Here is a 55,311-nt window from a genome sequence, read left to right on the forward strand (position 1 = left end):
GCTGCGCGAACGGCTGGCCGCCGCGCACGCCGGGCTGGGCGAGCCGTGGCCGGCCGTGGACGACGGGTCGCTGCTCGCCGCGCTGGCCGACGGGGCGGCGCTGTCCGGCGCCCGCAGCCGCCGGGACCTGGCCCGGGTCGACCTGGTCGCGGCGTTGCGCGGACTGCTGCCCTGGCAGCTGGCCGGGCGGCTCGACGAGCTGGTGCCCGAACGGGTCGAGGTGCCCACCGGCTCCAACGTGCGGGTCGACTACGCCGACCCCACGGTGCCGACCCTGTCGGTGCGGGTGCAGGAGGTGTTCGGCTGGGCGGCGGCACCGGTCGTGGCGGGCCGGCCGCTGCGCCTGCAGCTGCTCTCCCCTGCGTCCCGGGTGGTCGCGACGACCGCGGACCTGGCCGGCTTCTGGGTCACCGGGTACCCGGCGGTCCGCAGCGAGCTGCGCGGCCGCTACCCCCGGCACCCGTGGCCGGAGGACCCGGCCACGGCCGTCCCGACCCGACGGGCCAAGCCCCGCGGGACATGACTGTGTACGGACGTACACAGTGATGTGTACGCTCGTACACATGACGGACGACCCGCGCTCGATGCGCGACCGGATGCTGGCCGGCGACCCGTACATCGCCGACGACCCGCAGCTGGCGGCCGAGAGCACCCGGGCGCAGTCGCTCACCCATCGCTACAACACGATGGACCCCACCGACGGGGCCGCCCGGCGTGCCGTGCTCGAGGAGCTGCTCGGCGCCTTCGGCCCGGGCAGCGAGATCCGCGCACCGTTCCACTGCGACTACGGCCAGCACACCACGGTCGGTGCGCGCACCTTCGCCAACTTCGGGCTCGTCTGCCTCGACGTCGCCCGGATCACCATCGGCGCCGACGTGCAGATGGGCCCGAACGTCCAGCTGCTCACCGCGACCCACCCGCTGGAGCCCGGCCCGCGCCGGGACAAGTGGGAGTCCGCCGAGCCGATCGTCGTCGAGGACAACGTGTGGCTCGGCGGCGGTGTGATCGTCTGCCCCGGCGTCACGATCGGCGCCAACACCGTGGTCGGCGCCGGCTCGGTGGTCACCCGGGACCTGCCCGCCGACGTCGTCGCGGTCGGCAGCCCGGCGCGGGTCGTCCGGCCCATCGGGTGACGGGCGCCGAGCGCCCCGCACGGGGAGACGAGGCGCGCCCGGCGCGGCGGCACGACCCGGACCGGGCCTCGCGGATCGTGGACGCCACCATCGACGTCATCGCCGAGCACGGGGTGGCCGGGACGACGCACCGGCTGATCGCGGCCGCTGCGGACGTGCCGCTGGGCTCGCTCACCTACCACTTCACCGGCCTGGACGACCTCCTCGCCCAGGCCTTCACCCGGCACGCGGAGCAGATGGCGGCCGACTACGAGGCGCGCTTCGCCACCGTCGGCAACACCGCGGAGTTCGTCGAGGCCGTCACCGGCCTGGTGCACGCCGACGCGGACGCCGACGAGCGCGACTGGGCGGTGAGCTACGAGCTCTTCCTCGCGGCGCTGCGCAACCCGGCGCTGCGCACGGTCACCGAGTGGTGGATGCAGCGCAGCCGCGGCGTGCTCGAGCGCTTCGTGGACCCGACCACCTCCCGCGGTGTCGACGCCCTCATCGAGGGCCTGGTCATGCACAAAGTGCTCTCCACCGCACCGGTCTCCCGGGACCAGACCGCCGAGATCATCGCCCGGGCCGTCCGCCCCACGAACGAGCAGGAGCCACCCCGGTGACCAGCACCGCCGTCCGCCCGGCCCCCACCCCGGGGCAGGTGACCGCCGCGATGCGCGCCACGTATGCGGCGTTCATCGGCGCGGGCTTCGCCTTCGCCAGTTGGGCCTCCCGCATCCCCCAGGTGCGCGACCGGCTCGACCTGGACCCCGGCGCGCTCGGCCTGGTGCTGCTCGCGCTGGCCGCCGGGTCGGTGGTGGCGCTCCCGCTGTCCGGGGTGCTGATCGGCCGGATCGGCTCGCGCCGCACGGTCGCGGTGATGGCGCTGCTGCTCAGCGCCGCCCTGGGTGTCATCGCCGTCGGCACGGTCACCGGCGTCGCCGTGCTGGTGGCGGGCCTGTTCGTGATGGGCCTGTCCAACGGCGCCTGGGACGTGGCGATGAACGTGCAGGGCGCCGTCGTCGAGCGGCACCTGGGACGGGTGATCATGTCCCGTCTGCACGCCGGGTTCAGCTTGGGCACGGTGGTCGGCGCGCTGATCGGGGCGGCCATGGTCGCCCTCGAGGTCCCGGTGCCGGCCCACCTGGCCGCCGTCGCCGTCCTCGTGGCGGTCGTCGTCCCCCTGGCCGCGCGCGCCTTCCTGCCCGACGTCGACACCGACGCCGACGGCGTCCCGACCGAGCGCGCCAGCGCCCTGGCGGCCTGGCGGGAGCCGCGCACCCTGCTCATCGGCGTCGTGGTGCTCGCCTTCTCCTTCGCCGAGGGCACCGCCAACGACTGGCTCGCGGTCGCGCTGATCGACGGCCACGGCACCTCGCCGACCGTGGGCACGCTCGGCTTCGCGCTGTTCCTCACCGCGATGACCCTGGCCCGGTGGTTCGGCGGGGCGCTGCTCGACCGGCACGGCCGGGTCCCGGTGGTCCGGCTGCTGGCCGGGCTCGCCGTCGTCGGGCTGCTGCTGTTCGTGTTCGGGTCCCCGCCGGTCGCCTTCCTCGGCGCCCTGCTCTGGGGTGCCGGCGCCTCGCTCGGCTTCCCGACGGGGATGAGCGCCGCGGCCGACGACCCGGCGCGAGCGGCCGCCCGGGTCAGCGTCGTCGCCTCGATCGGCTACTGCGCCTTCCTGGCCGGGCCGCCGCTGATCGGGCTGCTCGGGCAGCAGGTGACCGTGCTGCGCGCGCTCGTCGTCGTCGCCGTCCTGCTGGGTGTGGCCGTGCTGGTCGCCGACTCGCTGCGCCCGCCGGTCCGGACGCCGGCGGACCGGGTGTGACCACCTCCGCAGCCACCCCACTCGGCAGAGCCGGCCCCGACCGGTGAGGATCGTGGGGTGACGAGCACCGCCCCGAATCCCGTGACCGGCGCCCCGACGACGGACGCATGGGGCATCGACGCCAGCTGGCTCGACGCCCTCGACGAGGAACACACGATCGCGCAGCCGACCATCGACCGGCTGCGGGAGGTGATCGGCACCCCGCCCGAGGACCTCCTCGACCGCGCGCCGATCGTCGCCCGGCCCGGGGACGCACTGGAGGTCGACCGCGCCGACGTCGAGTGCGAGGACGGGCAGACCCGCCAGGTCGACGGCGAGCTCCCCGAGGACTTCCCGCTCGGCTACCACCGGCTGCGCACCCCCGACGGCCGGGAGCGGCGGCTGATCGTCTCCCCCGGGCGCTGCTGGCTGCCCGAGGGATGGCGCGCCTGGGGTTGGGCGGTGCAGCTGTACGCCACCCGGGGCCGGGAGAGCTGGGGCATCGGCGACCTCGGTGACCTGCGCACCGTGCGCGAGTTCGCCCAGGCGCAGGGCGCCGGCTTCGTGCTGGTCAACCCGCTGCACGCGGTCGCCCCGACCCCGGGCCAGGAGGACAGCCCCTACCTGCCGGCCACCCGCCGGTTCCGCAACCCGGTCTACCTGCGGATCGCCGAGGTGCCCGGCGCCGACGCCGTCGACGTCGAGGCCGACGCCGGCCGGGCGCTCAACGACGGCGAGCTCATCGACCGTGACGCCATCTGGGCACTCAAGCGCCGGGTGCTCCAGCGGGTCTTCGATGCCGGGGTCGACGAGGGGCCCTTCCGCGACTGGTGGTGGCACCAGGGTCAGCCGCTGATGGACTGGGCCACCTGGTGCGCGCTCGCCGACGAGCACGGCCCGGACTGGCACACCTGGCCCGAGCCGCTCCGCGACCCCCGCGGCGCCGCCGTGGCCGACTTCGTGACCGCTCACGAGCGGGAGATCGCCTTCCACGCCTGGCTGCAGTGGCTGCTCGACGTCCAGCTCCGTGCGGCCACCGAGGGCACCACCGTGATCCAGGACCTGCCGATCGGGGTGGCCGGCGGCGGCGCGGACGCCTGGGCCTGGCAGGACGTGCTGGCCCAGGGCGTGAGCGTCGGCGCACCGCCGGACGCCTTCAACAGCCAGGGCCAGGACTGGGGGTCCCCGCCGCTGGTGCCCTGGCGGCTGCAGGCCGCCGACTACGAGCCGTTCATCCAGTCGATCCGGGCGACCATGGCCGGTGCCGGCGGCCTGCGGGTCGACCACGTGATGGGTCTGTTCCGGCTGTGGTGGGTGCCCTCGGACGGCAGCGCGGCCGAGGGCGCGTACGTCCGCTACCCGCACGAGGACCTGCTGGACATCGTCGCCCTGGAGAGCCACCGGGCGCAGGCCATCGTCGTCGGCGAGGACCTGGGCACCGTCGAGGACGGCGTCCGCGAGGCGATGGCCGAGCACGGGATCCTGTCCTACCGGCTGCTGTGGTTCGAGGACGACGAGCCCGCGCAGTGGCCCGCCGAGGCGATGGCCGCGATCACCACCCACGACCTGCCGACGGTCGCCGGGCTGTGGACCGGCTCCGACCTGGCCGAGCAGCGGGAACGCGGGCTGGGCACCGAGGAGGAACTGCTGCGCGGCCGCACCTCGCTGCTCGGGCACCTGGGCTTCATCGCCGAGGACGCCACCCCGGCCGAGGCGGTCGAGGCGGCCCACCGGCAGCTGGCCACGGCGCCGTCGACCCTGCTGTCGGCGACGCTGGACGACGCACTCGCCGAGGAGCGCCGGCCCAACATGCCCGGCGCGAACGACCGGCCCAACTGGTGCCTGCCGCTGCCGGTGCCCACCGAGGAGCTGGCCGCGCACCCTGGCGTCCAGGCCGTCGCGGGGGTGCTGGGCGCGGGGCTGCACCCGGTCACCACCAAGGGCAAGGTCAAGAGCGGCAAGCGGAGCAAGAGCACCGGCCGGAGCACCCGGACCAAGCACAGGTGAGCACCCGCCCCGCATCGTGGGGCGAGACCGGGCTGGTGGCTGCCTGCGCCATCGCGAGGCAGCCACCAGCCCGTGGTGAGCACCGCCGGGGTGCCGACACGCACCCCGGCCGCCGTCAGCTCCGGATGAACTCCAGCAGGTCGGCGTTGATCGTGGCCGCCTCGGTGGTCGGCATGCCGTGCGGGAAGCCGGCGTAGGTCTTCAGCGTCCCGTTCGGCAGCAGCTCGACGGACAGCGGCGCGGAGTCCTATTAGGGCACGACCTGGTCGTCGTCACCGTGCATGACCAGCACCGGGACCGTGATCTTCTTCAGGTCGTCGGTGAAGTCGGTCTGGGAGAACGCGACGACGCCGTCGTGGTGGGCCTTGGCGCCACCCATCATCCCCTGCCGCCACCAGTTGGCGATGACGGCTTCCTGCGGCTCCACCCCGGGCCGGTTGAAGCCGTAGAACGGCCCGGCGGGCAGGTCGCGGTAGAAGTTCGAGCGGTTGCTGGCGACCTGCTCCTGGATGCCGTCGAAGACGCTCTTCGACAGCCCGCCCGGGTTGGCGTCGGTCTGCACCATGATCGGCGGCACCGCGCTGATCAGCACCGCCTTGGCGACCCGGTCCTGGCCGTGCCGGGCGATGTAGTGCACCACCTCGCCGCCGCCGGTCGAGTGCCCCACGTGCACCGCGTCGCGCAGGTCCAGGTGGGCGGTGAGCGCCGCCAGGTCGTCGGCGTAGTGGTCCATGTCGTGCCCGTCGCTCGTCTGGGTCGAGCGACCGTGGCCCCGGCGGTCGTGGGCGATCACCCGGTACCCGTGCTGCACGAAGAACATCAGCTGGGCGTCCCAGTCGTCCGACGACAGCGGCCAGCCGTGGCTGAACACGATCGGCTGACCGGTCCCCCAGTCCTTGTAGTAGGTCTCGATGCCGTCGTGCTCCAGGACGGGCATTGGCGTCTCCTTCGTGGGTGCTGCGGGTGTTGGCGCTGAGCACGCTAGGGACGACGCCGCCGCGGGACTGTGCCCTCGGCGCCCGGTGCTGGCCCCTGCGTGCCGACCACCCGGGACGGACGCCCTTCCCCGCAGTCGGTCGGGGCGGCAGGATGTCGGTGCTCGCGGCAGCGTCGCCGACCACCCGCACGGGGAGGCGCGATGGTCACGCTCCTGGACAGCCGACAGCTCACCGGCGCCGACCGCCGTCCGGCCGCCGTCGTCGCGCGGCTGCAGGCCGGGATGAACTCCCGGGTGTGGCTGCGCGAGCCGACGGCACCGGTGCAGGTGCGCCTGGACGCCTGGCAGCTCGGCGGCCTGCCGGTGCTGCGCGCCGACGTGGTGGGCCCCCTGGCCGTCAGCCGCCGCCGGCAGCCGCCGGACACCCAGCCGGTGGTGTCGTTCTACGTCCAGGAGTGCGGCACCGGCCGGCACGAGCAGGGCGGCCGGCGACGTGTCCTGGCCCCCGGCACCCTCGCGGTCACCGACGTGACCTCCCCCTGCTCCTTCTCCTGGGGCGACACCGAGGGCGCGGGCCGGGCCCTGCAGATCCCGGTCGCCCGGCTCGGGCTGTCGGTGGACGTCGTGCGCAGGGCGGCACCGCACGTGGCGGACAGCCCGCTGTACGAGCTGGTCCGGGCGCACGTCGCCCAGGTGACCCGGGACGCCGAGAGGCTGACCGCAGACCCGGGGTGGCCGGCGCTGTCGGTGGCCACCGTGGAGCTGGCTCGGGCCCTGGTCATCTCCGCGGCGGATGCGGACGGCAGGACCTGCACCGTGCCGGGCGAGACCCTGCTGACCCGGATCCGCACCTGGGTCGACCAGCACCTGACCGACCCAGACCTCGACGCCGCCCGCATCGCGGCCGAGCACGCGATCAGCGTCCGCCAGCTCTACCGGCTGTGCTCGGCAGCCGGGTTCAGCCTGGAGCAGTGGGTCATCGACCAGCGCCTGGAAGGCGCCCGGGCCGAGCTGGCGCGGCCCGGCGGCCGGCCGATCGCCGCGGTCGCCCGGTCATGGGGGTTCGGCGACCCGTCGCACTTCAGCCGCCGGTTCCGCGCCGCCTTCGGCACGACGCCCCGGGAGTGGCGCGACCAGCGACCACCCCCGGCGACGTCCCCGCCCGCCGACGCCGGCGCCGCCGGCGTCGAGTGACAGCTGAGCGGGGATCCCGGGGCCGGGAGGCCCGCTCAGCTGTCACTCGACGCAGCTCCCGCGCGCGTCGAACGTGTGTTCGACCGGCGTGCGAGGATGTCCGGGTGGCCGGGGGGATGCAGCGGGGGCGGCACGCCGGCTCCCTGGCCGACCGCGCGGCCCGGTCCGGGTTCCCCGGGCCACCGCCGTCCGCGCCACCGCCCTCCGGGCCACCGCCGTCCGGGCCACCGCCGGCCGGGCCCGCGCCCCCGGCCGACACCGTCCGCCGGCCGGCCGGCGGCCACGGCCGGCACTGCTGGGTGCACGACCCGCCCGACGCACCGGGCACCTGGCCGGGCCTGCTGGTCGAGTGGCGGCAGCGGGAGGACGGCTGGCACGGCCGGGTCGCCTACACCGTCGTCGGCACGCACGGCCCGGTGCTGGTGGAGGCCTGGCTCCCCGCTGAGCAGCTGGCGCAGGGCTGACGAGGCCTTCCCGGTTTGCGGGTGGCCCATCCCGGGATACCGAGGAGGGGACGCCGCCCGGAACCGCCGGGCCACGAGAGCGGAGGACGCGATGACCAGCCCGCACGACGAGCCGACGCTCGACGACGTGATGACCACCGAGGAGCCGGCCCCCCGGGACCGCAGCGAGCACGCCAAGGACCCGCACCTGTCCGACGAGGTGCTCGAGCACCGCACCGAGCTGGAGCGCCAGGCGGTGCAGTCCGACGATGCCAACCCGGCCGGCGCCTACGAGCACGACGCCACCGAGGGCTGAGCCGACCGGCTCCGACGAGGGCGGCGCCCCCGGGACGACCCGGGGCACCGCCCTCGTCGCGTCCGGTCAGGGCTGCAGGGAGCGGGTGCGGCCGAGCGCGCCGGTGAGCATCAGGGCCGCGAGCGCGCACCCACCGGCGAGCAGGGCGACGCCAGGCCAGCCGGCGTCCTGCCAGGCCCGGCCGGCCAGGGTGCCGCCCACAGACGAGCCGACGTAGTACCAGAACGAGTAGAGCGAGGCCGCCTGCCCGACCGGCCGGCCACCCAGCTGGGCCCGCGCCGCCACCCAGCCACTGGCCACGCCGTGGGCGGCGAAGAACCCGACGGTCAGCACGCACAGCCCCAGGACGACGCACCACAGCGGCGTCGGCAGGGTCAGTGCGATGCCGGCCGCCATCAGCGCCACCGCTCCCGGCACCACCACCCGCCGGCCCATCCGGTCGGCCAGCCAGCCGGCGGTCGGCGAGCTCGCCGAGCCCAGCAGGTACGCCAGGAACACCAGCCCGGCCACCGCCGGCGTCAGCGAGTACGGCTCGGACTCCAGCCGGAAGGTGCCGGCGTTGTAGACGGCGACGAACCCGCCCATCAGCAGCGCGGCCAGCCCGTACAGCGCCAGCAGCGCCGGGTCGGTGAACGCCGAGCCCAGCTGGCGCAGCAGCCTCCCCTGCCGTGACAGCGGGGTGAACCGTCGGGCCGGGGGCAGCAGCAGCCGGACGGCGACCGCACAGGCGACGGCGACCACCGCCGCCCCGCCCAGCGCCGTCCGCCAGCCGCCCAGTTCGGTCAGCACGCCGGTGAGCAGCCGGCCGGACAGGCCACCGATCGCGGTGCCGCTGACGTAGAGCCCGATCGCGCGGGAGCTCATCGCCGGGTGCAGCTCCTCGCGCAGGTAGGCCACCGCCACGGCGGGCAGCCCGGCCAGGGCGAAGCCCTGAAGCCCGCGGAGCACCAGCAGCGCCTCCCACCCCGGCGCCAGCGCGATCAGCACCGCGAGCAGCGCGGCGGCGGCCAGGCTGGCGTGCAGGATGCCGGTCCGGCCGCGGCGGTCCGACAGCGGACCGAGCACCAGCAGCCCCACGGCGAGCGCGGCGGTGCTCACCGAGATGACCAGCGTCGAGGCCGCCGGGGTCACCTCGAAGGAGCGGCTGAACTCCGGCAGCAGGGCCTGCGGGGCGTACAGGCTGACGAACACGGCGATCCCGGCGAGGAAGACGGCGGTCGCGGCCCGCCGGAAGCCGGGCTCCCCGGCCCGGTGGCCCGGCCACTCCCCCGTCGTCACGCCCGGGAGCCTGCCCGTGTGCCGCGCGGCACCCGCGGCGGGGTCAGCTGGCCTGCTCGGCCACCAGTTCGTCGGCCCGGGAGTCCAGGGCCTCCTGCGCCACCTCGGCGTCGTCGAAGGGCACCGGGGCGCCGTCGTCGGTCAGCGTGGTCTCGTGACCGCGACCGACGACGAGCACCACGTCCCGGCTCCCGGCGGCCTCCACCGCCGCGGTGATCGCCTCCCGGCGGTCGAGCACGGTGTGCACGACCGCGCTGCCGCCGATCAGCCCGACCCGCAGCTCCTCGACGATCGCCTCGGGCCGCTCGCCGTGGCTGCCCTCGTTGGTCAGCCACACGGTGTCGGCGGCGCGGGCGGAGACGCCGAGCCCCTGGCGCTTGTACCGGTCGCGGCGGCCGCGGGCGCCCAGCACCAGGTGCACCTCCCCGCCGGGACCGGTGAGGTCGCGGGCGGTCTGCACGGCGGCGGCCAGGGCCCGAGGGGTGTGGGCGTAGTCGACGACGACGAGCGGTCCACCCGGCCCGCGGAGCAGGGTGTTGCGCCCTGCCGGTGCCGCGGTCGCGGCCAGGCCCGCGGCGATGGTCTCCGGCGCCAGCCCGAGCGAGCGGCCGGTCGCCCAGGCGGCGGCGATGTTGCCCACGTGCACCCGGCCGACCAGCGGCGAGCAGATCCAGTGCCGCCCGCCGTCGTCCTCGACGACCACGCTCGTGCCGTCCAGGCCGGTGCGCCAGCCCACCACCCGGACGTCGGCCGGCACCTCCGGCCGGGTGCTCACCCGGGTCACCGGCACCCGCGCCTGGTCGGCCAGCCGGCGCCCCCACGGGTCGTCCACCACGACGACGGCGCTGTCGGTGCGCTCGGGGGTGAACAGCAGCGCCTTGCTCGCCCAGTACTGCTCGATCGTGCCGTGGTGGTCGAGGTGGTCCTCCTCGAAGCCGGTGAAGACCGCCACCTCGACGTGCACGGCGTCGACCCGGCCGACGTCCAGCGCGATCGACGACGCCTCCACCACCGCGCTGGTCGCGCCCGCGTCGAGCATCCAGCGCAGCAGCCCGTGCAGCTCCGGCGCCTCGGGGGTGGTCAGCCGGGTGCCGCGGGTCTGACCCGCCACCCGTGCCCCGAGCGTGGTGACCACTCCGGCGCACTCGCCGGCGGCCTCGAGCACGCCGCGCACCAGCGTGCTGGTCGTCGTCTTGCCGTTGCTCCCGGTCACGCCGACCACCCGCAGGTGCGCGGCGGGGTCGCCGGCCAGCAGGGCGCCCAGCGGCCCGAGCAGCGCCCGGACCGACGGCACCAGCAGCTGCGGTGCGTCCAGCGGCAGCGGACGGTCGACGAGGAGCGCGGCGGCCCCGGCGGCCAGGGCGGCCTCGGCGAACCGGTGGCCGTCGCTGCGCGCCCCGCGGACGCAGGCGAACAGGCAGCCGGGGGTCACCGCCCGCGAGTCGGTGACCAGGTCGCGCACCAGCAGGTGGTCGGCGCCACCGGAGCGGACGACGGGACCGGCGGCCACGCTGCGGGCGCGGGACTCGACGGCAGCCCAGGGGACCGCGGGGAGCGACACCCGGTCGACGGTAGGGCAGCGGCGCGCACCCGGCAGCGCGAGATCCGGTGGGCCACGACCGTCCTGTCGCCGAGGTGCCGCGCGGCTGGTTGGCTCGAGCCGTGCCGCAGCTGACCGCCGCCGACGTCGCCTGCTGGGTGCTCAAGAGCAACCGGCCGCCCGAGGCGCTGGCCCCCCGGTGGCGGCCGGGTGACGCGGCGGTGCTGGACCGGTGCGTGCGGCCCTCCTACCGGCTGAGCCTGATGTCGCCGGGCCAGGCGTGCCTGCTGTGGGTCAGCGGCCGCGACCGGCCCGGGGTGCACGCCCTGGGTGAGCTGGCCGGGCCGGTGGACGACGCCGCCCCGGGCGGGCCGGCGGTCGCCGTCCGGTGGACCCGGCTGGCCCACCCGGTCGACCGCGCGGAACTGCTGGCCGATCCGGCGACCCGTGCGGCCGAGGTGCTGCGGATGCCCGCGGGGAGCAACCCGTCGTGGCTGTCGCCCGGCCAGTACGCGGCCGTGCTCGCCCACGCCGGAGTCACCGCCTGACCGAGTCGCTCAGGCGCCCCGGGGCGCGTACATGATCAGCGCGACGCCGACCAGGCAGACCAGCGCACCGCCGACGTCCCACCGGTCGGGCCGGAAGCCGTCGGCGGCCATCCCCCACAGCAGCGACCCGGCGACGAAGACCCCGCCGTAGGCGGCGAGCACCCGGCCGAAGGCGGCCTCCGGCTGCAGCGTGGCGACCATGCCGTAGAGCGCGAGCGACACCATGCCGATGCCCACCCAGAGCCAGCCGCGGTGCTCCCGCAGGCCCTGCCAGACCAGCCACGCGCCGCCGATCTCCAGCAGTGCGGCGAGCACGAAGAGGGCGATGGAGCGGATCGTCACACCGGGCAGTCTGCCGCTCGCACAGCCGGGGCTGGGACCATGGCTCACCGTGACGGACAGCCGGTACCGCTGGGGCGGGCTCGCGTGGGTGCTGACCCTGCAGTTCTTCGTCGTCGAGGCGATCGCTGCACTGCAGTACGACGGCTACTCGTACTCGGCGGACGTGATCAGCGACCTCGGGACGGCCACCTCGCCGGCCCGGGTGCTGATGAACGCCTCCTTCCTCCTGCAGGGGCTGCTGATCATCGCCGGGGCGGTGCTGCTGCGACCCGGGCTGTCCGGCACCGGCGGCCGCCTGGCCGGCCCACTGCTGGGCCTGTCCGGGCTCGGGGTGCTGCTGGTCGGGCTCTTCCCCTCCGACGGCGACACCACGTTCCACACGGTCGCGGCGGGGGTGCACTTCGTCGCCGGGGCGATCGGGCTGATCGCCCTGGCCTACGGGGTGCGGCCCCGCTCGGAGGCGGTGGGCACCACGCTGGCCGTGCTGGGGCTCGTCGGCGTGATCGGCACGATCTTCTTCGCCTCCGCGGTGTTCATCGGGCTCGGCGAGGGCGGCATGGAGCGGGTGGCCGGGTACGTCGTGCCGCTGGGCCTCCCCCTGGCCGGCGCCCTGCTGTGGCGGCAGAAGGACGACTGGCTGGCGCTCACCAACCCCGACGGGACGCCGAGCCGCCGGCAGCTGCGGGAGGACGCCCGGCTGGAGCGGGCCCGGCGGGCCGCCGAGCGGGACGCCGCCCTGGAGGCAGCGACCCGCCACCCGGCCCCGGACGCGGCGCGCCCGGACACGGACGCCGCGGACGAGGCCGACGACTTCGACCCCGACGACCCCTGGGCCCCTCGGCGGCGCTGAGGCCGGGGCGCACCGCCGGTCAGGAGCAGCAGGCGTCGGCGCCCTCGGGGGTCAGCGCCGCGAGCGTGGCGAGTGCCTTGACCGGCCCGGCGAGCGCCTCGCAGCACAGCGCGTAGACGTTGCTCCGCCCCCTCGGCGTGCTCGTGACCAGCCCCTGGTCGCGCAGCGGCGCCAGGTGGTGGCTGACCAGGGTCTGGCTCATGCCGGCGGCGTCGGTCAGCTCCCGGACGGTGCGCGGCCCCTCGGCCAGCAGCAGGAGCAGGTGCAGCCGGTTGGGGTCGCCGAGCGCCTTCAGCTGCGGGGCGAGCAGGCGGGCACGATCGGCGGGAGAGGTCAGCTCGTCGACGTCGAGCAGTCGCACGTCCAGGTCCTGGCGCATGCCGGACAGTCTGCCACACAGTGGTTGTTGTCAACAGTGTTCGCTGTTAACGTCACCCGGCGTTGGTTGTCGACGAGCGAGGAGTCCTGACCGCATGAGCGCGTACATGACGGACGACCTGCCGGTCGTGGTGATCGGTGCCGGCCCGGTCGGGTTGGCCGCCGCCGCCCACCTGCTGGAGCGCGGCCTGGAACCCCTGGTGCTGGAGGCCGGCGACCAGCCCGCGTCCGCGGTGCGGGCCTGGGGGCACGTGCGGCTGTTCTCCCCCTGGGAGTACGACGTCGACGACGCCGCCGTCCGGCTGCTCGAGCAGACCGGCTGGGAGTCCCCCGACCGCACCGCGCTGCCCACCGGCGCCGAGCTCGCCGAGCGGTACCTGGCACCGCTCGCCGCGACGCCGCAGCTGGCCGGCCGGATCCGCACCGGCACCCGGGTGGTCGCGGTGAGCCGGGCCGGGGTGGACAAGACCCGCACCGTCGGGCGGGAGGGCCGGGCCTACGTGGTGCGCACCGTCGTCCACGGCCGGGTGCAGGACCTGACCGCGCGTGCGGTCATCGACGCCTCCGGCACCTGGGGCCAGCGCAACCCGCTGGGCGCTGCCGGTCTCCCCGCGATCGGCGAGGAGCAGGCCGGTGACTGGCTGGTCGGTCCGCTGCCGGACGTGCTCGGCCGGGACCGGGCCCGGTTCGCCGGGGAGCACACCCTGGTGATCGGCATGGGGCACTCGGCGGCGAACACGCTGCTGGCGCTGGTCGAGCTGCAGGGCAGCGCGCCCGGCACGCAGATCAGCTGGGCGATCCGGGGCCGCTCCCCCGCCCGGCTCTACGGCGGCGGGGACTCCGACGGGCTGCCCGCCCGCGGGCTGCTCGGCTCGACCCTGAAGGCCGCCGTCCGGGCCGGGCACGTCGAGCTGCACCGCGAGGTCACGCTGACCGAGGTGGCACCCACCGGCGACGGCCGGCTCCGGGTGACCGGCACCGGCCGGGACGGCGCCGCGGTCGACCTGCAGGTCGACGCGCTGGCCGCCGCCACCGGCTTCCGCCCCGACCTGGACGTGCTGCGGGAGGTGCGGCTGTCCCTGGACCCGGGCGTGGAGGCACCGACCCAGCTCGCTCCGCTGATCGACCCCGACTTCCACTCCTGCGGCACCGTGCCCCCGCACGGGCACCGCGAGCTCACCCACCCCGACGAGGGCTTCTACCTGGTCGGCATGAAGTCCTACGGCCGCGCCCCCACGTTCCTGCTGGCCACCGGCTACGAACAGGTGCGCTCGATCGCCGCCGCGCTCGCCGGGGACCTCGAGGCAGCCGACCGCGTGCAGCTGCGCCTGCCCTCGACCGGGGTGTGCAGCACCGACCTGGGCGCTCGGGAGGCCGCCGAGACCGCGGGCGTCGGCTTCCCCACCGGCAGCGCGCACGGCCGGTCCGCGGAGGCGGAGCCGGCGAGCTGCTGCGGCCCGGCGCCGCAGCCGGTGCCCGTCGGGACCTCCGCCGCGGACTGATGAGCGGCTCCGCGGACGTCCACCGGCGTCCGCCCCGGCACGTGCTGCCGGCGCTGTGTGCCACCGAGGTGGTCAGCTGGGGAGTCCTGTACTACGCCTTCCCGGTCGCGCTGGCCTCGATCACCGCCGACACCGGGTGGTCGGCGTCGGCGACCACCGCGGCGTTCTCGGCCGGGCTGGTGGTCTCCGCGCTGGCGGGGATCCCGGTCGGGCGGTGGCTGGACCGCACCGGCCCCCGGCGGGTGATGACCACCGGTTCGCTGCTGGCCGCCCCCGCCGCCGCGGGCATCGGGCTGGCACCCAGCCTGGCGTGGTTCGTCGTCGCCTGGCTGGTGGCCGGGGTGGCCATGGCCGCGGTCTTCTACCAGGCCGGGTTCGCCGCGCTCACCCGCTGGTACGGGCCCGGCCGGGTGCGGGCGCTGACCACGCTGACGCTCGTGGCCGGGCTCGCCAGCACGGTCTTCGCGCCGCTGACCAGCCTGCTCCTGGAGGAGCTGAGCTGGCGGGCCACCTACCTGGTGCTGGCCGGCGTCCTGGCCGTGGTGACGATCCCGATGCACGCCCTGGCGCTCACGCCGCCCTGGACGCCGGCGCCGGAGCCCGACCACCGGGGCGGCACCCCGGCGTCGGTGCGCTCGATCGTGTCCAGCTCCGGGTTCCTGCTGCTGTCCGGGGCGCTCACGCTCACCGCCTTCGGCATGTACGCGGCCAGCCTGACGCTGATCCCGCTGCTCACCGGGCGGGGGATGTCGGCGTCGCTGGCGGCCACCACGCTCGGTCTGCTGGGCGCCGGCCAGCTGCTCGGCCGGATCGGCTACGCCCCGCTCACCGCCCGGACCACCCCCGCCACGCGGACGGTCGTCATCCTGGCCGCCTCCGCCCTGGCGATCGGCCTGCTGGCCGCGGTCCCGGGGCCGGCCCCGCTGCTCATCGGGCTGGCCGTCCTCGTCGGGGCGGCGCGCGGCGCCGCCACGCTGCTGCAGGCGACCGTCGTCGCCGACCGGTGGGGCAGCGCCCGGTACGGCGCCCTGTCGGGCTGGTTCGCCGCCCCGATCACCGCAGCCGCCGCACTCGCCCCGTGGGCGGGCACCGCGCTGGCCGAGTCCGTGGGCAGCTACCCGGCGACGTTCGCCGGGCTGGCCGCGCTCGTGGCGGTCGCGGCCGGCGCCGCTGCGTTCAGCGGACGGCTCCTGGCGGACAGCAGCGCTTCAGGGGATCACCGAGCCGCCAGCCGCAGCCGGGTGGCCCGGTAGGCGATGCCCACGGCGAACACCGCGCTGCCGCCGACCACGGCCTGCCACGGCAGGGTCGCCACCAGGACCAGGCAGCCCACCAGGCCGAGGACCTGCAGCGCCCGGGGGAACCGCCGGTGCTCGCCGTCCTGGGTGAACGCCGCCGCGTTGGCGACGGCGTAGTAGAGCAGCACCCCGAAGGAGGAGAAGCCGATCGCGCCGCGCAGGTCGACGGTCAGCACGAGCAGGCAGACGACGACGCCGACGGTGACCTCGGCCCGGTGCGGCACGGAGAAGCGCGGGTGCACCGCGGCCAGGTACCGCGGCAGGTCGCCCTGGCGGCCCATCGCCAGGCTGGTCCGGCCGACGCCGGCGATCAGGGCCAGCAGCGCGCCGAGCGCCGCCGCGGCCGCGCCGATGCGCACGACCGGCCCGGCCCAGTCCCAGCTGCCGGCGGCCACGGCGGCGGCCAGCGGTTCGGCGGTGGCGGCGACGCCGTCGGCGCCCAGCGTCGTCAACAGCGACACCGCGACCACCAGGTAGACCGCGACGGTGAGCCCCAGGGCCAGCAGGACAGCGCGCGGGATGGTCCGTGCCGGGTCGCGGACCTCCTCGCCCATGGTCGCGATGCGGGCGTAGCCGGCGAAGGCGAAGAACAGCAGCCCGGCAGACTGCAGCACCCCCAGGACGCCGCCCTCGACCGCCCAGTCCCCCGGGGCCGGCCCGCCCGACGGGCCGCCGACGAGCATCGCGGCGACCGCGACGGTCAGCGCAACCAGGACGACGGTGACGATCACCCGGGTGAGCCCGGCGGTGCGGGTGACACCCCGGTAGTTCGTCGCGGTGAGCGCGAGCACGGCGGCCACGGCGACCGGGCGCTGCCAGCCGGACGGCGCGGCGTACGCGGCGAAGGTGAGTGCCATCGCCGCGCAGCTGGCCGTCTTCCCGATCACGAAGCCCCAGCCGGCGAGGAAGCCCCACCAGTCCCCGAGCCGCTCCCGCCCGTAGACGTAGGTGCCGCCGGAGGCGGGGTACTGCGCGGCGAGCTGGGCCGAGGCGGTGGCGTTGCACCAGGCGACCACGGCGGCGATCGCCAGCCCGATCAGCAGGCCGGCACCGGCGGCCTGCGCGGCCGGGGCGAAGGCGGCGAACACGCCCGCCCCGATCATCGACCCCAGGCCGATGACGACCGCGTCACCGGTGCCGAGCCGGCGGGACAGGCCCGGTCCGACGCTCACCGCAGCACCCGGGCTGGCGCATGACCATGACGGGGGTCACAGTGGGTGCCCGACCCGATGGGAGGACGAGGATGCGCCGCTGTCTGATCGTCGCCAACCAGACCCTCACCACCGACACCCTCAGCGCGGCCGTGGAGGAGCGGGTCGCCGCCGAGACGCACGAGTTCCACGTCGTGGCACCGGCCACGCCGTTGGACGACCAGGTGGACGTCCCCAGCGCCTACCGGCACCTGGGCCCCGCTCCGGCGGACCGCGCCTACGCGCTCGCGGCGCAGCGCCTGGACCACGCCCTCGACCAGCTCGGGTCGCTGGGGGCCACGGTCACCGGCGAGGTGGGCGACCCGGACGCCCTGGAGGCGGTCCGCACCACGCTGCGCCACTTCACCGCCGACGAGATCATCGTCTCCACGCTGCCCCACGGGCTCTCCCGGTGGCTGCACCGCGACCTCCCGTCCCGGCTGCGCAAGGTCACCGGCGTCACGGTCACCCACCTGGTCGCCGACCAGGAGGCCGACGCGAGCACCTGACCGGAGGCCGCGTCCCCGGACCCACCCCGGACGTGGGCTCATCGCGGGCGCAGGTCGACGCCGAGCTCGGCGGCCAGCGACCGCACCTGCCGGGTGATGTCGTCCCGGACGAGCCGCATCCGGTCCATGCCCTCGATGCCGCGCGCGGACGGCTCGTCGACGTCCCAGGTCACGGAGCGGGTTCCGGGCACCGGCTCGACGCGGGCCTCCCGGCCGAGGGTCACCACGACGTCGGCGTCCCGCACCAGCTGCTCGGTGACCGGCTTCGGGTGCTCGCCGGTGATGTCGATGCCCAGCTCGGCCAGGGACCGGACCGACTGCTCGTTCAGCGCGTCGCCGGGCGCCGTCCCGGCGGAGCGCACCTCGACGGCGTCCCCGGCCAGGTCCGCCATCAGCGCCGCGGCCAGCTGCGACTTCCCGGAGTTGCGCGCGCAGACGAACAGCACGCTGGGCCGGCCGGTCATCGGGTGACGGGCGCCTGCAGTTCGGCGAGCAGGCCGCGGATCCGGCCCTCGATCTCGTCCCGGATGGGGCGCACCGACTCGACCCCCTTGCCGGCCGGGTCCTCCAGGGCCCAGTCGAGGTACCGCTTGCCGGGGAAGACCGGGCAGGCGTCCCCGCAGCCCATGGTGATGACGACGTCGGAGGCCTCGACGGCGTCGGTGGTCAGCACCTTGGGCCGCTGGTCGGAGATGTCGATGCCGACCTCCGCCATCGCCGCGACCGCGGACGGGTTCACCTGGTCGCCGGGCACCGAGCCGGCCGAACGCACCTCGACGGCGTCGCCGGCCAGGTGGCGCAGCCACCCGGCGGCCATCTGGGAGCGGCCGGCGTTGTGCACGCAGACGAACAGGACGCTGGGGCGGTCGTTCACGGGGTTCTCCTCGGTCGTGCGGATGGTCACGCCAGCGCCGCCGATCGTGCGGCGCGGGCGGGGGGTCGGTGTTCGGAGCTCCAGGCCTGGGCGGCCAGCTGGACCGCGTCCCAGGGTGAGCCCAACGGCGGGGTGTAGGCCAGGTCCAGGTCGGCCAGGCCTTCCACCGTCATTGCGTGGAAGAGCGCGGTGGCGAAGACGTCGGCGCGCTTGGCGACCTCGCTGCCCAGCCGCCCGACCAGCTGGGCGCCGAGCAGCCGGCCGGTGTCGGCGTCGGCGGTGACCCGGACCGTGAGGGGCCGGGCGCCCGGGTAGTAGGCCTTGTGGTCGTCCGGGCGCGACTGGGTGGTGACCGGGCGGAACCCGGCGGTCCGTGCCTCGTGCTCGAGCAGACCGGTGCGGGCGACGACCAGGTCGAAGACCTTCACCACCTGGGTGCCGACGCTGCCGGCGAAGCGGGCGTGCCCGCCGACGGCGTTGGCCCCGGCGACCCGGCCCTGCTTGTGGGCCGTGGTGCCCAGCGGCAGGTAGGTGACGCCCATCAACCGGTGGTGGGTGACCACGCAGTCCCCGGCCGCCCAGACGTGCGGCAGCCCGGTGGCCATCGTCTCGTCCACAAGCACCGCACCACCGGCACCGGTCCGTGCCCCCGCGTCGACCAGCAGCTGCACGTCCGGGCGGACCCTGGTCACGACGAGCACCAGGTCGAAGGTCCGGTCCAACCCGTCCCCGGAGACCGCGATCCGGGCGTTGGCGGTGCGGGCCAGCCCGGTGACGCCGGTGCCGGTGAGCACCTCGACCCCGTGGCCCTCCAGCTCGCTGCGGACCAGTGCACCCAACGCGGCATCCACGGTGGGCAGCACCTCGGCGGGGCGCTGGGCCACGGTGGTGGCGATGCCCCGGGCGACGAACGCCTCCGCCATCTCCACCCCGATGTAGCCGGCGCCCACGATCAGCACCGAGTGCACCGTGCGACCGGTCAGACCGGCCAGCAGGGCATGGGTGTCGTCGATGGTGTGCAGCAGGTGGACGCCGTCGTCCGGCCCGAGACCGTTCGGTCCGCCGAGCCCGGTCATCCGCGGCACGGCCGGGACGGCGCCGGTGCCCACGACGAGCTCGTCGTAGTCCAGCTGTTCCGGTGCGCCTTCCGGGCCGGTCACGGTGATCTGCTGACCCGCGACATCGATGGCGGTGGCGCGGGTGTCGACCCGCAGGGTCAGCCCGGCCGCCTCGAGGTCGGTGTGGCTGCGGTGGGCCAGGGACTGCCAGGGCTGCACGTCCCCGGACACCAGGTACGGGATCCCGCAGATGGAGAAGTTGGGGTACGCGTCGGCCACCACGACGGTGACCTCGGCGGTCGGGTCGACCTCGCGGGCCCGCAGCCCGGCGGAGATGCCGGCGTCGCTGCCGCCGATGACGACCAGACGGCGGCTCATGCGCCGAGCTCGGCGAGCAGCCCCCGCACCCGCCCCTCGACGTCGGCGGCGATCGCCTCGACCGCGGCCGGCGGCTGGCCGGCGGGGTCGGCCACGTTCCAGTCCAGGTACCGCTTGCCCGGGTAGACCGGGCAGGCGTCCCCGCAGCCCATGGTGATCACCACGTCCGCGGCCTGGACGACGTCGTCGTTCAGCGGCTTGGGGAAGGCGTCGGTCACCGTCATGCCGCGAGCCTCCAGCACCTCGAGCACGACCGGGTCGACCTGGTCGGCGGGCATCGAGCCCGCCGACCGGACGTGCACGCGCCCCTCGGACAGGTGCTCCACCATCGCCGCAGCCAGCTGCGAACGACCGGCGTTCTGCACGCAGACGAACAGGACCTCGGGCGCCTCCTTGGCCAGCGCTCCCTTGGCCTGGGCCAGGGCCGTGAGCCGCTCGGTGGCGAAGCGGCAGGTGAGCACCGGCAGGTGCGTCTTGACCCGGGCGGTGCGCCCCAGGGCGGCGTAGGACTCGAAGACCATCCGCTCGACGGTCTCCGCGCTGACCATGCCGGCGAACCGGGCCGACAGGTCCTCGACGTGCCGTCGGAGCACCACCTGGGGGTCCAGCAGTCCTGCGAAACGGGGCGTTGCGGTCATCGGGACACTCCCTCGTTGCTGCGTGCCGGGACGGTGGGGTCGCCGGGGAACCAGCGCCGGGCGGCCCAGAGCGAGACGTAGACCAGGCCGACCAGCACCGGGACCTCGATCAGCGGCCCGACGACGCCGGCCAGCGCCTGCCCGGAGGTGACCCCGAAGGTGCCGATCGCCACCGCGATGGCGAGCTCGAAGTTGTTGCCGGCCGCGGTGAAGGCCAGGGTCGCGGTCTTGGCGTAGCCCAGCCCCAGCCGCATGCCGAGCAGGAACGACCCACCGAACATCAGCGCGAAGTAGGCCAGCAGCGGCAGCGCGATCCGGGCGACGTCCCACGGGTTGGAGGTGATCGCGTCGCCCTGGAGGGCGAAGAGCATGACGATGGTGAACAGCAGGCCGTAGAGGGCGACCGGACCGATCTTCGGCAGGAAGCTCCCCTCGTACCAGTCGCGGCCCTTGGCGCGCTCGCCGAGCGTGCGGGTCAGGAACCCGGCGACCAGCGGGATGCCGAGGAAGACCAGCACCGAGAGCACGATCGCCCAGAAGCTGAACTCCGCCGACGTGGTCGACAGCCCCAGCCAGCCGGGCAGCACCTGGAGGTAGAACCAGCCGAGGACGGCGAAGGCGAGGATCTGGAAGACCGAGTTGATCGCCACCAGGACGGCGCCGGCCTCGCGGTCACCGCAGGACAGGTCGTTCCAGATGAGCACCATGGCGATGCAGCGGGCCAGGCCCACGATGATCAGCCCGGTGCGGTACTCGGGCAGGTCGGGCAGCAGCAGCCAGGCCAGCGCGAACATCAGCGCCGGCCCGACCAGCCAGTTCAGCACCAGCGAGGCGCCGAGGAGCTTGCGGTCGCCGGTGACCCGGTCGAGCTCGGAGTAGCGGACCTTGGCCAGCACCGGGTACATCATCAGCAGCAGCCCGATGGCGATCGGCAGGCTCACCTCACCGACCCGGACGGCGTCCAGGGCGTCGTCCAGCCCGGGGACGAACCGGCCGAGCAGCAGCCCGAGGACCATCGCGGCGACGATCCACACCGGCAGGAAGCGGTCCAGGGTCGACAACCGGGCCAGCACCGGTGTCTCGAGGTCGGTGCCGGAGCGGGGGGTCTCCGCGGCGAGATCGCTCATGGGGGTGGGCTGCTCCTCGGCCCCGCGAGCGGGGCGTCGTGTATCGATGTCGGTCTATCGATGCAAGACGATGCCTGGCCTATCGACAGACGTCAATGCCGTGTCGATACTGGCCGGGTGAACACCAGTCGAACGGCGGACCGCCCCACCCTGGAGCTGGTCGACACGGGTGCGCCCGGGTGCTCCCCTGCCGAGCTCGCCGGCGCGATGAGCGCCGAGCAGGCCACCGACCTGGCCCGCACGCTCAAGGCGCTGGCGGACCCCGCGCGGCTCCGGGTGCTCGCCCTGGTGGCCGGCAACGAGGGCCGCGAGGTCTGCGTCTGCGACCTCACCGAGCCGCTGGGCCTGGCCCAGCCGACCGTGTCCCACCACCTCAAGGTGCTGGTGGACGCCGGCTTCCTCACCCGCGACAAGCGCGGGGTCTGGGCCTACTTCGCCCTGGTGCCCGGCGCGCTCGACGCGGTGGTGGACGCGCTGCCCGGCGTCCGTGGACGCAGCGGTCTCAGCTGAGGAGGGGCCGCAGGTTCTCCGTCCAGACGTCCCAGCCGACCCGGCCGATCAACGCGGTGACGACGACCAGGAAGACGACCCTGATGAAGCGGCTGCCCCGGGCGGTCGCCGTCCGCGCACCCAGGTACGCCCCGAACGTGTTGGCCGCACCGAGGAGGAGACCCAGACCCCAGAAGACGGCGCCGTAGGGTGCGAAGAAGAGCAGGGCCCCCAGGTTGGTGGCGACGTTGACGATCTTGGCCTTGGCGCTGGCGTTGAGGAAGTCGTACCCCAGCAGCGAGACCATGGCGAACACGAGGAACGACCCGGTGCCCGGACCGAGGATGCCGTCGTAGAACCCGATCCCGGCGCCCGTGGCGGCGGCGACGCCGTGGTGGCGACGCCCGCTGTGGCGCAACGCGGTCACCTCCCCGAGGGAGGGACGCAGCACGGTGAACGCCGCGATCGCGATGAGCGCGACCACGATGACCGGTTTGAACACGCTGGCCGGCAGCGCTGCGGCCACCGAGGCCCCCGCGAAGCTGCACACCAGAGCGACCCCCGCCATCGGGAAGGCGGTCCGCAGGTCGGGGTGCACGCGGCGGTAGTAGGTGACGGCGCTCGTCGTGGTGCCGAAGATGGAGGCCAGTTTGTTGGTCGCGAGGGCCTGGACCGGGCTCATCCCCGGGACCAGCAACAACGCGGGCAGCTGCAGGAGGCCGCCGCCACCGACGACGGCGTCGATCCACCCGGCTGCCAGTGCGGCGACCAGCACGAGCGCGAGCACCTCGGGGGTCAGCCCCTCCGGGAGCAGGTCACCCGGGAACACGTGCGTCATCCCGGCCACGGACTCCTCTCCTCGGCCCGGTCGTCTCCCCGTCAACGGAACGGGGCGGCACGGCCGCTCACCGAGAGTCTGCGTCCCGCCCACCGTTGGTCCGTGCGACGACGCGTGAGAGCTCGGCGACTCCCCGTCGACGACCGCGGCTCACCCGCCGGACGGAGCCGTTCAGACCGTCGAGGTCCCGGCCTCCTGCGGCACCGGCACCGGCCGGCGCACCCGGGTGCGCCGGCGGGAGAGGGCCACGCCCAGCAGACACACCCCGCCCCCGACGACGGCGAGCGCCGGGGGCACCTCGTCCAGCAGCACCCAGCCCAACAGCACGACGATCGGCGGCACCAGGTAGGTGGTCGCGCCCAGCCGGCCGGCGTCCATCCGGCGCAGCGCGTACGCCCAGGTGCTGAAGGCCAGTGCGGTCGGCACCGCGCCGAGGTAGACGGTGCCGGCGATCGAGGACGCGGGCGCGGTGCCCAGCTCGTCGACGAGCACCCCGGCCCAGGGCAGGCAGCACACCGCCCCCATCGCGCAGGCGGTGAAGGTGACCTGCAGGGCGGGCAGCCGGCGCAGCAGCGGCTTCTGCGCCACCACGCCCGCGGCGTAGGTGACCGCCGCGACCACGCACAGGACGACGCCCAGCAGGTCGGCCCCGGCGTCACGGGTGGCGAAGCCGATCAGCAGCACCCCGCAGAAGGCCACGCCCAGGCCGATGACCAGCCAGCGCGGGAAGCCCTCGCCCAGCAGCAGGCCGGCGAAGACCGCGATCAGCACCGGGCCGATGTTGACCAGCATCGCCGTGGTGCCGGCGTCCAGGTGCTGCTCGGCGGCGTTGAGCGCCAGGTTGTAGATGCCGAACCAGCCGATCCCGCACACGGCGAGCAGCCGCCACTCCCCCGCCGTCGGGGCCACCCAGCCGCGCCGGGCGAGCAGCGCCCCCAGGACGGCGGTGCCGACGACCAGCCGGCCGAGTGCCAGGGCCCCGGGCGAGAGGTCCTCGCCGACCGCGCGGATGCCGATGAACGCCGACGCCCAGGCCAGGACGGTGACGGTGACGGCGAGGAGGGTGAGCGGTTCGCGCGGGACGGGGCTGGACACGCACCGGACGGTAGGGGGCGCCGCCGACGGGATCCGGCGGTTTCCGGTCGTCGCACCCGCATTGGCCGTCCCGCCCCGGACGATGGCCGGATCGATGCGGTCAGACCGGAGACCCCGGGTCCGGGTGGTCGGCGAGGAACCGCTCCGCCCGCCCGGCTTCTCGGCGCATCAGCACGGCGGCCACCACGAGACCTCCCCCGACCAGCACGGTGATCACCTCGTTCAGCTGCGTCGGCGCACCGATCGTCCGCCCCAGCTGCTGGAGGACGACGCCGACGACCAGCAGCGCCTGGTGCTGCTGGAGCACCAGGCGCTGCGCCAGGTCCCGGGCCAGCGGCAGCCGCGCCGGATCGACCTCCGCACGGCCCCGCACCTGTGCGAGCAGTCCGCGTCGCTGGCCTCGGCTGAGCACGTTGGTCGGCTGCCGCTGCCACCACGCGATCCGGAACAGCCCGATCCGCCACGCGACGACCAGGTAGCCGATCATCACCGCCAGGCCGGCGCCCTGGACGACGAGGCCGGCAACCACCCACCCTCCGGACGAGCCGGGGTCGGGCACCAGCGAAGCCCCGGCCAGCACCGCCAGGAGCACCCCGGCGGCCACCGCCAGCAGCATCCCGGCGAGCGCCCACGACCAGCGGAGCAGCCGGGAACGGCGCAGCAACCGCTCGGCGGTGCTGCTCGGCGCGCCGTGCAGCACCGAGACAGCCTCGGCCCAGCGTGGGTCGTCGTCGGTCTGCGCAGGTCCGGTGCGCGGGGAGGTCGCGTCCACGGCGGCAGCGTGCCGGACGCGATCGTGGAGTTCCAGTCGGTGGGCTGCGGCACCATGCGGGGCATGCGCACCGAGTCCCGCCACCTGAGCGTCTCCATCGACCGCCCCGCCGCTGAGGTCTACGCCTGGGTCCGCGACCCGGCCCACCTGCCGCTGTGGGCCGCCGGCCTGGCCAGCGGCATCCGGCGGGAGCGCGGCGAGTGGGTGGCGGACTCCCCGATGGGCCGCGTGCTCGTGCGGTTCGTGCCGGTCAACGAGTACGGGGTGCTCGACCACGACGTCGTCCTGCCCGACGGCACGACCACCACCAACCCGGTGCGGGTGCTCGCCGACGGCGCCGGCAGCGAGGTGGTCTTCACCCTCCGCCAGGCGGCGGGCGCCACGGCGGAGGAGTTCGACGACGACACCGCGGCGGTGGCCGCCGACCTCGAGACCCTGAAGCGGGTGCTCGAGGCCGGCTGACCCCACGGCTCGTCGGCCCAGCGCTGGTGGGTCTCAGCGCTCCTGGTCGGTGGGGCGCACCAGCACCTCGTTGACCGCCACGTGGCCCGGCTGGCTGACCACGTAGAGCACCGCCCGGGCGATGTCCTCGGCCTGCAGCCGGGTCATCCCCGCGGCCATCTCCTGCGACGCCCGCTTGGCCTCGGGCTGGGTGATGTGGTCGGTCAGCTCGGTGGCCACCGCACCCGGCTCGACCAGGCTGATCCGCACCCCGCGGCCGGTGACCTCCTGGCGCAGCGACTCGCTGAAGGCGTTCACCGCCCACTTGCTGGCGTTGTAGACCCCGGCGCCCTTGCGCGCGGTCCGACCGGCGACGCTGGACATGTTCACGACGTCGCCCGACCCCTGCTCGACCATGCCCTCGATCGCGGCATGGGTCATGTACAGCACGCCCAGCACGTTGGTGTCGATCATCCGGCGCCAGTCCTCCGGGTCCGCGCCGACGATCGTGCCCAGCAGCATCACCCCGGCGTTGTTGACCAGGACGTCCAGCCCGCCCAGCTCCTCGCGGGTCCGGGCGACCGCCGCGGTGCAGGCCTGCTCGTCGGTGACGTCGAGGTCCAGCTGCAGCACCCGGGCACCGTCGTCGCGCAGCTTCGTGGCCAGCGCGTCGAGCCGGTCCTTGCGCCGGGCGCCGATGGCGACCGCCGCCCCGGCCCCGGCCAGTGCGATCGCGGTGGCCTCCCCGATCCCCGACGACGCCCCGGTGACCAGGGCGACCTTTCCCTGCAGCGGCCGGCTGTTCTCGGTCATGCGGTCCCTCTCTCCCGGGCCGACCGGTGCGGCCCCGGAGCCCCAGTGCCCCGGCTCCCGCCGCGCCACGCACCGACGTGCGAGTCAGCGGGCGAACGGCCCGGACAGCGCAGCCCACTGGAGCAGCAGGATCGTCTTCGCGTCCACGATCGTCGTGCCGATCGCGGCCAGTGCCTCGTCGACGTCCAGCTCGAGCACCTCGATGTCCTCGTCCTCCTCGGCCAGCCCGCCTCCGCCGGCCGTCCGAGAGCCGGCGTCGTAGGGGCCGGCGTAGAAGTGCAGCCGCTCGGTGACCGAGCCGGGGCTCATGAAGACGTCGAAGACATGGGTGAGCTCGCCGACGCGGTGGCCGGTCTCCTCCTCGGCCTCCCGGCGCACCGCGGTCACCGGGTCGTCGTCGTCCAGCAGGCCGGCGGCGGTCTCGACGAGCAACCCGTCGGGGTGGCCGTTGACATAGGCCGGGAAGCGGAACTGACGGGTGAGCAGCACCGTGCGCCGCGCGACGTCGTAGAGCAGCACGGTCGCGCCGTTGCCGCGGTCGTAGGTCTCCCGCTGCTCGGTGCTCCAGTGCCCGTCGCGGTGGCGCATGTCGAACGTCGTCCGGCGCAGCACGTACCAGTCGCTGGCCAGCACCTCGACGTCCCGCACCCGGACGTCGTCGTTGCCGGAGAGGTGCCGGCCCACCTGGTCCAGCCCGGTCCGGCCGCGCCGGTCGGGGGTGTCGATCCCAGCGGTCATCGTTGTCCTTCCGGTCGTGGACGTGCCACCGGCCCGGCTCCTCGCGAGGAGCCGGGCCGGTGCGTGCGAGGTCAGCGGGTCCGGTTGACCCGGTCGACGTCGGAGGGGTCGGGCCCACCCGGGTCCGTGTTGTGGCTGCCGGCCGCCCCCAGGGCCGGACCGGTGCCGGCGGCGAAGCCACCCTCCTGGTACAGCGATGCCCTCATCTCCGCCGGGGCCAGCATCCGGGCGACGTGCCAACCGACGACGGCGACGATCGTGCCCAGCGCGATGCCACCGATGGAGTACTCGCTGCTGAACCGCAGCTGGACGTCGCCGATGCCGATGATGATCCCGGCCGCCAGCGGCACGAGGTTGATCGGGTTGGCGAAGTCGACCCGGTTCTCCTTCCAGATCTTGGCGCCGAGCAGGCCGATCATCCCGTAGAGGACGACGGTGATCCCGCCGAGCACCGCACCGGGGGTGGCGTTGACGATGGCACCGAACTTGGGCACCAGCCCGAGCATGATCGCCACCAGCGCGGCGACGTAGTAGGCCGCGGTCGAGTAGACCCGGGTGGCGGCCATGACGCCGATGTTCTCCGCGTAGGTCGTCGTCGGGGAGCCACCCACCGAGGTCGCGACCACGGTGGCCGCACCGTCGGCGAAGACCGCCCGGCCGAGCACCGGGTCGAGGTCGCGCTTGGTCATCTCGCCGACCGCCTTGACGTGGCCGGCGTTCTCCGCGACGAGCGCGATCACCGCCGGGAGCACCAGCAGCGCGAAGTTGACGGAGAACGACGGCGCGGTGAGCTCCGGGAGCCCGAACCACGACGCATCGGCGACGCCGCTGAGGTCGACGCGGTCATGCGCCGTCCCCACGCCCGCAGCGTCGTAGGTGACCGCCTGGGAGAAGGTGTCCAGCAGCAGGGAGAGCAGGTAGCCGAAGACCAGGCCGAGCAGGATCGAGACCCGGGCCCAGAAGCCGCGCAGTGCCAGCGACACCACGATGACGAACGCCATGGTGGCCAACGCGACCCACTGGTCCTGCGGCCAGTACAGGCCCGCGGCGACGGGTGCGAGGTTGAAGCCGATCAGCAGGACCACCGCGCCGGTCACCGCCGGGGGCAGCACCCGGTTCACCACGGCCACACCGGCGGCCTGGATGAGCAGGCCGACCAGCGCCAGCACGATGCCGGAGACGAGGATCGCGCCGACCACGTCGGAGCTGTCCCCGCCCTGGGCGCGGACCGCGGCGACGCCGCCGACGAACGCGGCGCTGGTGCCCAGGTAAGAGGGCACCTTCCCCTGCACGATGAGCAGGAAGATGATCGTCGCGATCCCGCTCATCATGATCGCCAGGTTGGCGTCCAGCCCCATGATCAGCGGGAAGACGAAGGTCGCCCCGAACATGGCGACGACGTGCTGCGCGCCGATGCCGACGGTCAGCGGCCACGACAACCGTTCGTCGGGGGCCACCGCCTCACCCAGCGGCGGGGTCTTCCCGTCCCCGTAGAGCTTCCAGCCGAGTGCCATCAGTCCTCCTCGCACCTCCGCCGAGCAAGTAGCTCAGCGCTGAGGTACCGGACAGTGGCAGAAGTCGGTGGATCACACCAGGGGGTCCTGGACACGTTCCCATCACGGAGCGCCGGGTGAACACGGCCGTAACAGTGCCGACGCGCGACCGCCTCAGACCAGCGACTCGAGCCCGTCGTCCAGGACCGCGGCGACCACGCTCTCCACCGGCGGCCGGTGCGGCTGGTCCAGTCCGCGGATGCGCGAGGCGTGCAGCGCGAGCAGCAGGTTCAGCCGCAGCGTGGGGTCGGTGGTGAAGGGACCGAGCAGCCGCTCCAGCTTGCCGATCCGGTAGCGCATCGTGTTGTAGTGGAAGTGCAGCCGGCGGGCGGACTCCGCGACGTTGAGGTTGGTCTCCAGCAGCACCCGCAGCGTCTCGCGCAGGTCGACCGAGTCCGGGTCGGAGGAGTCGGCCAGCGTGCCGAGCACCTCGTCGACGTAGGACCGCAGCTCGTTGCTGTCCGGGATCAGCGACAACAGCCGGAAGACGCCGAGCTGGTCGAAGTGCGTGACCGCGTGGCCACCGTGGATCTCCTGACCGACCACCAGGGCCCGCTGCGACTGCTGGTATGCCTCCCCCAGCGCCGACAGCGACTCGGCCGGGCGGCCGATCCCGGTGCCCAGCAGCCGGCCCACCCGGCGCAGCCGGGCGTTGACCCGGGCGGTCACCGAGGCGACCAGGCTGGAGAGCTCCTCGGGGGTGCGCCCGTCCAGCGGCAGCACGGTGACGATCTCCGTGGCCAGCCCGGCGACCGCCGCACCGGCGACCTCGCTGTCCACCGCCGCGCGCCAGCCGTCGGCCAGCCGGTCCAGCACGTCCAGCGCCCGGGTCGGGTCGGCCCCGGCATCGGCCACCGTCTCCGTGGCGGTCACCAGGACGACGACCGGGCCGTCGAGCCGCCAGCCGAACGAGCGGGCGTAGGCCAGCGCCCGCTCGGTGTGCGCGAACGTCCCGCCGACCAGCCGGCGCACCATGTCGCCCTGGAACCGCAGCTCCACCGAGTGGACCGCCTGGGAACGGATCTCCGACAGCGCGGCGATGACGGCGGCCTGCTCGAGCACCGCGCCGGCGCCGAGCAGCATCGGACCGTGCCGGTTCACCGCGACCAGCCAACCGTGCCGCTGGTCACCGGCCATGATCGGCGCGACCGCGTACTCCCCCAGCCCGCCGGGCAGCTCGTGGTGCCCGGGCACCAGGAGGATGCCGTCGGCCGGTGAGAGGTCGGCGTCGGCGAGCACGTCGGCGGGGGTGACGACGCTCTGGTCGGCGCGGTTGCCCGACAGCCGGCGGGAGGGGGTGAGGTCGGCGAACGCGTCGTCGGCCGCGGCGTCGAGCAGCCACAACCAGTCGCGGATCTCGGCGACCTCCTCCGCCGGGCCGGCATGGGTGGCCACCTCGCGGTCGGGGCCCAGGCCGAGCACGGCAGCCCCGGCGAGGAAGGTCGACACCTGCGTGGTGACCTCGGACAGCCCACCGCCGGACAGCGCCACGTCGATGAACTGGTTGTGCATCCGGTTCGCGAGGCTGAGGGCCTGGGTCTGCTTGTCGATGATGGCGCCGAGCACCTCGGCGACCACCTCGTCCAGCCGGGCACGCGCGGGCAGCGCGAGCACCGGGAAGCCCCGGCGGTCGGCCTCGGCCAGCAGCTCGGCGGGGACGTCGCCGGCCGGGTTGCCCGAGCCGGCCTCCGAGCGGTACGCGAGCGCGCCACTGCCGGCCCGGTGCAGCCGCTCGATCAGCGCACGGCTCTGCGCCGGGTCGCCGCTGGGCAACCGGGCGCCCAGCACGACCAGCAGGTCGGGACCGGCACCGGCGAGCGGGTCGTCCGGGCCGTCGACGGCCACGTGCCGGACGATCCGGCGGGTGCCGGTGGCCCCGCCGACGACGAGCGTGCCGGCCAGCCCCGGCAGCTGCAGGAGCTGGTCGACGGTCAGGCCCATGCTGTCCTGGAGGGCGGTCCGGTCCGACGGCGGGAGCTGGGAGAGCACCGGCTCGGGGGACGCCGGGATGGCACTGAAGGTAGCCATCCGGTCGCTGTGTGCAGCATATGTCACAGATGCATCACGTTCAGTCACTGTACGTACCCCCAAAACACCGTGCACGAGCCTGCTGCACAAGATTCTGTCAGACGTCTCTGGACGGCAGAAGGCACGCTTGGCGACAATCGCCATACAGGTACGGGGGACGCGCCACGTGGGTTCGGGCCCCGGTCCTGTGTTCCGGCTCGGATGGTAGGCGGCTTCGTCGATCGACGGGCGGCTCGGTGTCCCGGCCGGGAGATCCAGATCGGGACGGGCCCGCTGCAGGCGTCGCCCGCCGACCGCACGGGTGGAGGGCACATGCGCACCATCGACGAGAGCACTGGCGGCCACGGCCGGGACACGACCCACGACGACACCCACACCGGGCAGGCCGCCCGGGCCGGCGTCCCGACCATCCCCCTGCCACGCGAGTCTGCCGCGGCCGGCGCCCGAACCCCCGGCACCTCGGTGCCCGCCCAGGCCAGCACGGGGATCGCCGACCTGCTGCGTGGACCGGTCCGGTCGGCGCGGGTCCTGCTGTCGGTCCCTGCCGCGGTGTACCTGACGGTGCAGACCCCGCAGGGCCCCGACGTGGTGGGCGTGCTGACCTCCGACGCGGCCCGGCTCCCGCTGGGCTGCGTGCTGTTCCGGCCCTCGAACGGTCGGCCCCTGGTCTCGGTCCCCAGCGGCGCCCCCGCCCGACTGGGCGGCGGCCGGCTGACCGTCGGGGACCTGACCGTCAGCGCCGCCGCGTGGTGGGACCCCCGCCCCAAGCTCCCCACCGCGCGTCCGGCGCTGCTCCCCGAGGGGGTCCGCCAGCTGCGTTCGGCGCTCTACGGCGAGGGCGTGCCGCACAGCGCGTTCGTCCTCCCCGGCCTGCCCAGCGGGCCCAGCGGTCCGCTCGCCGCGCTGCGCGGCGCCGTCCGCCGCGCCGACGTCGACGCCGCGCTGCGCACCGCCACCCGGTTGATCGGCCTGGGCCCGGGCCTGACTCCCGCCGGGGACGACGTCCTCGCCGGCGTCACCGCCGGGCTGGTGCTGCTGGGGCACCCCGCCGCCGAGCGGTTCGGCGCCGGGGTGACCGGGCTGGCCACCGGGCGCACCACCGAGCTGTCCCGAACGCTGCTGCGGCACGCGGCCGCGGGGCGGGTCAGCGGCGAGTTCGCCGCCGTGCTGCGGGGCCTGGTCGGGCACGGTGCGCTCGCACCGGCGATCGCCACGCTGCTGGCCACCGGCTCGACCAGTGGGCGGGCGATGGCGCTGGGGCTGTGCACCGCGATCGACCTCGTCGACCGGACCAGCCGCCCGCGCTGAGCCCGGCCGGGGTCCGGCCGGTCAGCGGGCCGGGCCCGGGAGGAGCGGCCCGAGCCGGTCCCACTGCGAGATCCGGCAGCCGTCGGTCCGGGAGAGCTGGAGGTCGACCGGGTCGCCGCGCCACAGGCCGGTGACGTGTGCCGTCTGGGGTCCGCCGAACTGCTGGGTGCAGATCGCGTCGTCCGGCACCGGGGCGAACGGGTCCTCGAGGCCCTCCAGGTGCTGGCAGGCGGCCTCGGCGTCGGGCAGGTCGCCCTCGACGAAGCCGACGCAGGTGAGCGTGTAGCGCTCCACCGGCGCCCCCTCGCCGGGGTCGTACTCGATCACCAGGTCGTTGTCGGCGCGGCTGATGCCCCCGGAGCCGGGATCGGTCGCCGGGTCCGACGCCGTCGGGCTGGCAGCGGGACTCGGGGGGGTGGCGTCGATGAACCCGCCGCCGTGCCGGTGTCGTCGTCGTCGGCGCCGCAGGCGGCGAGCAGCATCAGCGGGACGAGCAGGCACGAGAGGGCGACGCGGCGCATGCCCGCCAGTGTGCCCGGGCTAGATGCGGGAGGCGGCGATGCTGGTGACCAGGATCGCCCGCGCGCCGAGCTCCCAGAGCTCGTCCATCACCCGGTTGGTGTCGTCCTTGAGGACCATCGCCCGCACGGCCGACCAGCCCGGCGTCTGCAGCGGGCTGACCGTGGGGCCCTCGAGCCCCGGGGTGCGGGCGGTGGCCTGGGCCAGCAGGTCGTTGGGGCAGTCGTAGTCGAGCATCACGTACCGCCGGGCGACCAGGACACCCTGCAGCCGGCGACGCAGCTGGGCCACGGCGGGCACCTCGTCGGCCCCCGCCCGGCCGACGAGGACGGCCTCACTGGCCAGCACCGGGTCACCGATGATCCGCAGGCCGGCCGCACGCAGCGTCGTCCCGGTCTCCACCACGTCGCAGACGGCGTCGGCGACGCCGAGCCGGCAGGCGGTCTCCACGGCGCCGTCGAGCTTGACCACGGCGGCCTTCATGCCCGTCTCGTCGAGGAAACGCTGCAGCAGCCCCGGGTAGGCGGTGGCGATCCGCTTGCCCTCCAGCTTCGCCACCTCGTCGACCGGGGACTCCGCCGGGCTGGCGAAGCGGAACGACGACCGGCCGAAGCCCAGCGGCATCACCTCGGCCGCCACGTCGCCACCCTCGGGCGGCGTCGTCTCCAGCAGCATGTCCCGGCCGGTGATGCCGACATCCAGCGTGCCGGCCGCGACGTAGATCGCGATGTCCCGCGGCCGCAGGTAGAAGAACTCGGTGTCGTTCTCGGGGTCGTAGACCGCCAGCTCACTGGTGGTGCGCCGCTGCCGGTACCCGCTCTCGGCGAGCATCGCCGCCGCCGGCTCGCTGAGGACACCCTTGTTGGGCACGGCAACGCGCAGCACGACACGAACTCCTCGAACAGTGGTTGATCGGCCCCGGCCCCGTCCAGAGGCTCGCCCCGAGCTTGCGAGGGGTGAGGAGGACGGGGTCCTTCGACTTTTAGAGGTGAGCGTAGACGTCGTCCAGGCCGAGCCCGCGGGCCAGCATGAGCACCTGCACCCGGTAGAGGAGCTGGCTGATCTCCTCCGCCGTCCGCTCGGCGCCCTCGTGCTCGGCGGCCATCCAGGACTCGGCCGCCTCTTCCACGACCTTCTTGCCGGCGGCGTGCACGCCGTCCCGCACGGCGGTGACCGTGCCCGAGGCCGGGTCGCCGGCCTCGACCTTCTCGCTCAGCTCGGCGAACAGCTGGTCGAACGTCTTCATGCCGGGCCGACCACGAAACCGGTGCTCTGCTTCGGGCTACGCAGCTCGCGCAGCACCAGGGCGGTCTGCAGCGCCGCGGCGGTGGCCTCCCAGCCCTTGTCCTCGCCGGAGTCGTCCATGCCCGCGCGGTCGCGGGCCTGCTGCTCGCCCTCGGTGGTGAGGACGCCGTTGCCGACCGGCTTGCCGGAGTCCAGCGACACCCGGGTGAGGCCGGCGGTGAAGGAGTCGCAGACGTACTCGAAGTGCGGCGTGCCGCCGCGGACGACGACCCCCAGCGCCACGACCGCGTCGTGGGTGGCGGCCAGGGCCTGGGCGACCACGGGCAGCTCGATGGCGCCGGGCACCCGGACGACGGTCGGCTCCGCGATGCCGGCGGCCTTCGCGCAGGCAATCGACCGCTGCAGCAGCGACTCGGTGATGTCGCCGTGCCAGGTGGTCGCCACGATGCCCAGGGTCAGTCCCGCGGCGTCGATCGGCTCCTGCCCCGGTGCTCCGGACCCGCTCATGAGTTCTCCTCGGTGCTGTTCGTCGTCAGTTGGGACGGTGCAGTGTGCCGTGGGACGGGTCGCGACCCGGTCACATCGGCTGCTCGTCGGCGCGCCGCCCCGGCGCGGGCGGCTGCCCGCCGGTGTCGGGGCCGTCGGGCTCGATGATCTCCAGCAGGTGCCCCATCCGGTCCCGCTTGGTGCGCAGGTAGCCGACGTTGTCGACGGTGACGTTGCTGGGCAGCGCCACCCGACCGGTGATCTTGAGGCCGTAGCCCTCCAGCCCGGCGCGCTTGGCCGGGTTGTTGGTGAGCAGGCGCATGGTGTGGATGCCGAGGTCGACCAGGATCTGCGCACCGGTGCCGTAGTCGCGGGCGTCGGCGGGCAGCCCCAGGTCGAGGTTGGCGTCGACGGTGTCCACGCCGGTGTCCTGCAACTGGTAGGCCTGCAGCTTGTGCAGCAGGCCGATGCCCCGGCCCTCGTGCCCGCGGATGTAGAGGACGACGCCGCGGCCCTCCTGGGCGACGGCGGCGAGCGCGGCGTCCAACTGCGGGCCGCAGTCGCAGCGCAGCGAGCCGAACACGTCGCCGGTCAGGCACTCGGAGTGCACCCGCACCAGGACGTCCTCACCGTCGTTGGCGGTGATGTCGCCGTAGACGAAGGCCACGTGCTCGCGCTCGTCGTAGGAGCTGCGGTAGCCGACCGCGGTGAACTCCCCGGCGCGCAGCGGCACCCGGGCCTCGGCGACCCGCTCCACGAGCTTGTCGAAGCGCTTGCGGTAGGCGATCAGGTCGGCGATGGAGACCATCACCAGGTCGTGCTCGTCGGCGAAGACGCGCAGTTCCTCACCGCGGGCCATGCCGATCGGGTCCTTCTCGCTGACCACCTCGCACAGCGTCCCCGAGGGGCGCAGCCCGGCCAGGACGGCGAGGTCGACGGCGGCCTCGGTGTGGCCGGGGCGGCGCAGCACGCCGCCGTCCTTGGCGCGCAGCGGCACCACGTGCCCGGGGCGGGCCAGGTCGGCGGAGCCGGTGTCGGCGGCGGCCAGGGTGCGGATGGTGTGCGCCCGGTCGGAGGCGGAGATGCCGGTGGTGACGCCCTCCCGGGCGTCGACCGTGACGGTGTAGGCGGTGCCGCGGCGGTCCTGGTTCACCCGGAACATCGGGGGCAGGTCGAGCCGGTCGGCGTCCTCCTCGGTGACCGCCACGCAGATGTAGCCCGAGGTGTACCGGACCATGAAGGCCACCAGCTCGGGGGTGGCAAGCTCCGAGGCGAAGATCAGGTCGCCCTCGTTCTCGCGGTCCTCGTCGTCGATGACGACGACCGGCCGGCCGCTCTTGACCGCCGCGATCGCGCTCTCCACCGAGTCCAGCCGGAAGGCGGTCATCGTCGTGCTCCCAACAGTCGTTCGACGTACTTGGCGATGACGTCCACCTCCAGGTTGACCGGGTCACCGGGGGCTCGGTCGCCCAGCGTGGTCTCGCGCAGGGTGGTCGGGATGAGGCTGACCTCGAACCAGGGCTCGGGTGAGTCGGCGAGCGCGCTCACGGTCAGCGAGACGCCGTCGACGGTGATCGAGCCCTTCTCGACGACGTAGCGGGCCAGCTCGGCCGGGACGGCGATCCGCACGACCTCCCAGTCGTCGCCGGGGGTGCGGGAGACCACGGTGCCCACGCCGTCGACGTGGCCCTGCACGATGTGGCCGCCCAGCCGGGTCTGCGGGGTGACGGCGCGCTCCAGGTTGACCCGGTCGCCGGAACCGGTGGCACCGAGGCTGCTGCGACGCAGCGTCTCGGCCATCACGTCGGTGCTCCACACGCCCGTGCCGTCGGGCCCGGGCTCGACGCCGGTGACGGTCAGGCAGACGCCGTTGACCGCGATCGAGTCGCCCAGCGCGACGTCCTCCAGTGCCTTGCGGGCCCGGATGCGCAGCACCGCACTGTCCACGCCGTCCTCGCGCACGACCAGGGTGCCGAGCTCTTCCACGATGCCGGTGAACACCTCAGCTCCCTCCGCCGGTCGACGCTGTCCACCCAGTGTGCCGGGTGGGCCGCAACCGGATCTGCACGTCCCCGCCCATGCGGGTGACGTCGGTGACCTGCAGGTGCAGCGCGTCGGTGATCGTGCTGATTCCCAGCCTGCCCACCATGGCGGCGCCGGCCCCGAGCAGCGTGGGCGCGACGTGCACCACGGCCTCGTCGACCAGGCCGGCGGCGAGGAAGGCAGCGGCCAGCGTCGGCCCGCCCTCCAGCAGCACCCGGCGGACGTCGGAGTCGAACAGCTCGGCCAGCAGCGCGGCCGGGGTGGCGGCCCGGCTGACCAGCGTGGGCGCGGCCGCGTCGTGCACCCGGGCGGTGGTCGGCACCCGGCCGCGGCGGTCCAGCACCACCCGCAGCGGCTGCCGGTCGGCGGTCCGGCCCTCCGCGTCGCGGACGGTGAGCTGCGGGTCGTCCGCGAGCGCCGTCCCGGACCCGACGAGCACCGCGTCACAGGTGGCTCGCAGCGCGTGCACGGCGGCGCGCGCCTCGGGCCCGGTGATCCAGCGGCTGGTGCCGTCGGCGGCGGCGACCCGCCCGTCGAGGGTGGTGGCGACCTTCCAGACCACCTGCGGCCGGTGCTCGTGCACCCCGGTCAGCCAGCCGGCCAGCGCACCCTCGGCGGCGGCGGCCTGCTCGGCACCCAGCTCGACGTCGACCCCGGCCGCGCGCAGCCGGCCGGCGCCGCCGGTGGCCAGCCGGGTCGGCTCGGGGACGGCGACGACGACCCGCGCGACCCCCGCGGCGATCAGCGCGTCGGCGCACGGCCCGGTGCGGCCGGTGTGCGCGCACGGCTCCAGGGTGACGACGGCGGTGCCCCCGCGGGCGAGCTCTCCCGCCGAGGCCAGGGCGTGCACCTCGGCGTGCGGGCCACCCGGCGGGGAGGTCGCCCCCTCCCCCACGACGGCACCGGCGGCGTCCAGCACCACGGCACCGACCGGCGGGTTCGGGCTGGTGGTGCCCAGCACCCGCAGCCCCAGCTCCCGGGCCCGGGTCATCGCCGCCTGCTCGGCGCCGTTCACCGGGCGCGCGCGGCCTGGGCCCGCAGCGCGGCGATCGCCTGAGCGGGGTCGTCGGCGCCGTAGACGGCCGAGCCCGCGACGAAGACGTCGGCGCCGGCCTCGGCGGCCTGCTCGATGGTGTCGGCGTTGATGCCGCCGTCGACCTCGAGGAACAGCTGGAGGTGGCCGGCCTCGACCAGCCGCCGGGCCTCCCGCACCTTCGGCAGCACCTCCGGCATGAACGACTGTCCGCCGAAGCCGGGCTCCACCGTCATCACCAGCAGGGTGTCGAACTCGGGCAGCACGTCGAGGTAGGCCTCCAGCGGCGTGCCCGGCTTGAGCGCCAGGCCGGCGAGCGCGCCGGCGGCCTTGAGGTCGCGGGCCACGGCACGCGGGTCGGTGCAGGCCTCGGCGTGCACGGTGACGTTGCGGGCGCCGGCCTCGGCGTAGCCGGGGGCCCACCGCTCCGGGTCCTCGATCATCAGGTGGCAGTCCAGCGGGACCGGGCTGACCGCCTGGATCGCCTGCACCACCGGCAGGCCCAGGGTCAGGTTGGGCACGAAGTGGGCGTCCATGACGTCGACGTGCACCCAGTCGGCGTCGGCGATCCGCTGCACCTCGTCGGCGAGCCGGGCGAAGTCCGCGGACAGCAGACTGGGCGCGATCATGGGTTCCCGGGACACCCGCTGATCGTAGGGGCCACCTCCGCCGGGCCGGACCGGCGACCGGAGGGCGCTGGCGTCCCCGGGATCGGCCGGACGGCGCTTCGACCGTCGCGTTGTCGATGCCTGGCCCGGGCCGGAGACGTCGACAGCGCAGCACTCGACGGGCCGGACCGTCGGACGTGTCCGTTGTGCACGTCCGGGTAGGCGTTCTGGCATGGCCTCGGACAACTCAGCACCTGCCCGCTACGACGGCTTCGACCAGATGCCGATCGCCGGCACCTGGCGCGCCGGCCGGGCCGGGAAGACCGCGACCGACACCAACCCCTACACCGGCGAGACGCTGACCGAGATCCCGCTGGCCAACGCCGACGACCTCGACGAGGCCTACGCCCGGGCGAAGGAGGCCCAGCGGGACTGGGCCGCCCGGCTGCCCAGCGAGCGCGCCGACGTGATGCGCCGCGCCGCCCGGGTCATGGAGGCCCGCAAGGACGAGATCGTCGACTGGCACATCAGGGAGAGCGGTGCTGCCGCCCCGGCCGCCGCGTTCGAGTACGCGATCACGCTGCGGGACTTCCACGAGGCGTCGTCTTACCCCTACCGCGTCGAGGGCCGGATCCTGCCCGCCGACATCGAGGGCAAGGAGAGCCGCGTCTACCGGCGTCCGGTCGGCGTGGTCGCGGTCATCAGCCCGTGGAACGTCCCGATGCACCTGTCCAACCGGTCGGTGGCGCCCGCGCTGGCCACCGGCAACGCCGTCGTCCTCAAGCCCGCCGGTGACACCCCGGTGACCGGTGGGCTGCTGCTGGCCAAGGTCTACGAAGAGGCCGGGCTGCCCGAAGGGCTGCTGTCGGTGCTGATCGGCTCGGGCAGCGACATCGGCGACGCCATCGTCGCCCACCCGACGCCGCGGGTCGTCTCCTTCACCGGCTCGACACCGGTGGGCAAGGGGATCGCGGAGAAGGCCGGGCTGAAGAAGCTGTCGTTGGAGCTCGGCGGCAACGGCCCGCTGGTGGTGCTGGACGACGCCGACGTCGGCTACGCGGTGGACGCCGCCGTGTTCGGCAAGTTCTTCCACCAGGGCCAGGTCTGCATGATCACCAACCGGATCATCGTGGACGACGCCGTGCACGACGAGTTCGTGGAGCGCTACGTCGAGCGGGTGCGCGCGCTCAAGGCCGGCGACCCGGCCGAGGAGGACACGGTGATCGGCCCGATCATCAACGCCAAGCAGCTCGAGGGCATCCAGGAGAAGGTCGCCCAGTCGATCGCCGACGGCGCCCAGCAGCTGCTCGGCGGCGACCCGACCGGCCCGATCGGTTCGGTGCTGCCGCCGCACGTGCTGGTGGGCAGCAACGACGTCGCCACTGCCCGCCAGGAGGTCTTCGGGCCGGTGGCCACGATCGTCCGGGCGCGGGACGAGGAGGACGCCCTGGCGATCGCCAACGACACCGAGTACGGCCTGTCCAGCGCCGTGTTCACCGAGGACACCCTGCGCGGGGTGCAGTTCGCGCTGCGGGTGGAGGCCGGGATGACCCACGTCAACGACTCCCCCCTCAACGACGAGAACAACACCGCTTTCGGCGGGGAGAAGGACTCGGGGCTGGGCCGGTTCGGTGGCGACTGGGCGATCGAGGAGTTCACCACCGACCACTGGGTGAGCGTCCAGCACACCAAGCGCGAGTTCCCCTTCTGAGCCGCTCCAGCGGGGGCGCCACTCGGCGTCCCGCCGGGCCGCCGGGTGACGGCGATGAGTTCTGGACCCGCCGACGGTCCTGGCTCCCGTCACCCCGAGGAGAGGTACGCCGATGACCGTCGCACACCTGCTCGCCGTCGTCCCGGTCACCGACCTGCACACCGCCACTGCCTGGTACGAGCGGCTGTTCGGGCGCCCTCCGGACAACCGGCCGATGCCGACCCTCGCGGAGTGGCGGGTCACCGACACCGGCTGGGTCCAGGTGCACGTGGACGCCGACCGTCCCGGCCGGGCGCTGCTCAACCTCGCGGTCGACGATCTGGCTGCCCACCTGGACGAGCTGCGGAGCCGGGGTCTGTCGCCGGGTGAGGTGCAGACGGCGAGCAAGGGCGTGCAGCTGGCGTCGGTCACCGACCCGGACGGCAACGTGGTGACCCTGATCGGCGGCTTCCGCGTCGTCTACTGAACCCCTTCCGGCTCAGGGCAGGTCGGGCAACGCCAGCCACTCCGCCCAGCTGAGGTCACGGCCGACGTAGCGGGGTGCCCGCAGCGGCCAGGCCCGCGCCAGCCAGGCGGGCACGAAGGCGTCCAGCGCGGCCTCCGTGGGGCTGCCGACCAGCCGGTCGACCACCCACCAGGACACCTCGGCGTCCGCGCCGCTCTGCTTGGCCGGCGGGTCGACGTAGACGCAGCCGAGCAGCTCGGCCTCGTCGGCCGGGAACAGGCCGTACAGGAAGCTCTCGTGCGCGGCGATTCCCCGTTCGTGGTGGGCGAGGTCGTCGCGGTCCTGCTCCACCGTCATCGTCGCCGGCGGCCAGCCCCAGGCCGGCCCGTAGACCGACCACAGCCGCTCCCGTGAGCCCATCACCGCCGGGAAGTCGATCTCGGTGTCGGCGGCGCCCATCGGCCGCAGGTGCTAACCCGTCGGCAGGTCGGCGCGGAGCGGATGGACGAAGTCCTCGGGCAGCCACGGCACGGCAGCGGAGGCTAGTGCCGCGGCGGGGTGCCGGTCGAGGGGTTGCCTGGCCGGGGAGCCGCTGGCCACCCGCTACCGTGCGCCGGTGGCCAGGGAGCGCAGCGCAGCGGACGACGCCGTGATCCGGCAGGGCGAGGCCGAACTGCACAGCTGGGACCACCGCCGCCGGCTCGTCGTCGAGGCCGTCGTCCTGGCGTTCGCCGCGCTCTACGCCTTCCTCGTGCTCGGCCGCGGCGAGGCTCCGGCCGTGGTCTCCTGGGGTTTCCTCGTGCTGGCGGTGCTGATCCGCACCGCCAGCTGGCACTGGGGCGACCGGGCAGCCCGCATCGACGGCGCCCGGGTGGACTTCGCGCTGCGCCACCACCGGCTGGTCGGCTGGGCCCGCGCCGACGCGGTCCGGGCGCGGGCCCAGCAGCGGCTGCGCCGGGCCGGCCTGGTCCGCGCCGTCTGGGTCACCGTGTCGGTGGTGTTCGCCGCCTGCGTCGTCGTACCGCTGGTCGCCGACCCGCCCAGGCCGCAGCTGGCGGTGGTCGCCGGCGTGGCGCTGGTGGCCTCCGGCGTCCAGCTCTGGCTGCACGAGCGGAGCCTGACCGAGGCACGCCGCTGGCTCGCCGACCCGCCGGCTTGAGCGTCAGCGGGTGCGGCGGAGGAGCGCCATGAACATCGCGTCGGTGCCGTGCCGGTGCGGCCACAGCTGGGCGTGCTCACCGCGCTCGATGCCGGGCACCTCGGGGAACAGCGGGGCCACGGGGAGCACCTCGACGTCGTCCCGGCCGGCGACCGCGTCGACCACGGCGACGGTCTCGGCAGCGTGCGGGGAGCAGGTCACGTAGGCGACCACTCCCCCGGGCCGCACCGAGGAGAGTGCGCTGTCCAGCAGCTGCCGCTGCAGCTCGGCCAGCGGCTCGACGTCGTCGGCCGTGCGCCGCCAGCGCACCTCCGGCCGGCGGCGCAGCGCGCCCAGGCCGGTGCAGGGTGCGTCCAGCAGGACGCGGTCGAACGACCCGGCCGGCCAGCTCGGCGCCGTGCCGTCGGCGACCAGGACCTCGACGTCGTCCGCACCGGCCAGTGCTCCGCGCACCAGCTCGGCGCGGTGCTCGCTGCGGTCGGCAGCGGTCAGGTGGACCCCGGCCGGCCGGACGGCCGCCAGCAGCCCCGCCTTGCCCCCGGGGCCCGCGCACATGTCCAGCCAGCGCGCGTCCGGGCCCTCCAGCGGCGCCCGGACCAGGGCGAGGGTGGCCAGCTGGCTGCCCTCGTCCTGCACCGCGGCCGCGCCGGAGCGGATTGCGGCCAGCTTGCCGGGGTCACCGCCGTGCAGCCGGACGGCGTGCGGCGACCACGGACCGGGCTCGCCACCGGAGTCAGCGGCCAGTTCGTCGCGGCCGACGTGCCGGGCGACCAGGTGCACCTCGGGTGCGGCGTCGTCGGCGAGCAGCGCGGCCTCCACCTCGGCGTCGTCGGCCAGCGCCTCCCGCCACGCCTCGACGATCCAGCGCGGGTGGTCGGTGGTGAGGGTCAACCGCGCGTCGTCGTCGGCCGGGGCGAGGGCGGCGACCCAGGCGGCCCGGTCACCGCCGGCGGCGACCTTGCGCAGCACCGCGTTGACCAGCCCGGAGGCGCCGGTGCCGACGATCGCCCGGGTGAGAGCGACCGTGGTGTCCACCGCGGCGTGCGCCGGCACCCGCAGGTCGATCAGCTGGTAGGCGCCGAGCCGCAGCAGGTCCAGCACCTTGGGATCGAGCTCGGCCAGCGGCCGGGACACCAGCGTGGTCAGGACGGCGTCCAGCGTGCCGGTGGCGCGCAGCGTGCCGTAGGCCAGCTGGGTGGCGAAGGCGGCGTCCCGGGGCTCGAGCTGCCGCTCGCGCAGCAGCTGGGGCAGCAGCAGGTTGGCGTAGGCCGCCCGGCTGGAGACGCCGTCCAGCACGTCGTAGGCGGTCAGCCGGGCCCCGTCCAGCGTCGGCCGGTGGCGTCGGGACTGCGGGCGCTGGTTGCCGGTGCCGGGGTCGTTGCGCCGCTTGTGGCCGGCCCGCTTCTCCGGGCCGGTCATGCGCCCACCTGCTCACCGAGTCGCTCGCCCGGTTCCGGGCGCGCACCGCGCGCCCAGTCGACCGCCGGGAGCATCTTCTTGCCGGCCGGTTGCACCGACGTCAGCCGGACGGCACCGCGACCAGTGCCCACCAGCACACCGGTCGACCCGATCGACAGCTCCCCGGGTTCGAGGGCCAACGACGAGGACAGCGGCTCGACCGGCGCCAGCCGCAGTCGGTTGCTCCGCCAGGTCGTCCAGGCCCCCGGCGCCGGCGTCACACCGCGCACCCGCCGGTCGACGACGTGGGCCGGCAGGGTCCAGTCGACCTGGGCGTCCGCGGTCTCGATCCGCGGGGCCAGGCTGACCCCCTCGGCCGGCTGGGGCTCGGGCCGCAGCGAGCCGTCGGCGAGGCCGTCCAGCGTCGCGACCAGCAGCCGGGCACCGCTGACCGCCAGCCGGTCCAGCAGGTCGCCGGCGGTGTCGGTGGCCCCGATCGGCTCGGTGACGACGCCGAAGACCGGGCCGGTGTCCAGCCCGGCCTCCAGCTGGAAGGTGGCCGCGCCGGTGACCTCGTCGCCGGCCATGATCGCGTGCTGCACCGGCGCCGCGCCGCGCCAGGCGGGCAGCAGCGAGAAGTGCAGGTTCACCCAGCCGTGCCGCGGGACCTGCAGGGCCGCCGGCGGCACGAGGGCGCCGTAGGCGACGACCGGGGCGCAGTCGACGGCGAGGTCGGCGAGCTGGGACAGGAACTCCGGCTCCCGAGGCGAGCGGGGCTGCAGCACCGGGATGCCGGCGGCGTCGGCGCGCTCGGCGACCGGCGACCGGCTGGTGCGCCGGCCGCGGCCGGACGGTGCGTCGGGCCGGGTGAGGACGGCGACGACCTCGTGGGCGGAGTCCAGCAGCGCGTCGAGGGCGACGACGGCCGGCGCCGGGGTACCGGCGAACAGGAGCCTCAGTGGGGGCTCACCTTCACCACGGGTGCCGGCACCGGCGACCCGTCGGGCAGCCAGGCCTGCGCGCCCTGCCACTCCGCACCCTGCAGCACGTCCAGGGCGGCGGCGCGGGCCTCGGCGTCGAGCCGGTCGACGAAGAGCACGCCGTCGAGGTGGTCGGTCTCGTGCTGGATGGCCCGCGCCAGCTTGTGCGAGCCCTCCACCCGGATCGGCTCGCCGTGCATGTCCCAGCCCGTGGCGGCGACGTACAGGTGCCGACGGCAGTCGAACCGGAAGCCGGGGATGGACAGGCAGCCCTCGGCGTCCTCCTCGGTCTCCTCGCCCACCGGCGTCACGTCGGGGTTGACCAGGTGGCCGACCTCGCCGTCGACGTACCAGGTGAACACGCGCAGGCCGACGCCGATCTGCGGCGCCGCGATGCCGGCGCCGCCGGCCGCGTGCATGGTGTCGGTCAGGTCGGCGACGAGCTGACGCAGTTCGGCGTCGAAGTCGACGACGGGGGCGGCCGGGGTGCGGAGCACCGGGTCGCCCATGATCCGGATGGGGGTGACGCTCACCCGACGATCCTAGGTGCCGTGTGCAGCGGCGCCCGCAGGGTGACCTGGCTACGGTGCAGCAATGGCCTCACTCGCCTCGCACCGCGTCCACGCCGTGATCAGCACCCTCGTCGACGGCCTGACGGTCGGCGGTGCCGAGGCGGCCCTCGACCTGCCGCCCCGGTCCGCGGCCCGCGCACGGGTGTACCTGGCGCTGCTGGTCGCGGTCGCCGCCGACACGGTGGCCCACGACCTGCCCTCGCTGCGGCGCACCTTCCAGGGCATGCCGGTCGAGTCGGCGTCCCCCGCCGACCAGGCGGTCACCCGTCACCAGGCGCTCGCGACGGCCGGCTGGGGGCTGGCGGCGACGGCCGTGCACGGCCCCGCCGTCGGGGCGCTGCGCCGGCGCGGCCACGCGCGCCCGCACCTGCTGGTCGGGATCGTGGCCGGGGTGGGCACCGCCGCCACGACGCTCCCGGTGCGCTGGCGCCGGGCCACCGAGCGGGCCATCGAGGACATGGCCGCCGCCCAGCTGGACGCCGAGCTGGCGCAGCTGCTGGACCAGCCGATCGACTGACCACCCGGTGGCCCGGGCAGCGGGTGCAGGGGATCAGGCGGGGACGGAGAGCTCCTGCAGCCAGGCCTGCCAGGCCGGTTGCTCGCGCCGCACGTGGTCCGCGGCGTCGGCGGAGAACAGGTACGCCCGCACCCCCGCCAACGCCGTGCCGTTCCCCTCGCCGTACGTGAAGACGCTGAGCATCCCGGGAACCGGTGCGGTGAGCCGGACCAGCGCCTGCCGCTCGCCGACCCGCTCGACCGTGCCGGTGGCGCCGCGCACCTCGACCGTCGCGCCTTCCTCGCCCAGGCCGAGCGCGTCGCGCAGGGTCGACCAGAGCGCTCCCGCGTCGCCGGGGTGGACGGCGGCGGCCTCCAGCTGCGTGGCCTCCTGGCCGGGGAAGTGCGCCAGGTAGAGGCGCAGGTTGTCGAAGAAGGGCCGCCAGCTCGAACCCATGTCCTCCCACCACTCCGACTCCCAGGCGGCGCCGGTCCCGAAGCCGCTGCTGGTGACCCGCACGACGCAGGTGCCGCCGGACCGTGCCTCGACGAGGAACTCCGACGTCAGCGGGCTCAGCGCGTCCGGGTCCTTGCCCATGAGGGCGGCCCAGTCCTCTTCGTAGGCGATGCGGCGCGGCGGGTCCCAGCCGGTGACCCGGCCGTCCGAGCCCATCTCGGGGCCCATGGAGAAGTGCAGGGTGCCGCCCTCGCGCTCCTCCATCTCGGTCGGCAGGAACCAGGCGCTCATGCCCCGGGCGGTCGCGACGGCCTGCCAGACCCGTTCCGGGCTGCCCGGGACCTCGACGCTGAACTCCAGGCGGTACGGGACGTCCGTGGTCGTGCTCATGTTCTCTCCTCGGGAACGGGGTGGGCGGCGACGACGAGCCGGTGCGGGCGCCCGTCGTCGTGGTGGTAACGAGCGGCCAGGTCGAGCACCGCCGCGGTCAGGTCGTCGGCGAAGGCAGCCCGGTCGGCGGCCGACCGGAAGCCGATCTCCGTATCGATGGTCAGCGTCGGCAGGCGCGTGCCGGACGCGCCGGCCCGGCGCGCCAGGGCGCCGACCTCGCGCACCAGCCGGCCGGCCAGCGCGACGAGGTAGCCCGCCGACAGGTGGTCGGCGTTGGCGTCCGGATCGGCCGCGGACGCGCTGACGGCCGCCGGCGACACGACGTACGACGCCGCCGACGCCTGCAGCACCCGCTCGGTGATGCCCCCGTGCCGGCGCTCCTCGGACAGCCTCACCAGGCCGTGCGCCTCGAGCGCCTTGAGGTGGTAGTTCACCTTCTGGCGCGCGATGCCGACCCGGGCGGCGAGCCCGGCGGCGGAGGCCGGGACGGCCAGCTCGCCGAGCAGCTGGGCCCGGACCGGGTCCAGCGCGGTGGCCGCCGCCTCCGCGTCCTCGATGACCTCGACGTCCTGCATGCCGTCACCGTGCTCCTGACAGGAAAAGTTGTCAAGGGCTCCGTGCGAGCTCCACACCCCCTGCCGCCCGACGGGACGGCCGCGTACGCCTAGGCCAGCTCGAGCGGGTCCAGCTGCACGCGGACGTGCTCGGCGACCTTCTTGGCGCTGCGCACCCCCTGGACGTCGTGCAGCGCCCGCGCCAGGGCCGCCCCGTCGCTGCGCCGCACCCGGACCAGGTAGCGCTCCCGTTCGCCCTCCTGCCCCGGCCGCGGCGGCTCGGGGACCGGTCCGAGGACGTCGGCGCCCTCGGGCAGCCGCAGCGCCGCCAGGAAGTCCGCCAGCGCCGCCGGTGACGCCGACAGCGAGGCCATCCGGGTGACCGGCGGGAATCCGAGCTCGCGGCGGTCGGCCAGCTCCCGGGTGGCCAGCCCGGCCGGGTCCCAGCGCACCAGCGCCTGCACGACCGGGTGCGCGGCGTCGGCGGCGACCACCACCTGGCCGCCGGCCCGCACCAGCCCGGCGGCGTTCATCCAGCGGCGCATCGTCTCCTCCCCCGCCCGCAGGTCGGCCCGGCCCAGCAGCGCCCAGGAGTCCAGCAGCAGCGCCGCGCCGTAGCCGCCCTCGGCCACCGGCTCCGCCCCCGGCGTGGCCACCACGATCGCCGGGTCACCGGAGACCTCCGCGAGCACCCCGGAGCTGCGGCCGGAGACCCGCACCGCCGCTCCCGGGAACGCCCGGCCCAGCTCCTCCGCGGTGCGGGAGGCGCCGATCACGGCGGCCCGCAGCTTGGTGCCGTGACAGTGCGGGCAGTCGAAGGTCGCCGCCGGGCGGGCGCACCAGCGGCAGGCTGCGATCCGCACCCCGTTCGGCCCGGGCGCCGGTGCGATCCCCAGCGGGCCGGCGCAGTGCGCGCAGCGGGCCGGCGCCCGGCAGCGGTCGCAGACCAGCGAGGGCACGTAGCCGGAGCGGGGCACCTGGATCAGCACCGGGGCGCCGTCGGCCAGCGCGCGCCGGGCCACGGTGAAACCGAGCGTGGGCAGCCGGGCGGAGCGCGCAGCCGGGTCCCGGGCCAGCTCGAAGTCGCTGCCGAGGGCCTCCACCCGCGGCGCCGCGGCGCGCAGGGTGGCCCGGTCGGCGATCAGCTCGTGCGCCCACCCGGACTCCACCAGCAGCGCCGCCTCCGCGGTGCGCGCCGTGCCGGCGACCACGGCCGCGCAGGAGGCCAGGTGCGCCCGGTGCACCAGCACGTCGCGGGCGTGCGGGTAGGGCGCCCGCGGCTCGGCGTGCAGGTCGTCGCCGTCGTCCCAGATCGCCACCAGGCCCAGTTCGCGGACCGGCGCGAACACCGACCCGCGGGTGCCGAGCACCACCTGGGCGGTGCCGCGGGAGGCGGCGAGGAAGCGCCCGTAGCGGGTGTCCGGCGAGGAGTCGGCGCGCAGCACCGCGACCGAACCGGCCGGCAGCAGCCGCTCGGCCGCGGCGGCCAGCCGGTCCAGGTCCTTGCCGTCGGGGACGACGACGAGCGCGCCGCGCCCGCCCGACAGCGCGGCCTGCGCCAGCTCGGCCAGCCGGGTCGGCCAGTCCTCCCCGGGTAGCGCCGTCCACACCGCGCGGGCCGCCCGCCCCTCGGCCACCGCGGTCAGCAGCTGCGGCCCGGTCGGGTAGCGGGCGAAGCCCGCCGGGTCGGGAGCCGGGGGCGGTGGCGGCGGGTCGAGCCGGGGCCGCTTCTCCGGGGCGCCGCGGCGCGGTGGCAGGGCCAGCCGCAGCACGTCGGTGAGCGACCCGGCGTAGCGGTCGGCGACCGAGCGGGCCAGCTCGGCGACCTCGGGGGTGAGCACCGGCTCGGCGGAGACCACCTTGGCCAGCGGGGCCAGCTTCCCGGTGTGGTCGGTGTCGCCGGTCAGCTCCAGGACGACGCCGTCCACCAGCTTGCCGGCGAACCGCACCCGGACCCGGCAGCCGGCCACCACCTGCTCGGCGAGCTCGTCGGGGACGGCGTAGTCGAAGGGCCGGTCCAGGTGCGCCAACGGCACATCGACGACGACCCGGGCGACCCGCTGTGTGCGGGTGCCCGGGTCGTCGTCGATCGGCCGTGCCGTGCTCAGGAGACGCCCACCGCCGACTTCAGCGCGTCGACGCGGTCCAGCCGCTCCCAGGGCAGCTCGACGTCGGTGCGCCCGAAGTGGCCGTAGGCCGCCGTCGGGGCGTAGATCGGCCGCAGCAGGTCCAGGTCCCGCACGATCGCACCGGGCCGCAGGTCGAACACCGAGGTGATCGCCTTCTCCAGCGCCTCCTCCGGCACCGTGTTGGTGCCGAAGGTCTCGACGAAGAGGCCGACCGGGTGCGCGGCACCGATCGCGTAGGCGACCTGCACCTCGCAGCGGCGGGCCAGCCCGGCGGCGACGACGTTCTTGGCCACCCAGCGCATCGCGTAGGCGCCGGACCGGTCGACCTTCGAGGGGTCCTTGCCGGAGAAGGCGCCGCCGCCGTGCCGGGCCATGCCGCCGTAGGTGTCGACGATGATCTTGCGGCCGGTCAGCCCGGCGTCGCCCATCGGGCCACCGATGACGAACTTGCCGGTCGGGTTCACCAGCAGCCGGTAGCCGGTGGTCGGCAGGCCCAGCTCGCGCAGCGCGGGCTCGACCACCAGCTCCTGGACGTCGGGGGCCAGCAGCGTGTCGATGGAGATGTCCTCGGCGTGCTGGGAGGAGACCACCACGGTGTCCACGGCGACCGGGCGGTCGTCCTCGTAGACCACGGTGACCTGGGTCTTGCCGTCGGGACGCAGGTAGGGCACCGACCCGTCCTTGCGGACCGCCGACAGCCGCCGGGACAGCCGGTGCGCCAGCGCGATCGGCAGCGGCATCAGCTCGGGCGTCTCGTCGGTGGCGTACCCGAACATCAGCCCCTGGTCGCCGGCCCCCTGCCGCTCGATCAGGTCGTCGGCCACCGCAGCCCGGTGCTCGGCCGCGCTCAGCTCGGCCTTGCGCGCCTCGTAGCCGGTGTCCACGCCCTGGGCGATGTCCGGGGACTGGGCGCCGATGGAGACGCTGACGCCGCAGGACGCGCCGTCGAAGCCCTTGCGGGAGGAGTCGTAGCCGATGCCGAGGATCGTCTTGCGCACGATGTCGGCGATGTCGACGTAGCCGGAGGTGGTGACCTCACCGGCGATGTGCACCTGGCCGGTGGTGATGAGGGTCTCGACGGCGACGCGGCTGCGCGGGTCCTGCGCGAGCATCGCGTCCAGGATCGAGTCGCTGATCTGGTCGGCGATCTTGTCGGGGTGGCCCTCGGTCACCGACTCGGACGTGAAGAGACGGCGTGGCACTCGGTTCTCCCTGCAGTCGGCTGCCGAGCGCGTTGTTCGCGGTCGGCCGGGCTGCACCACGGCAGTGGTCGGCCCGACGGCTGAGGCTACCGGCGGGAGCCGGCGGCCGTTCGGTGAGGCGGTGGCGTCAGGGCTGCCGGGCGACCCGGTCGGCCACCACGTCCCAGATCGCGGCGGCGACCGCGTCCTTGCGACCGGCCGGCACGGCGGTCGTCGTCCCGTCGGTGGCCAGCACCGTCACCTCGTTCTCCGACCGGCCGAAGACCCGTCCGGCGGAGACGTCGTTGACCACCAGCAGGTCGACGCCCTTGCGGGCCAGCTTGGCGCGGGCGTGGGTCAGCACGTCGCCCTCCGCGTCGCCGGTCTCCGCGGCGAAGCCGACGACGAGCTGCCCGGCCGGCCGCGCGCCCACGAGCTCGACCAGGACGTCGGGGTTGCGGACCAGCTCCAGCGAACTGGGCTCGGTGGCCCCACCCTTCTTCAGCTTGCTGCCGGCGACCGTGGTGGGCCGGAAGTCGGCGACGGCGGCGGCCATGACGACGACGTCGGCCGGGCGCCCCGTCTCCCCACCGGACGACTCACCGTGCATCCCGAGGCGCAGCTCCTCGGCGCTCTCGACAGCGACCACCCGCACCCCGAACGGGGCCGGCAGCTCGACGTTGGCGGCGACCAGCACCACCTCGGCGCCCCGGGCGGCGGCGACCCGGGCCAGCGCCCAGCCCTGCAGCCCGGACGATCGGTTGCCCAGGAACCGCACCGGGTCCAGCGGTTCCCGGGTGCCACCGGCGCTGATCACGACCCGGCGGCCGCTGAGGTCGTGGGCGAGCGCGCCGGCACCGGCGGACAGCACCAGCTCGGCCAACGCGGCGACGTCGGCCGGCTCGGGCAGCCGTCCGGGGCCGGAGTCCGGGCCGGTGAGCCGTCCCACCGCGGGGGGCAGCACGACGGCTCCACGGCGGCGCAGCGTCGCGACGTTGTCCTGGGTGGCCGGGTGCTGCCACATCTCGGTGTGCATGGCCGGCACGAAGACGACCGGGCAGTGCGCGGTGAGCAACGTCGCGGTGAGCAGGTCGTCGGCCCGGCCGGCCGCTGCCCGGGCCAGCAGGTCCGCGGTGGCCGGGTTGACCAGGACCAGGTCGGCGGTCTGCCCGATCCGGACGTGGGCGACCTCGGGCACGTCGTCCCAGACCTCGGTGGACACCGGGTTGCCGCTGAGCGCCTCGAACGTGGCGGCGCCGACGAAGCGCAGCGCCGACGCGGTCGGCACCACCCGGACGTCGTGGCCGGACTCGGTGAGGGCGCGCAGCAGCAGCGCGGACTTGTAGGCCGCGACGCCACCACCCACGCCCAGGACGATCTGGCTCATGGGGTCCATCCTCCACACATGACGAAGCCCCCGGCACCAGCCGGGGGCTTCGTCATCAGTAAGGCCCCCTCGCAGGGGCCCGCCGCGAGCCTGCGAGCGGTGGGGGGCGAGGGGGTCCTTTTTCAGTTCTCGCCGGCGGTGTGGGCGAGGAGGCCCTCGTTGATCTCGCGGAGCGCGATCGACAGCGGCTTCTCCTGGGGCGCGGTGTCGACCAGCGGGCCGACGTACTCCAGCAGGCCCTCGGAGAGCTGGCTGTAGTAGGCGTTGATCTGACGCGCGCGCTTGGCGGCGTAGATGACCAACCCGTACTTGCTGGTGGTCCGCTCGAGCAGCTCGTCGATCGGCGGGTTGGTGATGCCCTCAGGGGCAGGTGCGACTCCGGACACGGGCGGGCGTGCTCCTCAACTCGGTGTGCGGGCGGGCGGCGGATGGCTCCGCTCGGTCGCCTCGGGTGCGCCCTCGGCCGCGGTCAGGGACCAGCGGGCGGAGACGCAGTCAGCAAGCCTACCAACTCGTCTGCGGCTCTGGCCACGTCGTCGTTCACGACGACCACGTCGAACTCCCCGGAGGCGTCCAGTTCGGCCTGGGCGAGGGCCAGCCGGCGGGACTGCACCTCGGGGTGTTCGGTGCCCCGGCCGGCCAGTCGGCTGACCAGTTCGGCCCAGGACGGCGGGGCCAGGAAGACCAGTTGCGCCTCGGGCGCGCGCTCGCGCACCTGCCGGGCGCCCTGCAGCTCGATCTCCAGCAGCGCCGGGGCCCCGGAGGCCAGCTGCTCCTGCACCGGCGCGACCGGGGTGCCGTACCGGTTGCCCGCGTACTCGGCCCACTCGAGCAGGCCGTCGTGCTCGATCAGCCAGTCGAAGTACTCGGCGTCGACGAACCAGTAGTGCTCGCCGTCCACCTCGCCAGGGCGCGGGGCACGCGTGGTGACCGACACCGACACCCAGACCTCCGGGTGCCGGCGCCGGACCTCGGCGACGACCGTGCCCTTCCCCACCCCGGAGGGACCCGAGAGGACCGTCAGGCGGGCAGGGGTGCGGGCCACGCTCGGCGTCCTCGGGCTGGGGGTGTGCGTCGGTCGGGACAGGGACGTGCTCAGGGCTCGACGACCTCGCCGGCGAACTCGGCCTCCAGCGCCTTGCGCTGGTTGGCACCGAGACCACGGACGCGACGGGTCGGTGAGATCTCGAGGCGCTCCATGATCTTGGCCGCACGCGCCTTGCCGACCCCGGGGAGGGACTCGAGCACCGCGGAGACGCGCATCTTGCCGATGACCTCGTCGGTCTCGCCCTGCTTGAGGACGTCGCCGACCGTCGCGCCCTTGGTCTTCAGCCGCTCACGCAGCTCGGCGCGGGTCTTGCGGGCCGCGGCGGCCTTCTCCAGGGCAGCGGCGCGCTGTTCGGGGGACAACTCGGGAAGGGGCACGGAGCAACCCAATCGTGTTCGTGCCGGCGCTGCGACCGGCGGTGTCGTTCGGTGTGGAGTGTGCCTGGACGGCGGCCCTCGATGTGAGCCTGGGCGCCAACCTAGTCACCTCGAACCCGCTGGTCACCCTGGACCCCGTGTCATCTGCGCCGGGCCGGTGTGCTGCACGGACACCCGATCGGACCGGACGGTGCAGTAACCGTGCCGTCACCGCTGGTCAACAGGTCGTCGGCCGGCCCGCCGCCGGCCCAGCAGCCACCCGGCCAGGGCGGACAGCACCAGCAGCCCGGCCACGACCAGCACGGCACCGAGGACGTGGCCGGCGGTCCAGAGCACCGCCCAGCGGTCGTCGTCGAAGGAGAGGGTCAGCCGGCTCTGGTACGCCGTCTCCGCCGGCAGGGGGGTGTAGGCGGCCCAGCCGCCGTCGGCCGGTGGCCCCGGCCGGTTGGCCCGCCAGAACAGCGCGACGCCCAGCGCGCACAGCACCGCCCCGAGGGCCAGCACCAGTCGGGGCGCCGCGCGCCTCACGCGGTGAGCTCTGCCGTCCACCGGTCGGCGGCGGCCCGCAGCGCACCCGCGTCCGGCCCGGCCTGCAGCACGTCGCGGGAGACGGTGGGGACGACGGCGCGTCCGGTCCCGAAGAGCCGGCGCAGGTCGGCGGCCGATCCGCCCTGGGCGCCCAGGCCCGGGGCGAGCACCGGCCCGCCGAGCCCGTCGAGGTCGACGTCGAGGTCGGGCAGGGTGGCGCCCACGACGACGCCGAACGAGCCCGTGCTCGGGCCCCACCGGCCCGCCATGTCGCGCACCGCGGCGATGTCGGGCAGCGGGTCGCCGACCACCCACCCCGGGGTGTTCCAGCCGCGCACGGTGTCGATGACGACCTGGGCGGCGGTCCGCTCCCCCACCAGCGCGTGCTGCAGCGTGCCGGCGCCCGGGTTCGAGGTGCGGGCCAGCACGAACAGCCCGCCGCCGTGCAGGCGGGCGGTGTCCACGGCCGGCTGCAGGGAACCCGGGCCCAGGAACGGGCTGACGGTCAGGGCGTCGACGGCGAGCGGGTGCTCGGGGCGCAGGTAGTCGGCGTAGGCGTCCATCGTGGAGCCGATGTCGCCACGCTTGGCGTCCAGCAGGACCAGCGCCCCGGCCGCCCGGGCCCGGACGACGGCGTCCTCGAGCACGGCCAGCCCGCGGGAGCCGTGCCGCTCGTAGAAGGCCAGCTGCGGTTTGAGCACCGCGACGTGCCCGGCCAGGGCGTCGACCACGGCGTCGGTGAACCGGGCCAGCCCGTCGGGGCTGTCCGGCAGCCCCCAGCGCTCCAGCAGCGGCACGTGCGGGTCGATGCCGACGCACAGCGGGCCGCGCGCGGCGACGGCGTCGGCCAGCCGCTCCCCGAAGGTGCCGCTCACGCCGCTGCCCCGGCGAGCTCGGTGACGCACGCGCGGGCGAGGAAGGGGTCGGCGAAGGCGCCGGTGGCGGTCTGCACGCCGGCCGCGCCGAGCCCCAGCAGCGCCGCGCAGCTCGCCGGGTCGGTCACCCCGCCCATCGCCAGGACGTCGAAGTCGAAGCCGCCGGCCGCCCGCAGGTCCAGCAGCCGGGCGGTGAAGTCCAGCGCGAGGTCGCGCACCGCCCGGCCGGAGACGCCGGCCAGCGGCCGCCCCGGGAAGGTGGGCCGGCCGTCGGGGCGCTGCACCGTGCACTGCACCGTGTTGATCGCGGCCACCCCGTCCAGGTGCGGCGCGATCCGCGGCAGCAGCCCGGCCAGGGCGGGTGCGTCCAGCCAGGACAGCTTGGCGACCAGCCCGGTGCTGCTGGACAGCGCGCGCCGGGTGGTCTCGACGATCGCGGTGGTCAGCTCGGCGTCCAGGCAGATCGGCGGCTGCACCCCGCCCCGTGCCGCGTCCAGCGCGTTGGGGCAGGACAGGTTGAGCTCGACCACCGGCGCGCCGGCGGACTCGGCCAGCCGCGCGGTCCGGGCGAAGTCCTCGGCGATCGCCTGCAGCTGCGGCGGGCCCTCGCCGTCGTCCTCACCCAGCACGCTGACCAGCAGCAGCTGGTCGTCGGCCAGGCAGCGGACGGCGGCGGCGACGTCCTCGGTCCAGACCGCCGGGTCCGGCGACGGCACTCCGAACGAGTTCGCCGACGTCACCGCCGGGTCGCCGGGCGGCACCCAGTCCGACGGCTCGGCGGTGACCACCGGCGGCGGTCCGTCGAGCGCGAACGGCTCGCGCACCCCGGGGACGAACGCCCAGTTGGGGAACTGGTTGGCCGCGCGCGCGCGGCTGCGGACGGTCTTGTAGGTGAGCAGGTTGAAGCCGTTGCCGGCCAGGTACTGCACCCAGGCGGCGGTGCCGGTCATCGGGCAGGCGGGCACGCCGATCGGGAAACCGGTCCGCCGGCCGAGCACCTGCCAGCTGCCGGCGGCCCGCGGGCGGACCGGCAGCCGTGGCCCCGGCGGCCCGACGCGCGCAGCCGCCACGTCGTCGGTGAGGGCGTACGCCGGGAAGCGCACCCCCGAGCGGGCCAGCAGCCGGTGCTGCCCGGTCGTGCTCAGCAGCCGGACCAGCGCGGGCAGGTCGTCGGCGCCCAGCCCGTCCCGGTCGAGTGCGGTCGTCAGCTCGGTGAGCCAGACCGGTTCGGGGGCGGAGGCGCCGTCCAAGCGGGCGACGGCGGCGGTGTGCAGGGCCCGGAGCACCGGGCCGGTCAGCCCGGCCGCGCGCGCCTCCCGGCCCAGCTCAGCCGCAGCGGTCGCGCCCCCGCCCCCCCTCACGCCGTGGTCCCGGCCGCCGCCTGGGCGGCGGCCAGCGACTCGTGCAGGTCCTGCAGGCTGCGCACCCCGATGTCGCCCCGGCGCAGCGACTCGACGCCCTGCACCGTGGCCGCCATGCCCTGCACGGTGGTGATGCACGGGATGCCGGCGCTCACCGCGGCAGCGCGGATCTCGTACCCGTCCAGCCGGGGGCCGCTGTTGCCCGGCGTGCCGAACGGGGTGTTGACCACCAGGTCGATCTCGCCGGCCAGGATCCGCTCGACCACGTTGCCCGGGCCCTGCGAGAACTTCCCGACCACCTCGCAGGCGACGCCGTTGCGGCGGAGCACCTGGGCGGTGCCCACCGTGGCGAGCACCCGGAAGCCGAGGTCGGCCAGCCGCTTGACCGGGAAGACCGCCGAGCGCTTGTCCCGGTTGGCCAGCGACACGAACACCGTGCCCCCGGTCGGCAGGTCGCCGTAGGCGGCGGCCTGGGACTTGGCGAACGCGGTGCCGAACTCCGCGTCGATGCCCATCACCTCACCGGTCGACTTCATCTCCGGCCCGAGCACGGTGTCCACCCCGTGGCCCTCCATGGTCCGGAACCGGTGGAAGGGCAGCACCGCCTCCTTCACCGCGATCGGGCCGTCGACCGGCAGGTCGGTGCCGTCCCCGGTGGCCGGCAGCACGCCCTCGGTGCGCAGCTGGGCGATCGTCTGGCCGACCGCGATCCGGGCCGCGGCCTTGGCCAGCTGCACCGCGGTCACCTTCGACACGAACGGCACCGTGCGGCTGGCGCGCGGGTTGGCCTCCAGCACGTAGAGGACGTCGTCCTTCAGCGCGTACTGCACGTTCATCAGCCCGCGCACACCGATCCGGGCGGCCAGCGCCTCGGTGGCCCGACGGATGGTGTGCAGGTCCTCGCCACCCAGGGTGATCGGCGGCAGGGC

The 55,311-nt window shown here is 75.0% G+C and carries 62 protein-coding genes (1 of these 62 only partly in view); 20 read left to right on the plus strand and 42 right to left on the minus strand.

Annotated features, from left to right (window positions below):
- The 5 genes from IN07_RS07910 to malQ all read left to right on the plus strand — a co-directional run.
- A partial coding sequence (locus IN07_RS07910; RefSeq protein ID WP_036334959.1) for an ATP-dependent helicase C-terminal domain-containing protein occupies positions 1–523 on the plus strand: 523 nt, incomplete at its 5' end.
- A gap of 40 nt (positions 524–563) precedes the next feature.
- On the plus strand, positions 564–1,133 hold the full coding sequence (locus IN07_RS07915; RefSeq protein WP_036334960.1) for a sugar O-acetyltransferase: 570 nt from the start codon (positions 564–566) through the stop codon (positions 1,131–1,133).
- Positions 1,134–1,210: 77 nt separating this feature from the next.
- A complete protein-coding gene (locus IN07_RS07920; protein ID WP_036335056.1) occupies positions 1,211–1,735 on the plus strand; it encodes a TetR/AcrR family transcriptional regulator in 525 nt (174 codons plus the stop codon).
- A complete protein-coding gene (locus tag IN07_RS07925; protein WP_036334961.1) occupies positions 1,732–2,940 on the plus strand; it encodes an MFS transporter in 1,209 nt (402 codons plus the stop codon). The genes IN07_RS07920 and IN07_RS07925 overlap by 4 nt, the downstream gene beginning before the upstream one ends.
- Before the next feature lie 57 nt (positions 2,941–2,997).
- Positions 2,998–4,926, plus strand: coding sequence for a 4-alpha-glucanotransferase (gene malQ / locus IN07_RS07930; protein ID WP_036334963.1), 1,929 nt, complete (start codon positions 2,998–3,000; stop codon positions 4,924–4,926).
- 250 nt (positions 4,927–5,176) lie between these two features.
- Here malQ and IN07_RS07935 read toward each other — a convergent pair whose 3' ends face one another.
- Positions 5,177–5,863, minus strand: coding sequence for an alpha/beta fold hydrolase (locus IN07_RS07935; protein ID WP_231558054.1), 687 nt, complete (start codon positions 5,861–5,863; stop codon positions 5,177–5,179).
- A 201-nt stretch (positions 5,864–6,064) separates the two neighbouring features.
- Here IN07_RS07935 and IN07_RS07940 point away from each other — a divergent pair, with 201 nt between their 5' ends.
- The 3 genes from IN07_RS07940 to IN07_RS07950 all read left to right on the plus strand — a co-directional run bounded on the left by IN07_RS07940 (position 6,065) and on the right by IN07_RS07950 (position 7,816).
- Complete coding sequence (locus IN07_RS07940; RefSeq protein WP_036334964.1) at positions 6,065–7,057, plus strand: helix-turn-helix domain-containing protein; 993 nt, start codon at positions 6,065–6,067, stop codon at positions 7,055–7,057.
- A 104-nt stretch (positions 7,058–7,161) separates the two neighbouring features.
- Positions 7,162–7,521 carry a hypothetical protein gene (locus tag IN07_RS26655; protein ID WP_269429953.1) on the plus strand — a complete coding sequence of 120 codons (360 nt, stop codon included), beginning with the start codon at positions 7,162–7,164 and terminating at the stop codon, positions 7,519–7,521.
- A gap of 91 nt (positions 7,522–7,612) precedes the next feature.
- Entirely contained in the window at positions 7,613–7,816 is a 204-nt protein-coding gene (locus IN07_RS07950; protein WP_036334966.1) for a hypothetical protein, read from the plus strand.
- Between the two features lie 66 nt (positions 7,817–7,882).
- Here IN07_RS07950 and IN07_RS07955 read toward each other — a convergent pair whose 3' ends face one another.
- On the minus strand, positions 7,883–9,094 hold the full coding sequence (locus IN07_RS07955) for an MFS transporter (protein WP_036334968.1): 1,212 nt from the start codon (positions 9,092–9,094) through the stop codon (positions 7,883–7,885).
- A 43-nt stretch (positions 9,095–9,137) separates the two neighbouring features.
- Complete coding sequence (locus tag IN07_RS07960; protein WP_036334970.1) at positions 9,138–10,655, minus strand: Mur ligase family protein; 1,518 nt, start codon at positions 10,653–10,655, stop codon at positions 9,138–9,140.
- Between the two features lie 101 nt (positions 10,656–10,756).
- Between IN07_RS07960 and IN07_RS07965 the strand changes: the two genes are divergently transcribed.
- Entirely contained in the window at positions 10,757–11,182 is a 426-nt protein-coding gene (locus IN07_RS07965; RefSeq protein WP_036334972.1) for a hypothetical protein, read from the plus strand.
- 9 nt (positions 11,183–11,191) lie between these two features.
- On the opposite strand, the gene IN07_RS07970 is transcribed toward IN07_RS07965, so the two are convergent.
- Positions 11,192–11,524, minus strand: coding sequence for a YnfA family protein (locus IN07_RS07970; protein ID WP_036334974.1), 333 nt, complete (start codon positions 11,522–11,524; stop codon positions 11,192–11,194).
- Positions 11,525–11,573: 49 nt separating this feature from the next.
- On the opposite strand from IN07_RS07970, the gene IN07_RS07975 reads away from it, so the two are divergent.
- A complete protein-coding gene (locus tag IN07_RS07975) occupies positions 11,574–12,374 on the plus strand; it encodes a DUF998 domain-containing protein (RefSeq protein ID WP_036334976.1) in 801 nt (266 codons plus the stop codon).
- 19 nt (positions 12,375–12,393) lie between these two features.
- Here IN07_RS07975 and IN07_RS07980 read toward each other — a convergent pair whose 3' ends face one another.
- Positions 12,394–12,753 (minus strand): ArsR/SmtB family transcription factor, encoded by a 360-nt coding sequence (locus tag IN07_RS07980; protein ID WP_052091025.1) that lies wholly within the window; start codon positions 12,751–12,753, stop codon positions 12,394–12,396.
- Between the two features lie 94 nt (positions 12,754–12,847).
- On the opposite strand from IN07_RS07980, the gene IN07_RS07985 reads away from it, so the two are divergent.
- Both IN07_RS07985 and IN07_RS07990 read left to right on the plus strand, forming a co-directional pair.
- Positions 12,848–14,254: an FAD-dependent oxidoreductase gene (locus IN07_RS07985; RefSeq protein ID WP_036334978.1), complete on the plus strand. Its 1,407-nt coding sequence runs from the start codon at positions 12,848–12,850 to the stop codon at positions 14,252–14,254.
- Complete coding sequence (locus IN07_RS07990; protein WP_036334979.1) at positions 14,254–15,507, plus strand: MFS transporter; 1,254 nt, start codon at positions 14,254–14,256, stop codon at positions 15,505–15,507. The genes IN07_RS07985 and IN07_RS07990 overlap by 1 nt, the downstream gene beginning before the upstream one ends.
- Here the strand turns inward: IN07_RS07990 and IN07_RS07995 are convergent.
- Complete coding sequence (locus tag IN07_RS07995; protein ID WP_036334980.1) at positions 15,471–16,724, minus strand: APC family permease; 1,254 nt, start codon at positions 16,722–16,724, stop codon at positions 15,471–15,473. The two genes, IN07_RS07990 and IN07_RS07995, sit on opposite strands and share 37 nt — an antisense overlap.
- Positions 16,725–16,795: 71 nt before the next feature.
- Here IN07_RS07995 and IN07_RS08000 point away from each other — a divergent pair, with 71 nt between their 5' ends.
- A complete protein-coding gene (locus tag IN07_RS08000) occupies positions 16,796–17,251 on the plus strand; it encodes a hypothetical protein (protein WP_036334981.1) in 456 nt (151 codons plus the stop codon).
- 38 nt (positions 17,252–17,289) lie between these two features.
- Here the strand turns inward: IN07_RS08000 and IN07_RS08005 are convergent, their stop codons facing one another.
- The 5 genes from IN07_RS08005 to arsB are packed head-to-tail and all read right to left on the minus strand — an operon-like array spanning position 17,290 to position 21,326.
- Positions 17,290–17,715: an arsenate-mycothiol transferase ArsC gene (locus IN07_RS08005; RefSeq protein WP_081975269.1), complete on the minus strand. Its 426-nt coding sequence runs from the start codon at positions 17,713–17,715 to the stop codon at positions 17,290–17,292.
- A complete protein-coding gene (locus IN07_RS08010; protein WP_036335061.1) occupies positions 17,712–18,125 on the minus strand; it encodes an arsenate reductase ArsC in 414 nt (137 codons plus the stop codon). Before IN07_RS08010 ends, IN07_RS08005 begins: the two co-directional genes overlap by 4 nt.
- Before the next feature lie 26 nt (positions 18,126–18,151).
- Positions 18,152–19,561, minus strand: coding sequence for an FAD-dependent oxidoreductase (locus IN07_RS08015; protein WP_036334984.1), 1,410 nt, complete (start codon positions 19,559–19,561; stop codon positions 18,152–18,154).
- Positions 19,558–20,199 carry an arsenate-mycothiol transferase ArsC gene (locus IN07_RS08020; RefSeq protein WP_036334987.1) on the minus strand — a complete coding sequence of 214 codons (642 nt, stop codon included), beginning with the start codon at positions 20,197–20,199 and terminating at the stop codon, positions 19,558–19,560. Before IN07_RS08020 ends, IN07_RS08015 begins: the two co-directional genes overlap by 4 nt.
- Positions 20,196–21,326, minus strand: coding sequence for an ACR3 family arsenite efflux transporter (arsB, locus tag IN07_RS08025; protein WP_036334988.1), 1,131 nt, complete (start codon positions 21,324–21,326; stop codon positions 20,196–20,198). Before arsB ends, IN07_RS08020 begins: the two co-directional genes overlap by 4 nt.
- A gap of 117 nt (positions 21,327–21,443) precedes the next feature.
- Between arsB and IN07_RS08030 the strand changes: the two genes are divergently transcribed.
- A complete protein-coding gene (locus tag IN07_RS08030) occupies positions 21,444–21,836 on the plus strand; it encodes an ArsR/SmtB family transcription factor (RefSeq protein WP_269429954.1) in 393 nt (130 codons plus the stop codon).
- On the opposite strand, the gene IN07_RS08035 is transcribed toward IN07_RS08030, so the two are convergent.
- The 3 genes from IN07_RS08035 to IN07_RS08045 form a co-directional block, all read right to left on the minus strand.
- On the minus strand, positions 21,829–22,653 hold the full coding sequence (locus tag IN07_RS08035) for a sulfite exporter TauE/SafE family protein (RefSeq protein WP_052091036.1): 825 nt from the start codon (positions 22,651–22,653) through the stop codon (positions 21,829–21,831). The genes IN07_RS08030 and IN07_RS08035 overlap by 8 nt on opposite strands.
- A 171-nt stretch (positions 22,654–22,824) precedes the next feature.
- Positions 22,825–23,748, minus strand: a complete 924-nt coding sequence (locus IN07_RS08040) for a DMT family transporter (protein ID WP_036334990.1) — start codon at positions 23,746–23,748, stop codon at positions 22,825–22,827.
- 100 nt (positions 23,749–23,848) lie between these two features.
- A complete protein-coding gene (locus IN07_RS08045; protein WP_036334992.1) occupies positions 23,849–24,520 on the minus strand; it encodes a hypothetical protein in 672 nt (223 codons plus the stop codon).
- A gap of 9 nt (positions 24,521–24,529) precedes the next feature.
- Between IN07_RS08045 and IN07_RS08050 the strand changes: the two genes are divergently transcribed.
- Positions 24,530–24,982: an SRPBCC family protein gene (locus tag IN07_RS08050; protein ID WP_231558055.1), complete on the plus strand. Its 453-nt coding sequence runs from the start codon at positions 24,530–24,532 to the stop codon at positions 24,980–24,982.
- 33 nt (positions 24,983–25,015) lie between these two features.
- Here IN07_RS08050 and IN07_RS08055 read toward each other — a convergent pair whose 3' ends face one another.
- The 4 genes from IN07_RS08055 to IN07_RS08070 all read right to left on the minus strand — a co-directional run bounded on the left by IN07_RS08055 (position 25,016) and on the right by IN07_RS08070 (position 30,093).
- Entirely contained in the window at positions 25,016–25,774 is a 759-nt protein-coding gene (locus IN07_RS08055; RefSeq protein ID WP_036334994.1) for an SDR family NAD(P)-dependent oxidoreductase, read from the minus strand.
- 84 nt (positions 25,775–25,858) lie between these two features.
- Positions 25,859–26,512 (minus strand): NUDIX domain-containing protein, encoded by a 654-nt coding sequence (locus tag IN07_RS08060; RefSeq protein WP_036334995.1) that lies wholly within the window; start codon positions 26,510–26,512, stop codon positions 25,859–25,861.
- Between the two features lie 71 nt (positions 26,513–26,583).
- Positions 26,584–28,026 (minus strand): uracil-xanthine permease family protein, encoded by a 1,443-nt coding sequence (locus tag IN07_RS08065; RefSeq protein ID WP_036334997.1) that lies wholly within the window; start codon positions 28,024–28,026, stop codon positions 26,584–26,586.
- 153 nt (positions 28,027–28,179) lie between these two features.
- Positions 28,180–30,093, minus strand: a complete 1,914-nt coding sequence (locus tag IN07_RS08070; RefSeq protein WP_197058394.1) for a PucR family transcriptional regulator — start codon at positions 30,091–30,093, stop codon at positions 28,180–28,182.
- 312 nt (positions 30,094–30,405) lie between these two features.
- Here IN07_RS08070 and IN07_RS08075 point away from each other — a divergent pair, with 312 nt between their 5' ends.
- Complete coding sequence (locus IN07_RS08075; protein ID WP_036335000.1) at positions 30,406–31,401, plus strand: DUF2877 domain-containing protein; 996 nt, start codon at positions 30,406–30,408, stop codon at positions 31,399–31,401.
- 21 nt (positions 31,402–31,422) lie between these two features.
- Here IN07_RS08075 and IN07_RS08080 read toward each other — a convergent pair whose 3' ends face one another.
- The 8 genes from IN07_RS08080 to rpe form a co-directional block, all read right to left on the minus strand.
- On the minus strand, positions 31,423–31,728 hold the full coding sequence (locus tag IN07_RS08080) for an SSI family serine proteinase inhibitor (RefSeq protein ID WP_052091026.1): 306 nt from the start codon (positions 31,726–31,728) through the stop codon (positions 31,423–31,425).
- 213 nt (positions 31,729–31,941) lie between these two features.
- Positions 31,942–32,805, minus strand: a complete 864-nt coding sequence (hisG, locus tag IN07_RS08085) for an ATP phosphoribosyltransferase (RefSeq protein WP_036335002.1) — start codon at positions 32,803–32,805, stop codon at positions 31,942–31,944.
- Positions 32,806–32,902: 97 nt separating this feature from the next.
- Positions 32,903–33,166, minus strand: a complete 264-nt coding sequence (locus tag IN07_RS08090) for a phosphoribosyl-ATP diphosphatase (protein ID WP_036335005.1) — start codon at positions 33,164–33,166, stop codon at positions 32,903–32,905.
- Positions 33,163–33,672, minus strand: coding sequence for a 6,7-dimethyl-8-ribityllumazine synthase (gene ribH, locus IN07_RS08095; protein WP_036335008.1), 510 nt, complete (start codon positions 33,670–33,672; stop codon positions 33,163–33,165). Before ribH ends, IN07_RS08090 begins: the two co-directional genes overlap by 4 nt.
- Before the next feature lie 70 nt (positions 33,673–33,742).
- Positions 33,743–35,038, minus strand: a complete 1,296-nt coding sequence (locus tag IN07_RS08100; protein WP_052091027.1) for a bifunctional 3,4-dihydroxy-2-butanone-4-phosphate synthase/GTP cyclohydrolase II — start codon at positions 35,036–35,038, stop codon at positions 33,743–33,745.
- The gene (locus tag IN07_RS08105; protein ID WP_036335011.1) at positions 35,035–35,652 is read right to left on the minus strand and encodes a riboflavin synthase; all 618 of its coding nucleotides are present in this window, start codon (positions 35,650–35,652) and stop codon (positions 35,035–35,037) included. The genes IN07_RS08100 and IN07_RS08105 overlap by 4 nt, the downstream gene beginning before the upstream one ends.
- A gap of 1 nt (position 35,653) precedes the next feature.
- The gene (ribD, locus tag IN07_RS08110) at positions 35,654–36,685 is read right to left on the minus strand and encodes a bifunctional diaminohydroxyphosphoribosylaminopyrimidine deaminase/5-amino-6-(5-phosphoribosylamino)uracil reductase RibD (protein ID WP_036335071.1); all 1,032 of its coding nucleotides are present in this window, start codon (positions 36,683–36,685) and stop codon (positions 35,654–35,656) included.
- Between the two features lie 20 nt (positions 36,686–36,705).
- Positions 36,706–37,371: a ribulose-phosphate 3-epimerase gene (gene rpe / locus IN07_RS08115; protein WP_156119081.1), complete on the minus strand. Its 666-nt coding sequence runs from the start codon at positions 37,369–37,371 to the stop codon at positions 36,706–36,708.
- Positions 37,372–37,567: 196 nt separating this feature from the next.
- Between rpe and IN07_RS08120 the strand changes: the two genes are divergently transcribed.
- Positions 37,568–39,046: an aldehyde dehydrogenase family protein gene (locus IN07_RS08120; RefSeq protein ID WP_036335015.1), complete on the plus strand. Its 1,479-nt coding sequence runs from the start codon at positions 37,568–37,570 to the stop codon at positions 39,044–39,046.
- 112 nt (positions 39,047–39,158) lie between these two features.
- A complete protein-coding gene (locus IN07_RS08125; RefSeq protein WP_036335017.1) occupies positions 39,159–39,512 on the plus strand; it encodes a VOC family protein in 354 nt (117 codons plus the stop codon).
- A 12-nt stretch (positions 39,513–39,524) separates the two neighbouring features.
- Here the strand turns inward: IN07_RS08125 and IN07_RS08130 are convergent, their stop codons facing one another.
- Positions 39,525–39,950: a hypothetical protein gene (locus IN07_RS08130; RefSeq protein WP_197058395.1), complete on the minus strand. Its 426-nt coding sequence runs from the start codon at positions 39,948–39,950 to the stop codon at positions 39,525–39,527.
- 157 nt (positions 39,951–40,107) lie between these two features.
- On the opposite strand from IN07_RS08130, the gene IN07_RS08135 reads away from it, so the two are divergent.
- Positions 40,108–40,650: a hypothetical protein gene (locus tag IN07_RS08135; RefSeq protein ID WP_156119082.1), complete on the plus strand. Its 543-nt coding sequence runs from the start codon at positions 40,108–40,110 to the stop codon at positions 40,648–40,650.
- A 3-nt stretch (positions 40,651–40,653) separates the two neighbouring features.
- Here the strand turns inward: IN07_RS08135 and IN07_RS08140 are convergent, their stop codons facing one another.
- The 3 genes from IN07_RS08140 to def are packed head-to-tail and all read right to left on the minus strand — an operon-like array spanning position 40,654 to position 43,561.
- Positions 40,654–42,069, minus strand: coding sequence for an RsmB/NOP family class I SAM-dependent RNA methyltransferase (locus IN07_RS08140; RefSeq protein ID WP_052091028.1), 1,416 nt, complete (start codon positions 42,067–42,069; stop codon positions 40,654–40,656).
- The gene (fmt, locus tag IN07_RS08145) at positions 42,066–43,079 is read right to left on the minus strand and encodes a methionyl-tRNA formyltransferase (protein WP_231558056.1); all 1,014 of its coding nucleotides are present in this window, start codon (positions 43,077–43,079) and stop codon (positions 42,066–42,068) included. Before fmt ends, IN07_RS08140 begins: the two co-directional genes overlap by 4 nt.
- The gene (gene def, locus IN07_RS08150) at positions 43,004–43,561 is read right to left on the minus strand and encodes a peptide deformylase (RefSeq protein WP_036335020.1); all 558 of its coding nucleotides are present in this window, start codon (positions 43,559–43,561) and stop codon (positions 43,004–43,006) included. Before def ends, fmt begins: the two co-directional genes overlap by 76 nt.
- Positions 43,562–43,622: 61 nt before the next feature.
- Here def and IN07_RS08155 point away from each other — a divergent pair, with 61 nt between their 5' ends.
- Positions 43,623–44,117, plus strand: a complete 495-nt coding sequence (locus IN07_RS08155) for a hypothetical protein (protein ID WP_036335023.1) — start codon at positions 43,623–43,625, stop codon at positions 44,115–44,117.
- A gap of 33 nt (positions 44,118–44,150) precedes the next feature.
- Here IN07_RS08155 and IN07_RS23880 read toward each other — a convergent pair whose 3' ends face one another.
- The 12 genes from IN07_RS23880 to carB form a co-directional block, all read right to left on the minus strand.
- Positions 44,151–44,942 carry an SRPBCC family protein gene (locus IN07_RS23880; RefSeq protein ID WP_052091029.1) on the minus strand — a complete coding sequence of 264 codons (792 nt, stop codon included), beginning with the start codon at positions 44,940–44,942 and terminating at the stop codon, positions 44,151–44,153.
- Positions 44,939–45,517 carry an ArsR/SmtB family transcription factor gene (locus IN07_RS08165; RefSeq protein WP_036335025.1) on the minus strand — a complete coding sequence of 193 codons (579 nt, stop codon included), beginning with the start codon at positions 45,515–45,517 and terminating at the stop codon, positions 44,939–44,941. The genes IN07_RS23880 and IN07_RS08165 overlap by 4 nt, the downstream gene beginning before the upstream one ends.
- Positions 45,518–45,606: 89 nt before the next feature.
- A complete protein-coding gene (locus IN07_RS08170; protein WP_331437126.1) occupies positions 45,607–47,604 on the minus strand; it encodes a primosomal protein N' in 1,998 nt (665 codons plus the stop codon).
- Positions 47,601–48,827 (minus strand): methionine adenosyltransferase, encoded by a 1,227-nt coding sequence (metK, locus tag IN07_RS08175; protein ID WP_036335028.1) that lies wholly within the window; start codon positions 48,825–48,827, stop codon positions 47,601–47,603. The genes IN07_RS08170 and metK overlap by 4 nt, the downstream gene beginning before the upstream one ends.
- 127 nt (positions 48,828–48,954) lie before the next feature.
- Positions 48,955–50,193 (minus strand): bifunctional phosphopantothenoylcysteine decarboxylase/phosphopantothenate--cysteine ligase CoaBC, encoded by a 1,239-nt coding sequence (gene coaBC / locus IN07_RS08180; RefSeq protein ID WP_156119083.1) that lies wholly within the window; start codon positions 50,191–50,193, stop codon positions 48,955–48,957.
- A 122-nt stretch (positions 50,194–50,315) separates the two neighbouring features.
- Positions 50,316–50,579, minus strand: a complete 264-nt coding sequence (rpoZ, locus tag IN07_RS08185) for a DNA-directed RNA polymerase subunit omega (RefSeq protein WP_036335031.1) — start codon at positions 50,577–50,579, stop codon at positions 50,316–50,318.
- 83 nt (positions 50,580–50,662) lie between these two features.
- Complete coding sequence (gene gmk, locus IN07_RS08190) at positions 50,663–51,238, minus strand: guanylate kinase (protein ID WP_036335032.1); 576 nt, start codon at positions 51,236–51,238, stop codon at positions 50,663–50,665.
- A 50-nt stretch (positions 51,239–51,288) separates the two neighbouring features.
- Complete coding sequence (gene mihF, locus IN07_RS08195; RefSeq protein ID WP_036335033.1) at positions 51,289–51,618, minus strand: integration host factor, actinobacterial type; 330 nt, start codon at positions 51,616–51,618, stop codon at positions 51,289–51,291.
- 207 nt (positions 51,619–51,825) lie between these two features.
- A complete protein-coding gene (locus IN07_RS08200) occupies positions 51,826–52,146 on the minus strand; it encodes a hypothetical protein (protein WP_156119084.1) in 321 nt (106 codons plus the stop codon).
- Positions 52,143–53,021, minus strand: coding sequence for an orotidine-5'-phosphate decarboxylase (gene pyrF, locus IN07_RS08205; RefSeq protein ID WP_036335035.1), 879 nt, complete (start codon positions 53,019–53,021; stop codon positions 52,143–52,145). The genes IN07_RS08200 and pyrF overlap by 4 nt, the downstream gene beginning before the upstream one ends.
- Entirely contained in the window at positions 53,018–54,382 is a 1,365-nt protein-coding gene (locus tag IN07_RS08210) for a beta/alpha barrel domain-containing protein (protein ID WP_052091031.1), read from the minus strand. The genes pyrF and IN07_RS08210 overlap by 4 nt, the downstream gene beginning before the upstream one ends.
- Positions 54,379–55,311, minus strand: partial view of a carbamoyl-phosphate synthase large subunit gene (gene carB, locus IN07_RS08215; protein WP_036335036.1) — the end only. It continues 2,382 nt past the right edge of the window; the window shows 933 of its 3,315 coding nt (coding positions 2,383–3,315); the start codon falls outside the window, past its right edge — the gene reads right to left on this strand; its stop codon occupies positions 54,379–54,381. The genes IN07_RS08210 and carB overlap by 4 nt, the downstream gene beginning before the upstream one ends.

This window comes from Modestobacter caceresii, from assembly GCF_000761485.1.
GTDB classification, from domain to species: Bacteria; Actinomycetota; Actinomycetes; order Mycobacteriales; family Geodermatophilaceae; genus Modestobacter; species Modestobacter caceresii.

Coding starts and splice junctions, on each gene's coding strand:
- IN07_RS07915 (WP_036334960.1), top strand. CDS start 564: ATGACGGACGACCCGCGCTCGATGCGCGACCGGATGCTGGCCGGCGAC.
- IN07_RS07935 (WP_231558054.1), bottom strand. CDS start 5,863: ATGCCCGTCCTGGAGCACGACGGCATCGAGACCTACTACAAGGACTGG.
- IN07_RS07940 (WP_036334964.1), top strand. CDS start 6,065: ATGGTCACGCTCCTGGACAGCCGACAGCTCACCGGCGCCGACCGCCGT.
- IN07_RS07950 (WP_036334966.1), top strand. CDS start 7,613: ATGACCAGCCCGCACGACGAGCCGACGCTCGACGACGTGATGACCACC.
- IN07_RS07980 (WP_052091025.1), bottom strand. CDS start 12,753: ATGCGCCAGGACCTGGACGTGCGACTGCTCGACGTCGACGAGCTGACC.
- IN07_RS07985 (WP_036334978.1), top strand. CDS start 12,848: ATGAGCGCGTACATGACGGACGACCTGCCGGTCGTGGTGATCGGTGCC.
- IN07_RS07990 (WP_036334979.1), top strand. CDS start 14,254: ATGAGCGGCTCCGCGGACGTCCACCGGCGTCCGCCCCGGCACGTGCTG.
- IN07_RS08000 (WP_036334981.1), top strand. CDS start 16,796: ATGCGCCGCTGTCTGATCGTCGCCAACCAGACCCTCACCACCGACACC.
- IN07_RS08005 (WP_081975269.1), bottom strand. CDS start 17,715: ATGACCGGCCGGCCCAGCGTGCTGTTCGTCTGCGCGCGCAACTCCGGG.
- IN07_RS08015 (WP_036334984.1), bottom strand. CDS start 19,561: ATGAGCCGCCGTCTGGTCGTCATCGGCGGCAGCGACGCCGGCATCTCC.
- IN07_RS08020 (WP_036334987.1), bottom strand. CDS start 20,199: ATGACCGCAACGCCCCGTTTCGCAGGACTGCTGGACCCCCAGGTGGTG.
- arsB (WP_036334988.1), bottom strand. CDS start 21,326: ATGAGCGATCTCGCCGCGGAGACCCCCCGCTCCGGCACCGACCTCGAG.
- IN07_RS08035 (WP_052091036.1), bottom strand. CDS start 22,653: ATGACGCACGTGTTCCCGGGTGACCTGCTCCCGGAGGGGCTGACCCCC.
- IN07_RS08055 (WP_036334994.1), bottom strand. CDS start 25,774: ATGACCGAGAACAGCCGGCCGCTGCAGGGAAAGGTCGCCCTGGTCACC.
- IN07_RS08060 (WP_036334995.1), bottom strand. CDS start 26,512: ATGACCGCTGGGATCGACACCCCCGACCGGCGCGGCCGGACCGGGCTG.
- IN07_RS08065 (WP_036334997.1), bottom strand. CDS start 28,026: ATGGCACTCGGCTGGAAGCTCTACGGGGACGGGAAGACCCCGCCGCTG.
- IN07_RS08070 (WP_197058394.1), bottom strand. CDS start 30,093: ATGGCTACCTTCAGTGCCATCCCGGCGTCCCCCGAGCCGGTGCTCTCC.
- IN07_RS08075 (WP_036335000.1), top strand. CDS start 30,406: ATGCGCACCATCGACGAGAGCACTGGCGGCCACGGCCGGGACACGACC.
- IN07_RS08090 (WP_036335005.1), bottom strand. CDS start 33,166: ATGAAGACGTTCGACCAGCTGTTCGCCGAGCTGAGCGAGAAGGTCGAG.
- ribH (WP_036335008.1), bottom strand. CDS start 33,672: ATGAGCGGGTCCGGAGCACCGGGGCAGGAGCCGATCGACGCCGCGGGA.
- IN07_RS08100 (WP_052091027.1), bottom strand. CDS start 35,038: ATGACCGCCTTCCGGCTGGACTCGGTGGAGAGCGCGATCGCGGCGGTC.
- ribD (WP_036335071.1), bottom strand. CDS start 36,685: ATGACCCGGGCCCGGGAGCTGGGGCTGCGGGTGCTGGGCACCACCAGC.
- IN07_RS08120 (WP_036335015.1), top strand. CDS start 37,568: ATGGCCTCGGACAACTCAGCACCTGCCCGCTACGACGGCTTCGACCAG.
- IN07_RS08125 (WP_036335017.1), top strand. CDS start 39,159: ATGACCGTCGCACACCTGCTCGCCGTCGTCCCGGTCACCGACCTGCAC.
- IN07_RS08130 (WP_197058395.1), bottom strand. CDS start 39,950: ATGGGCGCCGCCGACACCGAGATCGACTTCCCGGCGGTGATGGGCTCA.
- IN07_RS08140 (WP_052091028.1), bottom strand. CDS start 42,069: ATGACCGGCCCGGAGAAGCGGGCCGGCCACAAGCGGCGCAACGACCCC.
- IN07_RS08155 (WP_036335023.1), top strand. CDS start 43,623: ATGGCCTCACTCGCCTCGCACCGCGTCCACGCCGTGATCAGCACCCTC.
- IN07_RS23880 (WP_052091029.1), bottom strand. CDS start 44,942: ATGAGCACGACCACGGACGTCCCGTACCGCCTGGAGTTCAGCGTCGAG.
- IN07_RS08165 (WP_036335025.1), bottom strand. CDS start 45,517: ATGCAGGACGTCGAGGTCATCGAGGACGCGGAGGCGGCGGCCACCGCG.
- coaBC (WP_156119083.1), bottom strand. CDS start 50,193: ATGAGCCAGATCGTCCTGGGCGTGGGTGGTGGCGTCGCGGCCTACAAG.